General features: G+C 60.4%; 54 protein-coding genes. 29 read left to right on the forward strand and 25 right to left on the reverse strand.

Annotated elements, in window-relative coordinates:
- Positions 1-21: 21 nt before the first annotated feature.
- Genes ccoP through ccoN form a run of 4 tightly spaced genes read right to left on the reverse strand, consistent with a single transcriptional unit; the run spans position 22 to position 3,213 of the window.
- A complete protein-coding gene (gene ccoP / locus ACTJLA_RS10950; protein ID WP_314546977.1) occupies positions 22-969 on the reverse strand; it encodes a cytochrome-c oxidase, cbb3-type subunit III in 948 nt (315 codons plus the stop codon).
- Entirely contained in the window at positions 966-1,166 is a 201-nt protein-coding gene (locus tag ACTJLA_RS10955; RefSeq protein ID WP_003193161.1) for a cbb3-type cytochrome oxidase subunit 3, read from the reverse strand. Before ACTJLA_RS10955 ends, ccoP begins: the two co-directional genes overlap by 4 nt.
- Positions 1,167-1,169: 3 nt before the next feature.
- Positions 1,170-1,778 carry a cytochrome-c oxidase, cbb3-type subunit II gene (gene ccoO / locus ACTJLA_RS10960; protein ID WP_003193159.1) on the reverse strand — a complete coding sequence of 203 codons (609 nt, stop codon included), beginning with the start codon at positions 1,776-1,778 and terminating at the stop codon, positions 1,170-1,172.
- Between the two features lie 10 nt (positions 1,779-1,788).
- Positions 1,789-3,213, reverse strand: a complete 1,425-nt coding sequence (gene ccoN / locus ACTJLA_RS10965; RefSeq protein WP_034128402.1) for a cytochrome-c oxidase, cbb3-type subunit I — start codon at positions 3,211-3,213, stop codon at positions 1,789-1,791.
- 79 nt (positions 3,214-3,292) lie between these two features.
- Between ccoN and ACTJLA_RS10970 the strand changes: the two genes are divergently transcribed.
- Positions 3,293-3,979 carry an alpha/beta family hydrolase gene (locus ACTJLA_RS10970; RefSeq protein ID WP_313042547.1) on the forward strand — a complete coding sequence of 229 codons (687 nt, stop codon included), beginning with the start codon at positions 3,293-3,295 and terminating at the stop codon, positions 3,977-3,979.
- A 43-nt stretch (positions 3,980-4,022) separates the two neighbouring features.
- Here the strand turns inward: ACTJLA_RS10970 and ACTJLA_RS10975 are convergent, their stop codons facing one another.
- From ACTJLA_RS10975 to ACTJLA_RS10990, 4 genes are all read right to left on the reverse strand, one after another.
- Positions 4,023-4,469: a hypothetical protein gene (locus tag ACTJLA_RS10975; protein WP_314546984.1), complete on the reverse strand. Its 447-nt coding sequence runs from the start codon at positions 4,467-4,469 to the stop codon at positions 4,023-4,025.
- An 85-nt stretch (positions 4,470-4,554) separates the two neighbouring features.
- Positions 4,555-5,403 (reverse strand): hypothetical protein, encoded by an 849-nt coding sequence (locus ACTJLA_RS10980; RefSeq protein ID WP_314546987.1) that lies wholly within the window; start codon positions 5,401-5,403, stop codon positions 4,555-4,557.
- Between the two features lie 163 nt (positions 5,404-5,566).
- On the reverse strand, positions 5,567-7,132 hold the full coding sequence (locus ACTJLA_RS10985; RefSeq protein WP_034128405.1) for a methyl-accepting chemotaxis protein: 1,566 nt from the start codon (positions 7,130-7,132) through the stop codon (positions 5,567-5,569).
- Between the two features lie 216 nt (positions 7,133-7,348).
- Positions 7,349-8,140, reverse strand: a complete 792-nt coding sequence (locus ACTJLA_RS10990) for a CPBP family intramembrane glutamic endopeptidase (protein WP_127881111.1) — start codon at positions 8,138-8,140, stop codon at positions 7,349-7,351.
- A 421-nt stretch (positions 8,141-8,561) separates the two neighbouring features.
- Here ACTJLA_RS10990 and ACTJLA_RS10995 point away from each other — a divergent pair, with 421 nt between their 5' ends.
- On the forward strand, positions 8,562-9,422 hold the full coding sequence (locus tag ACTJLA_RS10995; protein ID WP_054921759.1) for a DMT family transporter: 861 nt from the start codon (positions 8,562-8,564) through the stop codon (positions 9,420-9,422).
- A gap of 130 nt (positions 9,423-9,552) precedes the next feature.
- On the opposite strand, the gene ACTJLA_RS11000 is transcribed toward ACTJLA_RS10995, so the two are convergent.
- On the reverse strand, positions 9,553-10,437 hold the full coding sequence (locus tag ACTJLA_RS11000) for a DMT family transporter (protein WP_054921761.1): 885 nt from the start codon (positions 10,435-10,437) through the stop codon (positions 9,553-9,555).
- A 161-nt stretch (positions 10,438-10,598) separates the two neighbouring features.
- On the opposite strand from ACTJLA_RS11000, the gene aceK reads away from it, so the two are divergent.
- The 5 genes from aceK to ACTJLA_RS11025 all read left to right on the forward strand — a co-directional run bounded on the left by aceK (position 10,599) and on the right by ACTJLA_RS11025 (position 18,776).
- Positions 10,599-12,308 carry a bifunctional isocitrate dehydrogenase kinase/phosphatase gene (gene aceK / locus ACTJLA_RS11005; protein WP_034128409.1) on the forward strand — a complete coding sequence of 570 codons (1,710 nt, stop codon included), beginning with the start codon at positions 10,599-10,601 and terminating at the stop codon, positions 12,306-12,308.
- A gap of 132 nt (positions 12,309-12,440) precedes the next feature.
- Positions 12,441-16,352, forward strand: coding sequence for an ATP-dependent RNA helicase HrpA (gene hrpA, locus ACTJLA_RS11010; protein ID WP_314546996.1), 3,912 nt, complete (start codon positions 12,441-12,443; stop codon positions 16,350-16,352).
- A gap of 312 nt (positions 16,353-16,664) precedes the next feature.
- On the forward strand, positions 16,665-17,786 hold the full coding sequence (locus tag ACTJLA_RS11015) for a beta-ketoacyl-ACP synthase III (protein WP_034128411.1): 1,122 nt from the start codon (positions 16,665-16,667) through the stop codon (positions 17,784-17,786).
- Between the two features lie 145 nt (positions 17,787-17,931).
- Entirely contained in the window at positions 17,932-18,546 is a 615-nt protein-coding gene (locus ACTJLA_RS11020; protein WP_057976213.1) for an RNA polymerase sigma factor, read from the forward strand.
- A complete protein-coding gene (locus tag ACTJLA_RS11025; protein WP_014719432.1) occupies positions 18,540-18,776 on the forward strand; it encodes an anti-sigma factor family protein in 237 nt (78 codons plus the stop codon). The genes ACTJLA_RS11020 and ACTJLA_RS11025 overlap by 7 nt, the downstream gene beginning before the upstream one ends.
- Positions 18,777-18,897: 121 nt before the next feature.
- On the opposite strand, the gene ACTJLA_RS11030 is transcribed toward ACTJLA_RS11025, so the two are convergent.
- Entirely contained in the window at positions 18,898-20,220 is a 1,323-nt protein-coding gene (locus tag ACTJLA_RS11030; RefSeq protein WP_003193136.1) for a putative porin, read from the reverse strand.
- A gap of 285 nt (positions 20,221-20,505) precedes the next feature.
- Here ACTJLA_RS11030 and ACTJLA_RS11035 point away from each other — a divergent pair, with 285 nt between their 5' ends.
- Positions 20,506-21,639: a GNAT family N-acetyltransferase gene (locus ACTJLA_RS11035; RefSeq protein WP_060772935.1), complete on the forward strand. Its 1,134-nt coding sequence runs from the start codon at positions 20,506-20,508 to the stop codon at positions 21,637-21,639.
- Between the two features lie 120 nt (positions 21,640-21,759).
- On the opposite strand, the gene aqpZ is transcribed toward ACTJLA_RS11035, so the two are convergent.
- The 5 genes from aqpZ to ACTJLA_RS11060 form a co-directional block, all read right to left on the reverse strand.
- Positions 21,760-22,461, reverse strand: a complete 702-nt coding sequence (gene aqpZ / locus ACTJLA_RS11040; protein ID WP_054897841.1) for an aquaporin Z — start codon at positions 22,459-22,461, stop codon at positions 21,760-21,762.
- Between the two features lie 175 nt (positions 22,462-22,636).
- Positions 22,637-24,469, reverse strand: a complete 1,833-nt coding sequence (locus ACTJLA_RS11045; protein WP_054897840.1) for an ABC transporter ATP-binding protein — start codon at positions 24,467-24,469, stop codon at positions 22,637-22,639.
- 82 nt (positions 24,470-24,551) lie between these two features.
- Entirely contained in the window at positions 24,552-25,115 is a 564-nt protein-coding gene (locus ACTJLA_RS11050) for a peptidylprolyl isomerase (RefSeq protein ID WP_034128293.1), read from the reverse strand.
- Between the two features lie 3 nt (positions 25,116-25,118).
- The gene (locus ACTJLA_RS11055; protein ID WP_054920239.1) at positions 25,119-25,922 is read right to left on the reverse strand and encodes an alpha/beta fold hydrolase; all 804 of its coding nucleotides are present in this window, start codon (positions 25,920-25,922) and stop codon (positions 25,119-25,121) included.
- A gap of 14 nt (positions 25,923-25,936) precedes the next feature.
- Positions 25,937-26,860 carry a LysR family transcriptional regulator gene (locus ACTJLA_RS11060; RefSeq protein ID WP_003193120.1) on the reverse strand — a complete coding sequence of 308 codons (924 nt, stop codon included), beginning with the start codon at positions 26,858-26,860 and terminating at the stop codon, positions 25,937-25,939.
- 49 nt (positions 26,861-26,909) lie between these two features.
- On the opposite strand from ACTJLA_RS11060, the gene ACTJLA_RS11065 reads away from it, so the two are divergent.
- The 3 genes from ACTJLA_RS11065 to ACTJLA_RS11075 all read left to right on the forward strand — a co-directional run bounded on the left by ACTJLA_RS11065 (position 26,910) and on the right by ACTJLA_RS11075 (position 29,048).
- Entirely contained in the window at positions 26,910-27,224 is a 315-nt protein-coding gene (locus ACTJLA_RS11065; protein WP_034128295.1) for a 3-phosphoglycerate kinase, read from the forward strand.
- A 151-nt stretch (positions 27,225-27,375) separates the two neighbouring features.
- Positions 27,376-27,975 (forward strand): FMN-dependent NADH-azoreductase, encoded by a 600-nt coding sequence (locus ACTJLA_RS11070; protein ID WP_044275035.1) that lies wholly within the window; start codon positions 27,376-27,378, stop codon positions 27,973-27,975.
- 203 nt (positions 27,976-28,178) lie between these two features.
- Entirely contained in the window at positions 28,179-29,048 is an 870-nt protein-coding gene (locus ACTJLA_RS11075; RefSeq protein WP_089041926.1) for a carboxylate/amino acid/amine transporter, read from the forward strand.
- Here the strand turns inward: ACTJLA_RS11075 and ACTJLA_RS11080 are convergent.
- Positions 29,005-30,033 carry an NADP-dependent oxidoreductase gene (locus ACTJLA_RS11080; protein ID WP_089041927.1) on the reverse strand — a complete coding sequence of 343 codons (1,029 nt, stop codon included), beginning with the start codon at positions 30,031-30,033 and terminating at the stop codon, positions 29,005-29,007. The two genes, ACTJLA_RS11075 and ACTJLA_RS11080, sit on opposite strands and share 44 nt — an antisense overlap.
- A gap of 62 nt (positions 30,034-30,095) precedes the next feature.
- On the reverse strand, positions 30,096-30,884 hold the full coding sequence (locus tag ACTJLA_RS11085) for an SDR family NAD(P)-dependent oxidoreductase (RefSeq protein ID WP_054897836.1): 789 nt from the start codon (positions 30,882-30,884) through the stop codon (positions 30,096-30,098).
- Between the two features lie 125 nt (positions 30,885-31,009).
- Between ACTJLA_RS11085 and ACTJLA_RS11090 the strand changes: the two genes are divergently transcribed.
- A complete protein-coding gene (locus ACTJLA_RS11090) occupies positions 31,010-31,576 on the forward strand; it encodes a TetR/AcrR family transcriptional regulator (protein WP_034128300.1) in 567 nt (188 codons plus the stop codon).
- A gap of 15 nt (positions 31,577-31,591) precedes the next feature.
- Here ACTJLA_RS11090 and ACTJLA_RS11095 read toward each other — a convergent pair whose 3' ends face one another.
- On the reverse strand, positions 31,592-32,884 hold the full coding sequence (locus ACTJLA_RS11095; protein WP_054920228.1) for a mechanosensitive ion channel family protein: 1,293 nt from the start codon (positions 32,882-32,884) through the stop codon (positions 31,592-31,594).
- A 191-nt stretch (positions 32,885-33,075) separates the two neighbouring features.
- Between ACTJLA_RS11095 and ACTJLA_RS11100 the strand changes: the two genes are divergently transcribed.
- Positions 33,076-34,422: a DEAD/DEAH box helicase gene (locus ACTJLA_RS11100; RefSeq protein ID WP_003193110.1), complete on the forward strand. Its 1,347-nt coding sequence runs from the start codon at positions 33,076-33,078 to the stop codon at positions 34,420-34,422.
- Positions 34,423-34,528: 106 nt separating this feature from the next.
- Here the strand turns inward: ACTJLA_RS11100 and ACTJLA_RS11105 are convergent, their stop codons facing one another.
- Positions 34,529-34,798: a hypothetical protein gene (locus tag ACTJLA_RS11105; RefSeq protein WP_034128302.1), complete on the reverse strand. Its 270-nt coding sequence runs from the start codon at positions 34,796-34,798 to the stop codon at positions 34,529-34,531.
- Between the two features lie 153 nt (positions 34,799-34,951).
- On the opposite strand from ACTJLA_RS11105, the gene ACTJLA_RS11110 reads away from it, so the two are divergent.
- The 5 genes from ACTJLA_RS11110 to copD all read left to right on the forward strand — a co-directional run bounded on the left by ACTJLA_RS11110 (position 34,952) and on the right by copD (position 39,335).
- Positions 34,952-35,341: a hypothetical protein gene (locus ACTJLA_RS11110; protein WP_034128303.1), complete on the forward strand. Its 390-nt coding sequence runs from the start codon at positions 34,952-34,954 to the stop codon at positions 35,339-35,341.
- Between the two features lie 126 nt (positions 35,342-35,467).
- Positions 35,468-37,183, forward strand: coding sequence for a copper resistance system multicopper oxidase (locus tag ACTJLA_RS11115; protein ID WP_089041928.1), 1,716 nt, complete (start codon positions 35,468-35,470; stop codon positions 37,181-37,183).
- Between the two features lie 10 nt (positions 37,184-37,193).
- A complete protein-coding gene (locus tag ACTJLA_RS11120; protein ID WP_314547023.1) occupies positions 37,194-38,021 on the forward strand; it encodes a copper resistance protein B in 828 nt (275 codons plus the stop codon).
- Positions 38,022-38,070: 49 nt separating this feature from the next.
- Positions 38,071-38,457: a copper homeostasis periplasmic binding protein CopC gene (gene copC / locus ACTJLA_RS11125; RefSeq protein WP_314547025.1), complete on the forward strand. Its 387-nt coding sequence runs from the start codon at positions 38,071-38,073 to the stop codon at positions 38,455-38,457.
- Positions 38,454-39,335: a copper homeostasis membrane protein CopD gene (gene copD, locus ACTJLA_RS11130; RefSeq protein ID WP_259039193.1), complete on the forward strand. Its 882-nt coding sequence runs from the start codon at positions 38,454-38,456 to the stop codon at positions 39,333-39,335. Before copC ends, copD begins: the two co-directional genes overlap by 4 nt.
- On the opposite strand, the gene ACTJLA_RS11135 is transcribed toward copD, so the two are convergent.
- From ACTJLA_RS11135 to ACTJLA_RS11145, 3 genes are all read right to left on the reverse strand, one after another.
- On the reverse strand, positions 39,332-40,198 hold the full coding sequence (locus tag ACTJLA_RS11135; protein WP_440841234.1) for a DUF6279 family lipoprotein: 867 nt from the start codon (positions 40,196-40,198) through the stop codon (positions 39,332-39,334). The genes copD and ACTJLA_RS11135 overlap by 4 nt on opposite strands.
- Positions 40,199-40,264: 66 nt before the next feature.
- A complete protein-coding gene (locus ACTJLA_RS11140; protein WP_057976196.1) occupies positions 40,265-40,987 on the reverse strand; it encodes a TorF family putative porin in 723 nt (240 codons plus the stop codon).
- A 212-nt stretch (positions 40,988-41,199) separates the two neighbouring features.
- Positions 41,200-41,379, reverse strand: coding sequence for a hypothetical protein (locus ACTJLA_RS11145; RefSeq protein WP_003193095.1), 180 nt, complete (start codon positions 41,377-41,379; stop codon positions 41,200-41,202).
- Between the two features lie 323 nt (positions 41,380-41,702).
- On the opposite strand from ACTJLA_RS11145, the gene ACTJLA_RS11150 reads away from it, so the two are divergent.
- Positions 41,703-42,539, forward strand: coding sequence for a CvfB family protein (locus tag ACTJLA_RS11150; RefSeq protein ID WP_054897831.1), 837 nt, complete (start codon positions 41,703-41,705; stop codon positions 42,537-42,539).
- Positions 42,540-42,698: 159 nt separating this feature from the next.
- Positions 42,699-43,097 (forward strand): DUF2177 family protein, encoded by a 399-nt coding sequence (locus tag ACTJLA_RS11155; RefSeq protein WP_080757723.1) that lies wholly within the window; start codon positions 42,699-42,701, stop codon positions 43,095-43,097.
- Here the strand turns inward: ACTJLA_RS11155 and ACTJLA_RS11160 are convergent.
- Positions 43,041-44,219, reverse strand: coding sequence for an MFS transporter (locus ACTJLA_RS11160; RefSeq protein ID WP_200583181.1), 1,179 nt, complete (start codon positions 44,217-44,219; stop codon positions 43,041-43,043). The two genes, ACTJLA_RS11155 and ACTJLA_RS11160, sit on opposite strands and share 57 nt — an antisense overlap.
- Positions 44,220-44,323: 104 nt before the next feature.
- Here ACTJLA_RS11160 and ptrR point away from each other — a divergent pair, with 104 nt between their 5' ends.
- Complete coding sequence (ptrR, locus tag ACTJLA_RS11165; protein WP_069557109.1) at positions 44,324-45,217, forward strand: putrescine utilization regulator PtrR; 894 nt, start codon at positions 44,324-44,326, stop codon at positions 45,215-45,217.
- A gap of 142 nt (positions 45,218-45,359) precedes the next feature.
- Positions 45,360-45,482: a PA1414 family protein gene (locus ACTJLA_RS11170; protein ID WP_003193089.1), complete on the forward strand. Its 123-nt coding sequence runs from the start codon at positions 45,360-45,362 to the stop codon at positions 45,480-45,482.
- A 155-nt stretch (positions 45,483-45,637) separates the two neighbouring features.
- Here the strand turns inward: ACTJLA_RS11170 and ACTJLA_RS11175 are convergent, their stop codons facing one another.
- Both ACTJLA_RS11175 and speB read right to left on the reverse strand, forming a co-directional pair.
- Positions 45,638-47,020: a sodium:solute symporter gene (locus tag ACTJLA_RS11175; protein WP_054897827.1), complete on the reverse strand. Its 1,383-nt coding sequence runs from the start codon at positions 47,018-47,020 to the stop codon at positions 45,638-45,640.
- 162 nt (positions 47,021-47,182) lie between these two features.
- On the reverse strand, positions 47,183-48,133 hold the full coding sequence (gene speB / locus ACTJLA_RS11180) for an agmatinase (RefSeq protein WP_089041936.1): 951 nt from the start codon (positions 48,131-48,133) through the stop codon (positions 47,183-47,185).
- A gap of 308 nt (positions 48,134-48,441) precedes the next feature.
- Here speB and ACTJLA_RS11185 point away from each other — a divergent pair, with 308 nt between their 5' ends.
- The 7 genes from ACTJLA_RS11185 (at position 48,442) to ACTJLA_RS11215 (ending at position 56,224) form a co-directional block, all read left to right on the forward strand.
- Positions 48,442-49,335, forward strand: a complete 894-nt coding sequence (locus ACTJLA_RS11185) for a LysR family transcriptional regulator (RefSeq protein ID WP_034128316.1) — start codon at positions 48,442-48,444, stop codon at positions 49,333-49,335.
- Between the two features lie 7 nt (positions 49,336-49,342).
- Positions 49,343-49,942 (forward strand): tRNA-uridine aminocarboxypropyltransferase, encoded by a 600-nt coding sequence (locus tag ACTJLA_RS11190; RefSeq protein WP_314547040.1) that lies wholly within the window; start codon positions 49,343-49,345, stop codon positions 49,940-49,942.
- 105 nt (positions 49,943-50,047) lie between these two features.
- The gene (cysM, locus tag ACTJLA_RS11195; RefSeq protein WP_197900933.1) at positions 50,048-50,950 is read left to right on the forward strand and encodes a cysteine synthase CysM; all 903 of its coding nucleotides are present in this window, start codon (positions 50,048-50,050) and stop codon (positions 50,948-50,950) included.
- Entirely contained in the window at positions 50,950-52,302 is a 1,353-nt protein-coding gene (gene rlmD, locus ACTJLA_RS11200) for a 23S rRNA (uracil(1939)-C(5))-methyltransferase RlmD (protein ID WP_440841240.1), read from the forward strand. The genes cysM and rlmD overlap by 1 nt, the downstream gene beginning before the upstream one ends.
- Positions 52,303-52,422: 120 nt before the next feature.
- Positions 52,423-54,666 (forward strand): GTP diphosphokinase, encoded by a 2,244-nt coding sequence (relA, locus tag ACTJLA_RS11205; protein WP_003193076.1) that lies wholly within the window; start codon positions 52,423-52,425, stop codon positions 54,664-54,666.
- 153 nt (positions 54,667-54,819) lie between these two features.
- Complete coding sequence (mazG, locus tag ACTJLA_RS11210; protein ID WP_034128320.1) at positions 54,820-55,653, forward strand: nucleoside triphosphate pyrophosphohydrolase; 834 nt, start codon at positions 54,820-54,822, stop codon at positions 55,651-55,653.
- 25 nt (positions 55,654-55,678) lie between these two features.
- On the forward strand, positions 55,679-56,224 hold the full coding sequence (locus ACTJLA_RS11215; RefSeq protein ID WP_014719402.1) for a DUF2058 domain-containing protein: 546 nt from the start codon (positions 55,679-55,681) through the stop codon (positions 56,222-56,224).
- Positions 56,225-56,290 lie beyond the last annotated feature (66 nt).

Raw genomic sequence — 56,290 nt, forward strand, 5'->3', positions numbered from 1 at the left:
CCCTCGCCACAGGTAGAGCTTTTACTGCGGTTGGCTGTCTGGCGTTGCGCCTTCAGCGTTATGGGACAGGCTGTACACGTAAGCCGCCAGCAAGTGCACCTTGTCATTGCCTTGCAGCACGTCCTGAGCCGGCATCTGGCCCTGGCGACCATGGCGGATGGTCTGCTGCAACTGCGCCAGGCTGGTGCCGTAGATAAAGCCCGCAGGCTCGGTCAGGTTGGGCGCACCCATGGCTTCCACGCCGTGACCTTGCGGACCATGACACGCCACGCAAGTGGTGCTGAAGGCGGCTTGCCCGGCGGCCAGGTCGGCGGTGTTGTCGGCGGGCAACGGCAGCTTGGCCAGGTCGTGACGCACGTAGGCGGCGACGTTCTTCACCCCGTCCTCGCCCAGCATTTCACCCCAGGCCGGCATCGCCGCGTGGCGACCGTTCAGGATGGTGGCCTTGATGGCCTCGGCCGAACCGCCCCAGCGCCAGTTGTTGTCGGCCAGGTTGGGGAAGCCATAGGCGCCCTTGGCGTCCGAGCCGTGGCACACCGCACAGTTGGAGGCAAACAGGCGACCGCCCATCTTCAACGCTTGCGGGTCCTTGGCGACTTCTTCCACCGGCATGGCCGCGAACTTGGCGAAGATCGGCCCGAACCTGGCGTCGGCCTTGGCCATTTCCTTGTCCCATTCCTTGGTCTGGGTCCAGCCGTCTTCATAGCCCGGCAGTACGCCTTTCCAGTTGCCCAGGCCCGGGTAGAGGATCAGGTAGCCGACGGCAAACACCAGGGTGCCGGCGAACAACATAAACCACCACTGGGGCAGCGGGTTGTCGTATTCCTCGATACCGTCGAAGGCGTGGCCCATGGTCTGGTCGACGCTGCCCTTGGTTTCGCCCTTGCGGGTGCCGACCAACAGCCAGGTCAGGCCGATCAGGCTGCCCAGGGTCAATACGCAGATCCATGTACTCCAAAACGTAGTCATGGCCGAGTGCTCCTTGTGGCTGGCTCTGCTTGAGCGTCGGGTGGGGAAGGTTCATCGGCAAACGGCAGCAGGCGGGCCTGCTCGAATTCCGCGTTGCGGCGGTTGTTGAACACCCACAGCGACAGGCCGATAAAGGCGATGGCGACCACCAGCGTGCCAAGGCCGCGGATGGTGCCCGCATCGAATTCAAATCCCATGGCTCACCTCTTGCTCTTGATGGCAGTGCCGAGCACTTGCAGGTAGGAAACCAGCGCGTCCATCTCGGTCTTGCCCTTGAGGCTGGCGACGGCGCCATTGATGTCGTCGTCGGTGTACGGCACGCCGAGGGTGCGCATCACTTTCAACTTGGTCTCGGTGTGGCTGCTGTCGACGGCGGCGGTGACCAGCCAGGGGTAGGCCGGCATTTTCGACTCCGGCACCACGTTGCGCGGGTTGTACAAGTGCGCGCGGTGCCAGTCGTCCGAGTAGCGCGCGCCGACGCGGGCCAGGTCCGGCCCGGTACGCTTGGAGCCCCACAGGAACGGGTGGTCCCACACGCTTTCGCCAGCCACCGAGTAGTGGCCGTAGCGCTCGGTCTCGGCGCGGAACGGGCGGATCATCTGCGAGTGGCACTGCACGCAGCCTTCGCGGATGTAGATGTCGCGGCCTTCCAGTTGCAGCGCGGTGTAGGGCTTCATGCCTTCGACCGGTTTGTTGGTCACGTCCTGGAAGAACAGCGGGACGATCTGCGTCAGGCCACCGATGCTCACGGCGAGCACCATCAGCAACATCAACAGGCCGACGTTCTTTTCAATCGTTTCGTGTTTCATCATCGACTCCTCAGGCCATCTGCGCGGCAGCGGTGACTTCGGCAGGTTGCGCCGAACGCACGGTGCGCCATGTGTTGTAAGCCATCAGGAACATGCCGCTGAGGAAGATCGCACCGCCCACCAGACGCACGATGAAGCCTGGGTGGCTGGCCACCAGGGTCTCGACGAAGGAGTAGGTGAGGGTGCCGTCTTCGTTGACCGCACGCCACATCAGGCCCTGGGCGATGCCGTTGACCCACATCGAGGCGATGTAGAGCACGGTGCCGATGGTGGCCAGCCAGAAGTGCGCGTTGATCAGGCCGAGGCTGTACATCTGCTCGCGACCGAAGACTTTCGGGATCATGTGGTACAGCGCGCCGATGGAGATCATCGCCACCCAGCCCAGCGCCCCGGCGTGTACGTGGCCGATGGTCCAGTCGGTGTAGTGGGAGAGGGCGTTGACGGTCTTGATCGCCATCATCGGGCCTTCGAAGGTCGACATGCCGTAGAAGGCCAGGGAGACGACGAGGAAGCGCAGGATCGGGTCGCTGCGCAACTTATGCCAGGCACCCGAGAGGGTCATCATGCCGTTGATCATGCCGCCCCAGCTTGGCGCCAGCAGCACCAGTGACATCACCATGCCCAGGGACTGCGCCCAGTCCGGCAAGGCGGTGTAGTGCAAGTGGTGCGGGCCGGCCCAGATGTACAGGGTGATCAGCGCCCAGAAGTGCACAATCGACAATCGATAGGAATACACCGGGCGTTCGGCCTGCTTGGGCACGAAGTAGTACATCATCCCCAGAAAACCCGCAGTCAGGAAAAAGCCTACCGCGTTGTGCCCATACCACCACTGCACCATGGCATCCGTCGCACCGCCGTACAGCGAGTAGGACTTGGTCAGGCTGACCGGGATTTCCAGGTTATTGACGATATGCAAAATGGCCACGGTGATGATGAACGCGCCGAAGAACCAGTTACCCACATAGATGTGCTTGGTCTTGCGTTTCATGATCGTGCCGAAGAACACGATGGCGTAGGCGACCCAGACGATGGTGATCAGGATGTCGATCGGCCATTCCAGCTCGGCGTATTCCTTTGAGCTGGTGTAGCCCAGTGGCAGGCTGATGGCGGCCAGCAGGATCACAAGCTGCCAGCCCCAGAAGCAGAACGCGGCGACTTTCGGCGCGAACAGCTGCGTCTGGCAGGTGCGTTGCACCGAGTAAAAGGAGCTGGCGAACAGCGCACAGCCACCGAACGCGAAAATCACCGCATTGGTGTGCAATGGGCGCAGACGGCCGAAGCTGGTCCAGGGCAAATCGAAGTTGAGCGCAGGCCAAACCAATTGGGCCGCGAGAAAAACCCCGAGCCCCATGCCGACGATGCCCCACACCACCGTCATAATGGCGAATTGGCGGACCACCTTGTAGTTATAGGCGGTACTTAAAGTAGTGTTCATGGTTCCCCATCCACGGTTCAACCCAAGCAAGTGCGGCACTTGGGCTGGAGTTATAGGCAGACTAAAAAGCGAGGCAAGCATGGGCAAAGAGCACAAGGCCAGTATTGACGGGGATCAATGGGCGCAGTGTGTACGGGAACATGGCTGGTTGTGGGATGTCGCCACGGGCACGACTTCGGATAAGCCGGTCACGTTGATCCTGGCCCACGGCGCTGGCGCACCGATGGACTCGGCATTCATGAACGACATGGCTGCACGCCTTGCCGGGCATGGCGTGAACGTGTTGCGCTTCGAGTTCCCGTACATGGCCCAGCGCCGCTTGGACGGGGGCAAGCGCCCGCCGAATCCGGCGCCGAAACTGCTGGAGGCGTGGCGTGAGGTGTATGCCCAGGTGCGACGTCATGTCGCTGGGAAACTGGCGATTGGCGGCAAGTCCATGGGCGGGCGCATGGCCAGTTTGTTGGCCGATGAATTGGGCGCCGATGGGTTGGTGTGCCTGGGCTATCCGTTTTATGCGGTTGGCAAGCCAGAGAAGCCCCGGGTGGAGCACTTGGCTGCGCTTACGACGCCCACCTTGATTGTGCAGGGCGAGCGTGATGCCTTGGGCAATCGAGCGGGGGTGGAGGGGTATGCGTTATCGCCGAGCATTGAGGTGATGTGGCTGGTGGCGGGGGATCATGATTTGAAGCCGTTGAAGGCGTCGGGGTTCAGTCATGAGCAGCATTTGGAGGCGGCGGCCATCAAAGCGTCAGGTTTTCTCGCCTGACGCTTTGTGAGGAGGTTGGGTGTTGCAAAGGTGATGAGTTTTTTTAAAGGTATTCTTTTTGAATATAGTACATTTCGAAATCACCTGTAACATTCATGTGGGCCGACTGTTCTCTAAAGATTGCTTTGAAAGAACCTGTTGCTCTTTCGGTAAGCGTATTGATGGTAATCGTTACTTCGGCCTCCTCAGCTGTGTAAGTATCAACTTCATGACCTGGAGAGTCGGTGGAGTGGTAAGCTCCAAATTCACTTGTGAGGTTATAGGTTTTAGTTATATCCCCTTCTTCATAAGGGATCCTGAAATGATAACCCAGCAGGTTCCTATCCTTATAAGATCCTATTAATCCTTCGATAGTCCATTGCGTTTTATCTTTGTTGTGGTAAAAATACACTTTTTGCGCAGATGTACTTTCGTTGCATTTAATCCACGTAAACGTATTTTTAGACGTGGGGTTTTCGTGATCTTCCAAGGAGTAGAGGTCGGTTGACATTATTAAGCTCCTTTATATCGGGGTGGGTTTAAGTTTGTCAGGGGGTTGAGGTCTCACTGTACGAGTATCCGTGAAAATGATGTGGCTACGGGCAGTCTTTTATAGGCATAAACGTGCCGTTAGTCATGTCTACACGGTCGCGGATTTTATTTTTAAAGGTGGCTTCGCAGCGCAACGGCTGCTGAGTCAGTGTAAGCGTTACATTGTATTCGTCTTCATAGGTGCCACCGCCGAAGGGAGCATAGTAAAAATTCGATTTCTCATCACCGTTTTTAAATGTTTCATCGATGATCTGTTCATTTTCATCGTCGCAGTAAATAAAAATAGCCCACTCACGGTATTGAGGCGTACCCCATTCTCCCTCCTCGCTGGTCAGATACCATGCCTTGCTTGAATTGGAGTAGGCCAACCAGCCCTCCGTTTTGTATTGAGTTTGTCCTTCTGTCCACTTAAAGACCGAATGTTGTGTGTCAAGGGTAGTTCCAGGCCACTCACAGCAGCATTTTATTTCGCGTAATTCCGACGCTGTGTCAGTGAAAGAACCTTCGAAATTCAGCGTTGTGTTCCCTGTGCTTTCGTCAACGGTTACTTCAATGTCGCCGACAGGTTTAATACGTTCTTCCGTTTCAGGTGCGTTATTGTTTGCACCTTGAATGTACAGGTGGGCGAAGGCTTCCGGGTTTTGCTTGATTGATTTGTTAGGTGATGTGCTTGTGGAGTCACAAGGTATTTTCAGTAACAGTGATTGTTGAGTGTCTGGGGACTGGAGCGTCAACTTGACCCAATACTGATTATTGTATTCGGATAGGTGCAGTGGGAGAGCCCAGCCTTCCAATGTTCTTTCGTTGTTCGATGATTTTTCAGTCCATTGCACACGCCCCATGGTTTTTGGGAAGGGATGCAGGGCGCTATTTGAGTCGGTAGACCGGGACATGACGGTGTGCTCCTGTTTGACAGGTTCACACTATAAGGAGGGAGGCGTTCAAAGGTTAACTGTGAGAATTGACAGTTTTATAGAATGCTTGGTGATAAAAAGATGATGAGTGATAGCCATCTGCAAGGGGCTCACTTGTTGGAGAAAGTGAGCCCTTGAAGTTCTACCGGTTAAAACGCTCCACCAGCGAGTACTGAGTATTCGCCGTATGAGTCAGTTCTTCACTCAACTGCGCCGAGTTCATCGCCTGCTCTGAGGTCTGGTCTGCCAACAGCGCAATAGTGCTGATGTTACGGCTGATCTCCTCGGCCACGGCGCTTTGCTCTTCGGTGGCCGCGGCAATCTGGGTGGTCATGTCGGTGATATTGGCCACCGCCTCGCTGATACCCACCAATGCCTGGTCCGCTTCCATCACCCGCGCCACACCTTCTTCGGCCTGGCGGTGCCCGGCGTCCATGGTTTGCACGGCCGCGGCCGCCGTGTGTTGCAGCTTGGCGATCAGGGCATGGATCTGCCCGGTGGATTCGGCCGTACGCTGCGCCAGTTGGCGCACTTCATCGGCGACCACCGCAAAACCACGGCCCATCTCACCGGCACGCGCGGCTTCGATAGCGGCGTTGAGTGCCAGCAAGTTGGTCTGGTCGGCGATGCCCTTGATTACATCGACAACGCCGCCAATTTCATCGCTGTCCTTGGCCAGTTGAGTGACGGTCACGCCGGTCTCGCCAACGGCGGCCGAAAGCCGCTGAATCGCCTCGCGGGTTTCCCCGGCGATATCGCGGCCGCGACCGGTCAGGCGGTTGGCTTCCTGGGTGGCGTCGGCGGTGCGCTGCACGTGGCTGGCGACTTCCTGGGTGGTTGCAGCCATCTGGTTGACGGCGGTGGCCACCTGTTCGGTTTCCACACGCTGACGTTCCAGGCCGCTGGAGCTGCTGTGCGCCAGGGTGTTGGACTGTGCCGCCTGATCGTTGAGGTGCTCGGCAGTGTCCTGCAAGCGGGTCAGGCAGGTCTTCAGACGCGCTTCCTGGCTGAGAATCGACATTTCCAGTCGGGCCTGGGCGCCACGGCTGTCGGTGTACATCTGCGCAATCAGCGGGTCGGACGTGGTCTGCTCGGCCAGGCGCAGCAAGCGCTTGAGGCCGCGCTGTTGCCAGCTCAGCCCCAGCAGGCCCAACGGCACGGACAACGCTGCCGCCAAGGCAAAGCCCCACTGGGAGGTGAGGGTGGCGCCGATCATGAAGCTCAGTTGGCTGACCAGGATAAACGGCAGCCAGTCCTGCAGCACCGGCAGCCATTTGTCGCGCTGGGGAATCGCCGACTTGCCCTGGTTGATGCGTTGATAAAGCGCCTCGGCCCGGCGGATCTGCTCGGCGGTGGGCTTGATGCGCACCGATTCGTAGCCGATCACCTGGTTACCGTCGAATACCGGTGTTACATAGGCGTTAACCCAGTAGTGGTCGCCGGTCTTGCAGCGATTCTTGACAATGCCCATCCATGGCAAGCCTTGTTTGAGCGTGGACCACATGTGTGCGAACACCGCCGAGGGCACATCCGGGTGACGCACCAGGTTGTGCGGAGCACGGACCAGTTCGTCGCGGGTGAACCCACTGATTTCGACAAACGCGTCGTTGCAGTAGGTAATGACACCCTTGGCATCTGTGGTGGAGATCAACCGTTGCTGAGCAGGGAAGGTACGTTCGCGCTGGGTAACGGGTTGGTTATTACGCATGATTGTTCAATCCGCAAGGCTTTCAGGGGTTATCGGCCATGCTGGGCATTTATTTAACTTATTTTTGCAACAATCCTGGGAGCAGAGTGCCGACTGTGGCGAGGGAGCTTGCTCCCGCTGGGCTGCGAAGCGGCCCCAAACAACTTGCGGGCGCTACGCACCGGAGCGGGAGCAAGCTCCGTCGCCACAACAGCTCGTTCTTACAGTCGGGCAGGCTTAGCTGGCCAGCATTGGGTAGGTGAACAAGCCGAAGTGCAGCAGATTCAAGCCAAAATGCGTGGCAATCGCTGCGCCGAGCCCGCCAAAGCGATACGCCAGGCCGTAACCGACCCCGGCAATACTGGCCAGCGTCACCCATTGCCAACCCGCACCACAATGCATCAGGCCGAATAACAGCGAGGCCAGCAGCAGCGCGATGTTCTCGCCGTAGGGCAAGTGCTTGAAACGTTGGCTCAGGCCGCCCTGAACATAGCCACGAAACAGCGCTTCTTCCACCAGCGTCACCAGCAGCAGGTTATTGAGTACCCACAGCCATGCCTGGTCCGGCCATTTCGGTGCCCAACTGATCATTCCCATCAGTGCGGCACCACCCAGTGCGACGATGGCGGTCAGGGTCAGTGCCAGGGCGGTGACGCAGATCGACAGGCGCAATGAGCGTCGCGCCACAATCCACGGGCAGGCCAGCAACAGCCAGAAGCCTATCAGGGGCTTGTCCTGGTTCAGGTACATCGAGAAGGGCACTGAGTCCGGAGTTAAACGCTGGGGCGCAATACCGCGGCCGTTATAGAAACCCGGCAGCCAGTGCATCACCAGGCCCAGGGCCAGTACGATAAACAAGCCTTGGCCCAAGTAGCGTGCCCAAGGGTTGCGTTGCTGGCGCACGGCGTACCCGGCCACCAGCAGCAGTGCGATGGAGACCGCCGCCAGTACGCCCAGTTGGCCGTAGATCAAAGCCACGACATAGCCAATGGAAAGTAGGGTGAGGTACAGCCAGGGCAAAGCAATCATGTGAAATCCTTCGAAAAATCCGGGCGGCATTATAGCGAGTGGCCAGGTTCCAGGGCATGAAAACGCCTCCATGTACAAGGCAATGGGGAAAGGATTGCAAAGTATGTTTGCGGCTGGTTATAGTCGTCGCGTCTTTATATCCCTTCAAAAAGATCAGCACATGCCAGCTTCCCAGCGCATAGCGGTAGTCGATTCAGCGGTCAACGCCGTGGTCGTGCCGTGCCGTGGCAAGCAGCCTGCGCAGATCAGTCATTACCCCCCACCTGTCAGTAGCACGCCGGTGTACGCAGTCGTATCACCGCCGGGTGTTGGCATTTCGGGCTGATCAGCAATTCGCTGTTGCCCGTGCCTGCCTGAAAAAACCTACTGAAATTCAGTTTTTTACTGAGTCGGCTTTTTTGCCTGATAACAGGTGGTAACCATGTCTGTGCTTTCGAAACAATCCGTGGCCGCGGCGGCCTCGACGAGCGTGTTTGTCTTGCTGTGGAGCAGCGGGGCGATCTTCTCCAAGTTGGGCCTGGCCCATGCGTCGCCCTTTGCCTTTCTGTTGATCCGGTTTGCCATCGCCCTGATGGGGTTGGTAGTGCTGGTCCCGCTCCTCAAGTTGAAGCTGCCACGTCCCGGCAAGCCGCTGCTGTATGCGGCGGCGACGGGCCTGGTCTTGCTGGGGGCCTATCAGATTTTCTATCTGCTGGCCCTGGACCTCAACGTCACCCCTGGGGTGATGGCGACCATCATGGGTGTGCAGCCGATCCTCACCGTGGTACTGATGGAGCGCCAACGCTCCTGGCGCCGGCTGTTCGGCCTGGGGTTGGGGTTGGCTGGCTTGATCATGGTGGTGTACCAGGGCATCGGGTTGGCGGGCATGTCCCTGGCGGGGATGCTGTTCGGGCTGCTGGCGCTGGCGAGCATGACGTTTGGCTCGATCATGCAAAAGCGCATCACCGACAATCCTTTGGGCACGCTGCCACTGCAATACTTGGCCGGGCTGTTGCTGTGCGGAGTGTTCGTGCCGTTCCAGCCGTTCCACTTCGAGCACAGTGCAGGCTTTTACCTGCCGGTGCTGTGGATGGGCTTGGTGGTGTCGGTGCTGGCGACGCTGTTGCTGTATCGGCTGATTGCCCGCGGCAACCTGGTGAATGTCACCAGTTTGTTCTATCTGGTGCCGGCGGTGACCGCGGTGATGGACTACCTGATCTTCGGTAACCGCCTGGCGCTGTTGAGCGTGCTGGGAATGGCGTTGATCATCGTCGGCTTGGTCTTCGTGTTCCGTAAGAGCTAGAAACCACCCCTGTAGGAGCGAGCTAGCGGTGGCGAGCAAGCTTGCTTGCGCTGGGGTGCGAAGCGCCCCCAGGAGCTTGCGACTGCTACGCAGTCGAGCGGGAGCAAGCTCCCTCGCCACAGGGGCGCTCCTACAGTTTTTGCGGGCGCAACACCAACCACAACGCCCCGGCAATCAATACACCACCATACAGATGAGCCATGGACAGCGGTTCATCCAACAACAACGCCCCCCACAACACGCCGAACGGCGGAATCATGAAGGTCACGGTCATTGACTTGACCGGGCCGATGGATGACAGCAGGCGGAAGTACAGGATGTAGGCGAACGCCGTACATACCAGCCCCAATCCGAGCAGCGACACCCACACCTGCCAGCCGCCCCAACTCGCCGGTGGCTGGGTGATGGCGCTGAAGGCGAAGAACGGCAGCAAAAACAACGTAGCACCCAGCATACTGCCCAAGGCAGAGAGACGACTGTCCAACCCGCCGCGCTGATCCAGCCAGCGTCGCGCCAGGAAACCGGCGAAGCCATAGCAGGTGGTCGCCAGCAGGCATGCTAATGCGCCTATTAACAGTTCCAGATCAAATGCCACCGGCCCTGCGCGGGTGAGCACGGCAACACCAAGCAGACCCAAGGCCACACCCGCTATTTTTGCCGGCGTCAGGCGTTCGCTGAAAAACAACCCGCCGATCAGCACACCCATCAGCGGTGTAGTGGCGTTGAAAATCGCCGAATAACCCGCCGGCAGTACCTGCGCCGCCACCGAGTACATCGTCGCGGGAATCCCCGAGTTGATCACGCCCAGCAGCAGGACCGTCTTGAACTTGCCCTGGAAATCCCAGTTCACGCGCAGCATCGCCAGGATCACCAATAAGCCCGCGGCGGCAATCGACACGCGGAAAAACGCGGTGGGCACCGTGCCGATTTCCGGCGCGATGATGCGCATGAACAGGAAACTCGCGCCCCAGATGGCAGCCAGCCCCAGCAGATACAGGGTGTCAACAGGTCTCACGGAAAACTCCTATGCCAATCGGGCGCAGAAGTGTTGCCCAGCGGGCAGGTCGGCACAATGGCTAATTGCAGTCAGTTTGCCCCCGTGCAAAATCATTCTTCTCCTGCCTCGGTTCACTGGCTAAGCTCTGGGCTTCCAGATACCCGTTCGAGGTTTCCCGCATGTCGCAGTCCGCCCTCGCTATCGCCCGGATGATCCTCGACGGTTTCGACGATTACCGTGAGCACTTCCGCCAGATCACCGATGGCGCCCGTGAGCGTTTCGAGAAGGCCCAGTGGCAGCAGGGGCAGGCCGCGTCGGCGGCGCGCATCAATCTCTATGAGGAGAAAGTCGCTGAGGTGACTACCCGTCTGCGCGCCAGTTTCGACCCTGCTGGATTGCAGGACATCGGCCAGTGGCCCTTGGTAAAAAGCGCTTATATCGGTTTGATCGACCTGCGCTTTGACGATGAGCTGTCGGAGACCTGGTACAACTCGATCTTCTGCGGCCTGTTCAGCCATGACCTGATCAGTGACGGCTGCATGTTCATCCACACCACTCGGCCTAGCCTGCGCCGGGCGCGGGCGGCGCAAACCCGTATCTACACGCCGGCCGGTAAAATAGCGGACATGCTGGCGCAGGTCTTCTCTGACTACAGCTTCAGCGAGCCCTACGCCGACCTGCCCGCCGACCTGCGCCGCCTCGAAGCCCAGTTGCGGGAAAACCTGCCGGATTGGGTATGCAAGGACCCGGACCTCAAGGTCGAGTTGTTTTCCTCGGTGCTGTATCGCAACAAAGGCGCCTACCTCGTGGGGCGCATCTACACCCGCGACGAACAATGGCCGTTGGTGATTCCGCTGCTGCACCGCGAAGGGCGTGGCATCCAGATCGATGCGTTGATCACCGACGAAGCCGATGTGTCGATCATCTTCTCGTTCACCCGTTCCTATTTCATGGTCGACGTGCCCGTGCCAGCGGAATTCATCGGCTTTCTCAAGCGCATCCTGCCGGGCAAGCACATTGCCGAGTTGTACACCTCCATCGGTTTCTACAAGCACGGCAAATCCGAGTTCTACCGCGCGCTGATCAACCACCTGGCCACCACTGACGACCAGTTCATCATGGCCCCCGGCGTGCGCGGCATGGTCATGAGCGTGTTCACGCTGCCGGGTTTCAATACGGTGTTCAAGATCATCAAGGACCGCTTCTCGCCGTCAAAAAACGTCAACCGCGCCACGGTGATCGAAAAGTACCGCCTGGTGAAAAGCGTCGACCGGGTAGGGCGCATGGCCGACACCCAGGAGTTCGCCGACTTCCGCTTCCCCTTGAGCAAGTTCGAGCCCGAGTGCCTGGCCGAGCTGCTGGAAGTCGCCGCCGGTACCGTCGAAGTGGAGGGCGACACCGTGCTCATCCGCCACTGCTGGACCGAGCGACGCATGACCCCGCTCAACCTCTACCTCGACAACGCCAACCCCGCCCAGGTGCGCGAAGCATTGGAGGATTACGGCCTGGCGATCAAGCAACTGGCGGCGGCGAATATCTTCCCCGGCGACATGTTGCTGAAGAACTTTGGCGTCACCCGCCACGGCCGCGTGGTGTTCTACGACTACGACGAAATCTGCTTTCTCACCGAAGCCAACTTCCGCCATATTCCCGCGCCGCGCACCCCCGAGGATGAAATGGCCTCCGAGCCCTGGTATTCCATCGGCCCGCTGGATGTGTTCCCCGAAGAGTTCCCGCCGTTCCTGTTTGCCGACGCCGGGCAGCGCCGGTTGTTCGATGAGCTGCATGGCGAGTTGTACAACGCTGACTACTGGAAAGGCCTGCAGGACGCGATTCGTGCCGGCAAGGTGATCGACGTGTTCCCTTATAAGAGGAAAGAGCAGCCATAAGCTGCAAGCTGCAAGCTGCAAGGGGCAAGTGAAAGCAGGTCTGCCCTTACTTGCTGCTTGAAGCTTGCCGCTAGCAGCTGCTTTTCTGCGACAATCCGCCCCCTGCATAAATAGACGACCCAAACGCACCTGATGACTGACCAAGCACCCACCATCGACCAACTGCTCAAAACCCTCGATCACGCCATGCTCGCCGACCGCCACCGCTTGCGCCGGCAGTTGCTTGAGCTGCGCAAGAAGCCCGACGAGGACAAGTTGGCGCAGTGGGTGGCGCGCATGCAGGCATCGTGCGCGCAGGTCACGGCGCGGCGCGCCAGCCTGCCGGTGATTCGCTACGACGACAGCCTGCCGATTGCCGCCAAGCGCGATGAGATCAAGGACGCGCTGAACAAGCACCAGGTACTGATCATCGCCGGTGAAACCGGCTCGGGTAAAACCACGCAGTTGCCGAAAATCTGCCTGGAAATCGGCCGTGGCCAGTTCGGCCTGATCGGCCACACCCAGCCGCGCCGGATCGCGGCGCGCAGTGTCGCCAGCCGCGTCGCTGAAGAGCTGGCCACGCCATTGGGTGCGCTGGTCGGTTACCAAGTGCGCTTCGAAGACCAGAGTGACTCCAACACCCTGATCAAGCTGATGACCGACGGCATCCTGCTGGCCGAAACCCAGAACGACCGCTACCTCGAGCGCTACGACACGATCATCGTCGACGAAGCCCACGAACGCAGCCTGAACATCGATTTCCTGCTCGGCTACCTCAAGACCCTGTTGCCGCGTCGCCCCGACCTGAAAGTCATCATCACCTCGGCCACCATCGACCTGGAGCGCTTTTCCAAGCACTTCGACGATGCGCCGATTGTCGAGGTGTCGGGCCGTACCTTCCCGGTGGACACCTGGTATCGCCCACTCACCCTGGAACAGGACGAGGAGGGCAACCGCGTCGAGGACGACCTGACCGTCGACCAGGCGATCCTTGCCACCCTCGATGAAATCGCCACCTATGAGCGCAGCGAACGGCGCAGTCCTGGCGACGTATTGGTGTTCCTGCCCGGCGAGCGCGAGATTCGTGACGCGGCCGACATGCTGCGCAAGGCCCAGCTCAAGCACACCGAGATTTTGCCGTTGTACGCACGGCTGTCGCCGGCCGAGCAGCAGCGCATTTTCCAGTCCCACCCGGGCCGGCGCGTGGTACTGGCGACCAACGTCGCGGAAACCTCGCTGACCGTGCCGGGCATTCGCTACGTGATCGACAGCGGTACGGCGCGCATCAGTCGCTACAGCTACCGCGCCAAAGTGCAGCGTTTGCCCATCGAGGCGATTTCCCAGGCCAGCGCCAACCAGCGTAAAGGCCGTTGCGGCCGGGTTGAGCCGGGTATTTGCGTGCGCTTGTACAGCGAAGAAGACTTTATCGGGCGCCCGGAATTTACCGACCCGGAGATCCTGCGCACCAACCTCGCTGCTGTGATCCTGCAGATGCTGCACCTGCGCCTGGGCGAGATCACCGATTTCCCGTTTATCGAACCGCCGGATGGCAAGGCCATCAGCGACGGTTTCAACCTGCTGCAAGAACTCTCGGCGGTAGACCGCAACAGCCAGCTCACGCCGTTGGGCCGCCAGCTTGCCCGCTTGCCGGTGGACCCGCGCATGGGCCGCATGTTGCTGGAAGCGGCCAAGCTGGGCAGTTTGCAGGAAGTGTTGATCGTCGCCAGCGCCATGTCGATCCAGGACCCGCGCGAGCGCCCACCGGAGCGTCAACAAGCGGCCGACCAGGCCCACGCACAGTGGAAAGACCCGGATTCGGACTTCGCCGGGCTGGTCAACCTGTGGCGCGGTTTCGAGGAGCAGCGCCAGGAACTGACCGCCAGCCCGTTGCGCAACTGGTGCCGCAAAAACTTCCTCAACTACTTGCGCCTGCGCGAGTGGCGCGACTCCCATCGTCAATTGAGCCTGATCTGCCGCGACATGCAGCTGAGCCTCAACAAAGAGCCCGCGGACTATCCGAAGCTGCATAAAGCGGTACTGTCCGGCTTGCTCAGCCAGATCGGCCAGAAGACCGAAGACGGCGATTACCTCGGCGCGCGCCAGCGTCGCTTCTGGATTCACCCGTCTTCGGGCATCGGCAAGAAGCGCCCGCAATGGCTGATGACCGCCGAACTGGTGGAAACCACCAAGCTCTATGCACGCATGGTGGCGAAAATCGACGCCGACTGGATCGAGCCGCTGGCCGGGCATCTGATCAAGAAAAACCACTTCGAACCCCATTGGGAGAAGAAGCGCGGCCAGGTGGTGGCCTTTGAGCAGATCACCCTGTTCGGGCTGATCGTGGTCGGGCGCCGGCCGGTGCATTACGGGCCGATTGACCCGGTGGTGTCCCGTGAGTTGTTTATTCGTGAAGGCCTGGTGCGCGGCGAGATTCAGTCCCGTGCCAAGTGCCTGACGGCCAACCAGAAACTGCTGGAGCAACTCGACGAGCTGGAAGCCAAGGCCCGCCGTCGCGACATCCTGGCCGACGAAGAAACCCTGTACGCCTTTTACGATGCGCGCCTGCCCGCAGAGATTCACCAGACCGCCACCTTTGACAGTTGGTATAAGGTCAACAGCCAGAAAGACCCGCAACTGTTGATCATGCGTGAAGAAGACGTGCTGGCCCGCGAGGCCAGTGAAGTCACCGCCGCGCATTACCCGGACACCTTGCACCTGGGCGACCTGGCCCTGGCCTTGAGTTACCACTTCGAACCCAACCACCCCCGTGACGGCGTGACCCTGCGGGTGCCGGCGCCGTTGTTGCCGGCGTTGCCAGCCGAGCGCCTGGAGTGGCTGGTGCCGGGGTTGATCGAAGCCAAGTGCATCGCTCTGGTGCGCAACTTGCCCAAGGCGCTGCGCAAAAACTTCGTGCCGGTGCCGGACTTCGTCAAGGCTGCGCTGCAACGTATCGAATTCGGCCAGGGCTCTCTGCCCCAGGCGCTGGGGCGTGAATTGCTGCGCATGACCGGTGCGCGGGTCAGCGATGAGGCGTGGGCCGAGGCGGCGCAACAGGTGGAAAACCACCTGAAGATGAACCTGGAAGTGGTCGACGGCCAGGGCAAGTTCCTCGGCGAAGGCCGTGACTTGGCCGAGCTCACCGCACGGTTCGCCGAAGCCAGCCAGGCGGCCTTGGCCGTGCCGCAAACCGCGAAAAGCCAGCAGCCGGTAGAGGCCAAGGTGTTTGCGGCGGTGGCGGAAAAGACCCAGCAGAACATCGCCGGCCTATCGATGACAGTGTACCCGGCACTGGTGGAAGAGAACGGCACGGTCAAGGAGGGGCGCTTCTCGACCGCCGCCGAAGCCGAGTTCCAGCACCGTCGCGCCTTGCAGCGCCTGCTGATGCAGCAATTGGCGGAACCGGCGAAATTCCTGCGCGGTAAATTGCCGGGCTTGACCGAGCTGGGCCTGATGTACCGTGAACTGGGGCGTATCGACGCGCTGGTGGAAGACATCCTGTTGGCCAGCCTCGATACCTGCGTACTTGAAGGCGAAGATAGCCTGCCACGGGACGGCGCTGGCCTGGCAGCCTTGGCTGAACGCAAGCGCGGCGGTTGGACTGAGCACGCCGAACGCTTGGCGCGCCTGACCCTGGAAGTGCTGAAGCTCTGGCACGGCCTGCAAAAACGCTTCAAAGGCAAGATCGACCTGGCCCAGGCCGTGGCCTTGAACGATATCAAACAGCAACTGAGCAACCTGGTGTATCCAGGTTTTGTGCGGGAAACCCCGGCCCAGTGGTTCAAGGAACTGCCGCGTTTCCTCAAGGCCATTGAACTGCGCCTGGAAAAACTGCCGAGCCAGGTGCAAAAGGACCGCGTGTGGAGCAGCGAATTGGGCGGCCTGTGGGCGCAGTACCAGAACCGCCTGAACAAACACACCCAGGAAGGCAAGCGCGACCCGCAGTTGGAGCTATACCGCTGGTGGCTGGAGGAATACCGGGTGTCGCTGTTTGCTCAGCAGTTGGGCACCAAAGTGCCGATTTCCGATAAGCGCTTGAGCAAGCAGTGGAGTCAGGTAGAGCCCTGAACCCCTGGCCCACTTGTAGGAGCGAGCTTGCTCGCGAAAAACGTCAACGATAACGCGGCTCTCCTGAATAAACGCGGCGCCTGTGAGTTTTTCGCGAGCAAGCTCGCTCCTACAGGTATGAGGACAAACCCCTCCCACAATTGGATGTTTGTCTGGCATATGGCGCCAAATCACCGGCGTTGTGGCAAACTTCGCGGTTACAAGATTAGATAAAGCGTTGCCAGTTTGATGCCTGCTGGACGGAATCAAACGACTTACAGTTTGGTACGACGGTACCAATATCTTCTGCCTGACAGATTTAGAGGAACGACCGTGCATAACGTCGTCATCAGCGGCACCGGCCTGTACACCCCGGCCAACAGCATCTCCAACGAAGAGCTGGTGCAGTCTTTCAATGCCTACGTACAACAGTTCAACGCCGACAACGCCGCCGCTATCGAACGTGGCGAGGTGCAGGCGCTGACCGAGTCGAGCGCGGCATTCATCGAAAAGGCATCCGGCATCAAGAGCCGTTTTGTGATGGACAAAGACGGCATCCTCGATCCGCAGCGCATGGCGCCGCGCCTGCCCGAGCGCAGCAACGACGAATGGTCGGTGCTTTGCCAGATGGCCATCGGTGCCGCCGAACAAGCCCTGCAGCGCGCCGGCAAGACCGCCGCCGACATTGATGGCGTGATTGTCGCCTGCTCCAACCTGCAACGTGCCTACCCGGCGATCGCCATTGAAGTCCAGGAAGCCTTGGGTATCCAGGGTTTCGGCTTCGACATGAACGTGGCGTGTTCCTCGGCCACCTTCGGCATCCAGAACGCGGCCAACAGCATCCAGTTGGGCCAGGCCCGGGCGATCCTGATGGTCAACCCGGAAGTCTGCACCGGCCACCTGAACTTTCGTGACCGTGACAGCCATTTCATCTTCGGTGATGCCGCCACGGCGGTGATCCTCGAGCGTGCTGACCTGGCGACGTCCGAACATCAGTTCGATGTGGTGAGCACCAAGCTGCTGACCAAGTTTTCCAACAACATTCGCAACAACTTCGGCTTTCTCAACCGCACGGCGGAAGAGGGCATCGGCGCCCCCGACAAGCTGTTCGTGCAGGAAGGCCGCAAGGTATTCCGCGATGTTTGCCCGATGGTGGCCGAATTGATCGGCGAGCACTTGGCAGAAAACCAGCTGAGTGTCACTGATGTGAAGCGTTTCTGGCTGCACCAGGCCAACCTGAGCATGAATCACTTGATCGTGAAAAAATTGCTGGGGCGCGAGGCATCGGTGGAAGAAGCGCCGGTGATCCTCGATACTTACGCCAATACCAGCTCGGCCGGCTCGGTGATTGCGTTTCACACTTATCAGGATGACCTGCCCAAGGGCGCGGTTGCCGTACTCAGCTCCTTTGGCGCCGGGTATTCGATTGGCAGTGTGATCCTGCGCAAACGCTGAGTGTGTGGCCGGACGCGATCAACTGTGGGAGCTGGCTTGCCTGCGAAGGCGTCGGCTCGGTGTGCCTGAATCACCGAGTTGTCTGGATCGCAGGCAAGCCAGCTCCCACATTGAGCGTATTTCCACGGCAATATTGAGGTAATCGATGGCAGCAGCGGACGATGCGCACCTGCTTGAACGCCTGCTCAAGGGTGAGCAGCGGGCTTATAAGGATTTGGTCAACACTTACCAGAGTGCGATGCGCGCAGTGGCGTATGCCATCGTCGGCCAGCGCCATGCCGAGGAGGTGGTGCAAGATGCCTGGCTCTCGGTGGTGCGCAACCTGGCCAAGTTCGAAGGGCGATCGAGCCTCAAGACATGGTTATTGACGATCACTGCCAACTCCGCAAAGAGCCGTTACAAACAAAATCGTCGGGAAGTCCTTCTCGACGATTTGCCCTCACCCCACGGCACCATTGGCGATGACCGCTTCAGCCCGGATGATGGCCATTGGGCTGTCGCCCCTTACGCTTGGCACCAAGACACCCCGGAAGCGCTGCTGACCGAAGATGAACTGCGCAAATGCCTGGAGCATACGATTCTGAGTTTGTCCGAATTGCAAAGCAGTGTGCTGGTCCTGCGTGAACGCCAGGGCCTGGAACTGGAAGAAATCTGTAATCTTCTGACCCTTTCACTCTCCAACGTCCGTGTGCTGTTGCATCGAGCGCGGCTTAAAGTCTTCGCCACGGTGGAGCATTTTGAGGAAACGGGCGAATGTTGACCTGTAAAGAACAAGTAGCGCGTTCCAGTGACTATCTCGATGGGCAATTGACCTTTCGGGAGCGTCTGCTGGTGCGTCATCACTTGATGTTTTGTCCGAACTGCCGGCGCTTTATCCGTCAGATGCGCCTGATGCAGGCAACGCTCAAGCGTATGCCGCAGGAGCCGGTGGAGGGTGTTGATGCGCTGGCCGAACAACTGGCCGCCGAGCGGCGTAAAGACATCATGTAGGAGCGAGCTTGCTGTGGCGAGGGAGCTTGCTCCCGCTCGACTGCGCAGCAGTCGCAGGCTTTTNCACCCCAGCGCAAGCAAGCTTGCTCGCCACAGCAAGCTCGCTCCTACATGCTAAGCGTTAGAACTTGGCTTCAGCATCCAGCTGCAAGGTGTTGGTATCGGCATCCCGCTGGGTCCGGCTGGCGAAGTCAGCCTTGGTCAGGAAGTAGGTGGCGCCGATGGCGAAGTTCTTGTCGATGTCATAGCTGACTTTCATCTTGTGACCGCGCGAGCCGGTGGTGCCGTTGGCGAAGTCCGAATCGGTGAAGGCGCCTACGACGGCGTTACGTTGAACGTCGCGGTAGTTGTAGTCCAGGTTCAAACCGAACACCTTGGACTTGGCACCCAGCAACCAGGCGGTGTCCTGGTCGGTCACCGCATCGTTGTTTTTCACGTACTGGCCGTAGAACGACAGCGGCACGGCCAGGCCACCGATGTCTGCTTGCGCAAAGCCTTCGTACAAGCGGAATTCATTGTTGGCCGAGTTGCCGTTGACCGCCAATGCGCAAGGCGTGGTGGTGGTTGTGCAGCGGCTGTCTTCGTCATTCTTGTAGGCGTAGATGCTGCCGCCCAAGGTCATTTTCAGGTTGTCGGTGACCGAGAACCGCGTGCCCAACTGGCCGGACGTCAGGCGCAGGTCATGGCGAAATTGCACGCCGTCACCGTCCACGTTGTCCTTGAGGTTGTAGTTACCCAGGCTGCCGAACAGCTCAGCGCTGCTACCCAGTGGGTATTTGTAGGTGACGGCCAGGCCTTCAGGGTTGATGTCGCTATCCCAGATCACATCGCCCATGTTCACCCACGGCTGCAGCATCTTGCCGCCGATCACGTGCAGGTTCTTGATCTGGTCCGGGTGGTAGTCGATGTAGCCGAGGTCCAGCCAGATCGACTTCTTATCGAAGTAACCATCCTGGTCTTGGTTGGTGGAGCGTGCATCATCGCCGCCGCCGGTGGCGATACGGATACCAGTGTCCACCTGCGGGTTGATTTCGGTGTAGGCACCCAGGCGGGCACGAATGCGTTGACGGTCTTTGTCACGCCCACCGTTGTTGGGCTCGCCGTCGATCTTGATGGTTTCCTGGCGGAAGCGCACGTCACCCTTGAACTGGGTCTTGGCTGCCCAAGCCAATTTCTGGTCGAAGCTGCTCAGCTCGTTGGTTTTTTTCGCAGTGGCCGCGATCTGCTCGTTGGTCTCTTGTTGAGCCTGGCGTGCGATCTGCTGCTCTTTCTGATCCCTGGCCAGTTCCATTTGCAGTTCGGTGTACTGCGCCGCGGTGATCTGGCCGTTGGCCTTGAGCATGTCGAGCAATTTAGCGTCGACTGCAGCGCTGGCCGGAACGCTCAGTGCCAGCAACAGGCCGCCACACAGGACCGCCGCAGTTTTAGTGGAAGCAAGACGCATATCAATCTCCGAAAGTGAGGAGGGAGGGCAACACCCTCCAGGACACAACCGACCCATGACGGACGGAAAAAATGTCGCCCGGTAGACCCGGACGCTCTAAAAACTGGCGTCAGTATCGCGACCGTTTATGACGGAGTAGTGGCTAAGTGATTTCATCTAGATGACAAATCGTTACGCAACGGAACTAAGGGTTTTGACGTCTGTCCGCGTGTTTTGAGGATGTGTGCGCGGCTGTGATCAGCGATACTCCCCAGGTTTTCATGCCAAGAAACAATGAGGATGCCGATGCCGCTGCAACGCCTGGACAGCCTGTCCGATATCGCTGCGCACACGTGGGATGCCCTGATGCCACAGGCCCAGCCGTTTATGCAGCATGGGTTTCTCAGTGCGCTGGAAGACAGCGCCAGCATCGGCCCGCATTCGGGCTGGCAGACGGAGCACTTGCTGCACTGGGAAGGCGACCGGTTGATGGCGGCATTGCCGGGTTATCGCAAGTGGCATTCTTATGGCGAGTACGTGTTCGATCACGGCTGGGCCGACGCTTGCGAGCGCGCCGGCATCGACTATTACCCCAAGTTGCTGACGGCCGTGCCGTTCAGCCCGGTCGGTGGGCCGCGCGTATTGGCTGCCAGTGCCGCAGACGCTTTCGAATTGCTTAATAGCCTGCCGGGGTATCTGGAGATCGAGGGCCTGTCGAGCGCCCATATCAACTTTACCGATGCCCTCGCCGATGAAGCCATGGCCCAACACCCCGGCTGGTTGCAACGCCTGGGTTGTCAGTTTCATTGGCAGAACCGTGGTTACCGCGACTTCCAGGATTTCCTCGACGCCCTGAGTTCACGCAAGCGCAAACAGATGCGCAAAGAGCGCGAACAAGTGGCAGGGCAGGGTATCGAGTTCGAGTGGTTGCAAGGCCATGAGCTGAGCGAATCCCAGTGGGATTTTGTTTACGCCTGCTACGCCAACACCTACGCGGTGCGTCGGCAATCGCCCTACCTGACCCGCGCATTTTTCAGCCTGTTGGCTGAGCGCATGCCCACAGCCATACGCGTAGTCTTGGCCAAACAAGGCACGCGCCCGGTGGCGATGGCCTTCAGCCTGATCGGTGGCGACAGCTTCTACGGCCGCTACTGGGGTTGCCTGGCGGAATTCGACCGCCTGCATTTCGAGACCTGTTTCTACCAAGGCATGGACTACGCCATCGCCCACGGCCTGCAACGCTTCGATGCGGGTGCCCAGGGCGAGCACAAATTGATTCGCGGGTTTGAGCCGGTGATTACGCGGTCATGGCACTACCTGCGCCACCCGGGGTTGAAGAACGCTGTGGAAGATTTTCTTGAGCGCGAACGGGTGGGGGTTCTGGCGTATGCCGAAGAGGCGAGGGCGGCCCTGCCTTATCGGCACTCTGACGGCACGTGAAACACCCTGTAGGAGCGAGCTTGCTCGCGAAGAACGTGCAGACGACGCGGGATTACAGCTGTATGCACCGCGTCATCGTTGGCGTTTTTCGCGAGCAAGCTCGCTCCTGCAGGGATTGGGTCAAGCTGTTTTTTCTGCACCCACCCATCGGTACGTAATGCCGCCGATCACCGCGCCGAGGATGGGCGCGAGCCAGAACAGCCACAATTGCTGCAGCGCCCAGCCGCCGACAATCAACGCAGGCCCTGTGCTGCGGGCCGGGTTGACCGAGGTGTTGGTCACCGGGATGGAGATAAGGTGGATCAGCGTCAGCCCCAGGCCAATGGCGATGGGCGCGAAGCCTGCCGGGGCTCGACGGTCGGTGGCGCCAAGGATGATCAGCACGAACATCGCCGTCATCACCAGCTCACAGACAAAGCCTGCCGCCATTGAATAACCACCGGGTGAATGCTCGCCATAACCATTGCTTGCCAGCCCGGAGGCCAGTTCGAACCCGGGTTTGCCGCTGGCGATGAAGTACAGCAGTGCGGCGGCGATGGCGCCACCGATCACTTGCGACACGATGTAGGCCGGCAACTCCCTGGCCGGGAATCTGCCGCCGACCACCAACCCCACCGAGACGGCCGGGTTAAGGTGACAGCCGCTGATATGCCCGATGGCAAATGCCATGGTCAGCACCGTGAGCCCAAAAGCCAGGGACACCCCGAGCAGGCCGATGCCGACGTTGGGGAACGCTGCGGCCAACACCGCACTCCCGCAGCCACCCAACACCAGCCAAAACGTACCCAGTCCTTCCGTTACGGAACGTTTGAACAGTGACATGAACACTTCCTTAGATTGCTCTATCTGATTAACGGTCTGTGTGGCTTCCCTGCTGCCTTAAATCAGGGCCCTCCTGGGGCCTGATTGCAGTACAGCAGGATTGTCTCGCAAGACCAGCCAGATAGAGAAAGCTGTCAGAATTGTTCGGAATTGAGCGGGGCTTTACTCAGCAAAATCAGTCTATGCCGACAAAACCCCCGGTCTGATGCTGCCATAACCGCGAATAAAGCCCGCCGTATGCCAACAACTCGGAATGGCTGCCGCTTTCGGCAATCTGGCCTTTTTCCAGCACCACCAGGCGGTCCATTCGTGCGATGGTCGACAACCGGTGTGCAATTGCGATCACCGTCTTGCCCTGCATCAAGGTTTCCAGGCTCTCCTGGATCGCCGCTTCCACTTCAGAGTCCAGCGCAGAGGTGGCTTCGTCCATGATCAGGATCGGCGCGTCCTTGAGCAGCACGCGGGCGATAGCGATACGCTGGCGTTGCCCGCCGGAGAGTTTCACCCCACGTTCACCCACATGGGCATCCAGCCCGGTGCGGCCCTCGGAATCCGACAGCAGCGGGATGAATTCATCGGCGCGGGCCTTGTGCACCGCCGCCCACAGTTCTTCGTCAGTCGCGTCGGGCTTGCCATACAACAGGTTGTCGCGGATCGAGCGGTGCAGCAACGAGGTGTCTTGGGTGATCATGCCGATTTGTGCACGCAGGCTCTCCTGGGCGACCTCGGCGATGTCCTGGCCGTCGATGAGGATGCGCCCGCCCTGCAGGTCGTAAAGGCGCAGCAGCAGGTTGACCAGCGTCGACTTGCCCGCGCCGGATGGGCCGATCAAGCCGATCTTTTCCCCGGCCTTGATCTCAAGGTTGAGGCCGCCAATGATTCCGCTCTTCTTGCCGTAGTGGAAGTCCACTTGCTCAAAGCGTACCTGGCCGTGGGGTACCGTCAGGCGCGGAGCGTTTTCACGATCGATAACGGCCAGTGGCTGGGCGATGGTCTTCAGGCCGTCTTGCACAATGCCGATGTTTTCGAAAATGCCGTTGACCACCCACATGATCCAGCCGGACATGTTGACGATGCGGATCACCAGGCCGGTGGCGAGGGCAATCGCGCCCACGGAAATCAGAGACTGGGTCCACAGCCACAGGGCCAGGCCAGTAGTGGTGACGATCAGCAGGCCGTTCAGAATACAGATCACGGTGTCCATGCTGGTGAGCACGCGGGCGGCCAGTTGGGTTTTTTCGGTCTGCTCGATGATCGCTTGCTTGGCGTATTCCTGTTCATTCTGGGTATGGGCGAACAGCTTCAAAGTGGTGATATTGGTGTAGCCGTCGACGATTCGGCCCATCAGTTTGGAGCGCGCCTCGGAGGAAATCACCGAGCGTTCTTTCACCCGAGGTACGAAGTAACGCAGGGCCAGGCTGTAGCAAACGATCCAGGTGATCAGCGGAATCATCAGCCGCCAGTCGGCCTCGGCAAACAACACCAGGGCACTGATGGCGTAGATCGACACGTGCCAGATAGCCTCCGCGGTCGCCACCGCCGAGTCACGCAAGGAGTTGCCGGTTTGCATGATCCGCTGGGCGATGCGCCCGGCGAAATCGTTTTGAAAGAAATTCAGGCTCTGCTTGAGCACGTAGCTGTGGTTCTGCCAGCGAATCAGGCTGGTCATGCCAGGGTTGATGGTCTGGTGCACCAGCAAGTCATGCAGTCCGTTGAAGAGCGGGCGCAACAACAGGGCGACCACGGCCATCCAGATCAGCTCGGCGCTGTGGATCTGGAAAAAATTCGCCGGTGGCGTGCCCTGGGCCAGGTCGATGATGCGGCTCAGGTAGCTGAACAACGCAACTTCGATCAGGGCGCCGACCAGCCCCACCACCAGCAGCGCGGCGAAGCACGGCCACACCTGGCGCAGGTAATAGAGATAGAAGGGCAGGACTTTTTCGGGAGGGGCCGCGCTGGGGGCGTCGCGGAAAATATCGATCAGTTGTTCAAAACGACGATAGAGCATTAGGTTTGACGCCCGCCGGGCGGGCTCTCCTTTCAAAGGTGCACGGTGCCATGCGGGCACCGTGCAAAGCTGCCTGCGGACCTCAGTCGATGCGCTTGGCCGACTTGATGATCACAGGATCGATAGGCACGTTCTGCATGCCTTGCTTGGTGGTGGTCTGGGAGTTGACGATGATGTCGACCACGTCCATGCCCTTGACCACTTTGGCGAACACGGCATAACCGGCATCGCGGCCCGGGTCGAGGAAGGCATTGTCGGCCACGTTGATGAAGAATTGGCTGGTGGCCGAGTTCGGGTCATTGGTGCGAGCCATGGACAAGGTGCCACGCACGTTATGCAGGCCATTGCTGGCTTCGTTCTTGATCGGTGCTTCGGTCGGCTTTTGCGCCATTTGCTGGGTGAACCCGCCGCCCTGGACCATGAAGCCGGGGATCACGCGGTGAAAGATCGTGTTGGTGTAGAAGCCCTTGTCGACATAGGCCAGGAAGTTCTTGGTGCTGATCGGCGCCTTGACCGGGTCCAGTTCGATTTCAATCTGGCCGTTGGTGGTGTCGAGCAACACGTGTGGCGCCTTGGCCGGCTCGGCCGCCATCAGGTTGGCAGCGAACAGGGCGGAACCGGCAAAGAAGGCGATTTTTTTCAGCATGGGTCAGTGATCCTGGGTAGTGGTTTCGACGGTCTTTAGAAACTCGAGCAAGGTCGCGTTAAAGACCTCGGGTTGATCCAAGGGCGTGGCATGGCGGGAATCTTCGATGACCACCAGCCGCGCATCGGGCAGCAGTTTTACATAGATTTCTTTCTGCGCCACGGGGGTGTAGTCATGGTCGGCGCTGATGACCAGGGTTGGACAGGCAATTCTCGACAGTTGTTCCTGCACGCCCCAGCCCACAATGGCGTCGAAGCTGGCGAGATAAGCACGTTTGTCGTTGCTTGCCCAGCGTTCGGCCATCTTGCGGCGCAGGTCGGCCTGCTCAGGTTTTGGGAACAGCCGATCGCCCAAGGCCTTGCCGATGGTGCCCAGGCTGAGCACGCGGGCCAGGGTCCAGCGTTTGGCCCACTGCCAATAGTCGTCGGCACTGCGCACCTTGACCTCAGGCGCGCTGTTGACGATGCACAGGCTCTTGACCCGCAGGGGTTCATCCACCGCCAGTTGGAAGGCGATCATGCCGCCCATGGATAAACCCACCACGTGGGCCGCTGGCAGGTCCAGGTGTTCGATCAGGGCGACCAGGTCGAAGGTAAACCCTTTGATGCTGTAGCGCTCCCGGGGTTTGTCCGAGCGACCATGGCCGCGCACGTCAACCACGATCAGGCGGTAGTGCCGGGCGAGTACCGGTATTTGCAGTTCCCAATCCTGGCTGCTGGAGCCCAGGCCGTGGATCAGGATCAGGGGGTTGCCATGGCCGTATTCCTCGTAATGCAGGCTGCAGCCTTCATGATCGAACCAGGCCATGGATGAACTCCGTTTCAGGCTTGTTGGGGAGCGGCGAAGGGCGCGTCCAGGGGGGCGGTGTCAAAGGTGCGCAGCAATTCCACGAGGATCTGCGTGGCGGGCCCCAAGGGTTTGTCTTTGTTGGAGTACAGGTAAAACGTCGGGTTTCGACTGCCACCTTTTTCCAGGGGAAGCTGCTTGAGCACGCCTTCCTTGAGTTCGCGCTCGATCATGTGCCGGGGCAGCCAGGCAAAGCCCAGGCCGCTGCCGACGAAGGTGGCGGCGGTAGCGAGGCTGCCGACGGTCCAGCGCTGTTCGGCGCCTAGCCAGCCGACGTCGCGCGGTTGTTGGCGGCCCGAGTCACGGATCACCACCTGCATCTGGCTCTCCAGGTCGTGGAAACTCAGCTCACGGTTGAGGCGATGCAGCGAGTGATCGGGGTGGGCCACGGCGACGAACTCCACATCGCTCATTTCCGTGCCCAGGTAGCCTGGGATGATAAACCCGCAAATGGCCAGGTCCGCCATGCCGTCGAGCAGCAACTCTTCGACGCCGGACAGCACTTCTTCGCGCAGGCGCACCCGGCATCCACGGCTTTGCGGCATAAAGGCGGTGAGCGCGCGAACGAGGCGTGCGCTGGGGTAGGCGGCATCCACCACCAGGCGCACTTCGGCTTCCCAGCCCTGCTCCATGTGATGGGCGAGGTCTTCCAGTTGGCTGGCGTTTTTCACCAGTTGGCGGGAACGGCGCAGCAGCACTTCACCGGCTTCGGTCAGCACCGCCTTGCGCCCGTCGATACGCAGCAAGGGGACGCCGAGTTGGTCCTGCATGCGCGCCACGGTGTAGCTCACTGAAGATTGCGAACGGTGCAGCGCTTCGGCGGCTTGGGCAAAGCCGCCATGATCGACCACGGCTTGCAAGGTGCGCCATTGATCGAGGGTAACGCGGGGCGCTTTCAAGATGAGCTCCTCTTGTCCTAAGCTGGCGGTCCTTATTGGAGACTGCCGAATGAGAAAATTGTGTTGTGTGTTGCTGGCGCTGCTGCCGATGAGCGCGTTTGCCTACCCTATCGACGTGACGAAAAAGATCGATGGCGTGAGCATTGATTACACCGCCTCCGATGTGGACGGCGACATCAGTTCGATCCAGCTGAACAACTACGGTACCCAGGACGCGGTGTGCAAGGTTACCTTCACCAACGGCCCGGAATCGCCACGCCGTCGCACCGTGACTGTGCCGGCAGGCAAAAGCACCAACACCACGGTCAAGTTCAACCGCGCCATCATCAAGATGCGCATTGCCTTGGACTGCGCGCCAAAATAAAGCGGTAGCGGGGCATGCCCACAGGAATACTCCGCTTATAAACGAATTTCTAGATGGGTTGTAGCAGTTTTTTGCGCTTTTTTATCGAATGGGCCCTGGTTAACCTTCTCTCCATCGACTTACAGCAATTACCGATGGAGCCTACGAAGCCATGTCCAATGTCCTGATCATCGAAAGCAGTGCGCGCCAGCAGGATTCCATTTCCCGCCAGCTCACCCAACAGTTCATCAGCCAATGGCAAGTCGCCCATCCGGCAGACCACATCACCGTGCGCGACGTCGCGCTCAATCCGGTACCCCACTTGGATGCCAACCTGTTGGGCGGTTGGATGAAACCGGCGGAGCAGCGTAACGACGACGAACAGGTGTCCCTGGACCGCTCCAACGAGTTGACTGACGAACTGCTGGCCGCCGACGTGTTGGTGATGGCCGCGCCGATGTACAACTTCGCTATCCCCAGCACCCTCAAAGCCTGGCTGGATCACGTGTTGCGGGCCGGTGTGACTTTCAAATACACCGCCACTGGGCCTCAGGGCCTGTTGACCGGCAAGCGCGCCATCGTGCTCACCGCACGCGGCGGTATTCACACGGGTGCTACCTCGGATCACCAGGAACCGTACCTGCGCCAGGTCATGGCATTTATTGGCATTCATGACGTCACCTTCATTCACGCCGAAGGCGTCAACCTGGGCGGCGACTTCCAGGAGAAGGGCGTCAATCACGCCAAGGCACTGCTGGCCCAGGTGGCCTGAGGCGTTAATCGTCAGATAATCCCGTGTTGCTTATATAGCCCCACGCAAACCCTTCAAGTACGCGTATCGAACCTCCCTTTGCACTTTTTGCTCCTGAGTGCTCCTGCCCGACTGCCGCTTTAGCGAGGTCGGGTTTTTTTTGCGCCGAGTTTCTTCAAAAACCAAAAAGCTTTAATGTCGCGCCCATTCGAAACGAGGCGCGCATGGGCTATCTACTGGTTGTCACCCTGATTCAGGCATTTTCCTTCAGCTTGATTGGCGAATACCTCGCCGGTCACGTCGACAGCTACTTTGCGGTGCTGGTACGCGTGGTGCTGGCCGGGCTGATTTTTATTCCGCTGACGCGCTGGCGCTCGGTGGAGCCGGCGTTCATGCGCGGCATGTTGATGATCGGTGCATTGCAGTTCGGCGTGACCTACGTCTGCCTGTACCTGAGCTTTCGCGTGCTGACGGTGCCGGAAGTGCTGCTGTTCACCATCCTCACGCCGCTGCATGTGACCCTGATCGAGGACGCGCTTAATCGCCGCTTCAATCCCTGGGCGCTTGTGGCGGCCCTAGTGGCGGTGGGGGGGGCGGCGGTGATTCGTTTCGATCAGATCACCCCGCACTTCCTGATGGGGTTCTTGCTGCTGCAATTGGCCAACTTCACCTACGCCGCCGGGCAAGTCATGTACAAGCACCTGGTGGCGCGTTACCCCAGTGATCAGCCGCACTTCCGGCGTTTCGGTTATTTCTACCTGGGCGCCTTGTTGGTGGTGTTGCCGGCGTTCCTGCTGTTCGGCAAGGCTGACTTCCTGCCGCAAGCGCCGCTGCAATGGGGTGTGCTGGTGTTCCTCGGGTTGGTCAGCACCGCGCTGGGCATGTACTGGTGGAACAAGGGCGCCTGCCTGGTCAATGGCGGCACCCTGGCGGTGATGAACAACCTGCATGTGCCGGTGGGGTTGCTGCTGAACCTGCTGATCTGGAACCAGCACGAACCGCTGGGCCGTTTGGCCCTGGGCGGTCTGGTGATTCTGGGGGCGGTGTGGATCAGCCGGCTGGGTGTGCGTCGGGCGGTATCGTCCCCATCGTGATCACCACCTTGCCTTTGGCGCGGCCTTGTTCGACATAGTCCAGGGCCGCCGCTGTGGATTCGAACGGAAAGGTACGGTCGATAACCGGCCGGATACTGCCGGACTCGACCAGCGCGGTGATTTCATCCAGTTGTGCGCCACTGGCACGCATGAAGACAAACTCATAGCTCACGCCTTGCTTGCGTGCTTTCCTGCGGATACCGCTGCTCAACAGGCCCATGACCAGGCCTAATACCCATGGCAGGTTCTGGGCGCGGGCGAAGGCGGGCGTCGGCGGCCCGGAGATGGAGATGAGCTGACCGCCGGGCTTGAGAATCTTCAGTGACTTGGCCAGCGCATCCGGGCCCAGGCTGTTCAGCACCACATCGTAATCCCGCAGCACGGCCTCGAAGGCTTGCTGTTTGTAGTCGATCACTACATCCGCGCCCAACGCCTTGACCCACTCCACATTGGCGGTGCTGGTGGTGGTGGCGACAAAAGCGCCCAAATGCTTGGCCAGCTGAATGGCGATACTGCCCACTCCGCCTGAGCCCGCATGAATGAACACTTTCTGGCCTTTCTTCAGCTTCGCGGTTTCCACCAGCACCTGCCACGCCGTGAGCGCGACCAGGGGCAGGGCCGCGGCTTGCTCCATGGTGATGTTGTCGGGTTTGCGCGCCAGTGCGTCTTCGTGCACGGCAATCAACTCAGCGAAGGTGCCGATACGCTGCTGGGGCGGGCGGGCGTAGACTTCGTCCCCCGGCTTGAAGCGTCGTACCGCCGCGCCGACGCTGAGCACCACGCCGGCCAGGTCATTGCCGAGTGTCAACGGCATCGCATAGGGCAGGATCAGTTTGAATTCGCCCTTGGCGATCTTTGCATCCAGCACATTGACGCTGCTGGCCCGCACCTGAACCAGCACGTCATGCTCACCCACAACAGGCGCGGGGGCCTCGGTGAGGCGGCCGGGCTGTTTGCCGTACCGTTCGATGGAAAATGCCTTCATGGTTCAACGCTCGTTGCTTCGGTGAGAAGGGACAGGCGCGCAGCACGCCTGCTACCGGTTGTTCAGGCGTTGGCCAGGTAACGCTCGGCAACCTGGGACTGCTTGATCTGTGCCAGCAAGCCTTGCCGCGCAGCCTGCAACGCGTCCCAACGGGCGCCGTCCTGCAACGGCGGAATGGTCACCGGCTCGCGGCGATCGAACCCCACCAGCGCTGCGTCCACCAGATCACCCACTTCCATCACGTCGGTGAGGGTGTTGATATCGATGCCCGCACGCTCCCAGATCTCGGTACGCGTGGCGGCGGGCAGCACGGCTTGCACGTACACGCCTTTGGGCGCCAGCTCCAGGCTCATGCCCTGGGACAGGAACAACACGAACGCCTTGGTCGCGCCGTACACCGTCATGCCGAATTCCGGGGCCAGGCCCACTACCGAGCCGATGTTGATGATAGCGCCGTTGCCCGCTGCCGCCAGGCGCGGGGCGATAGCACTGGCCAGGCGCACCAGTGCAGTGGTGTTGAGGGCGACCAACTGCGCGACGCTGTCGGTGGACTGCTCGATAAAACCGCCGGACTGCGCGGCGCCGGCATTGTTGACCAGGGTGCCAATGCTGGCGTCATCACGCAGGCGCGCTTCAACTGCTGCCAGGTCAGCGGTCTGGGTCAAGTCGGCGGGGAGGATATCAACGCTGACGGCGTGGTGCTCACGCAACCTGGCGGCGAGCGCTTCCAGGCGCGTGATGTCACGGGCGACCAGTACGAGGTCGTGGCCGCGTGCGGCAAAGCGTTCGGCGTAGGCGGCGCCAATGCCGGTCGAAGCGCCAGTGATCAGAACGGTGTTGGAAGTACTCATGGTGTGATGCTCTGTGAGTGCGAGGAGGTTTTATGATGTCGATCATAATCAAAGCTGTCAACGGTTTTGATTATGATCGACATCATAGTAATATGCCTATCTCGCACGCTGTCAGGACCACAGACATGAAGATCACCAAGGCGCAGTCACAGAGCAATCGGGCCCATATCGTCGCGACAGCTTCGGAGCTGTTCCGTGAGCGGGGTTTCGATGGGGTGGGCGTGGCCGAGTTGATGGCTGCGGCCGGTTTTACCCAAGGCGGCTTTTACAAGCACTTCGGTTCCAAGGCGGACTTGATGGCGGAAGCAGCCGCTAACAGTCTGGCGCAGTCACTGGCCGACAGCGCGGAGATGGAGGTGGAGCAGTTTTTCGAGGTTTACCTGTCCAGGCAGCACCGCGACCATCGCGGCGGCGGATGCACATTGGCGGCGTTGTGTGCCGATGCCGCCCGTCAATCGGACACGCTGAAGGCGACCTTTGCCGACGGTTTGGAAAATACCCTGCAGGCCCTGGAAGCAAAGTACAACGCAGCTCATGAGACGCCACAAGAAGGCGTGCGCGCGAAAATGCTCGACAGCATGGCCCATGCCATCGGCGCAATCATGTTGTCGCGGGCGTGCCCGGATGATTCCGCACTGGCCGATGAAGTGCTTGAGGTTTGCCGCAAGGAGATTACGGCGTCACTGCCGTAATCCCGTTTGCATCACTCATGCCGTTTCGGCGATGGGTACCTGCGTGGCTCCGGCCAACGCCGGCAGCACGCCGGCGCGCAGGTCGTTGCCGCTCGGCTGCTGATACAGGCTCAGCCCGAACTCCGGCAACACTGCCAATAGATAATCGAAGATATCGCCCTGGATCCGCTCGTAATCGCCCCACGCCGTGGTGCGGGTAAAGCAGTAGATCTCCAGCGGCACGCCCTGGGCGGTGGTTTGCATCTGGCGCACCATGCAAGTCATGTTCGGCTGGATGTCCGGGTGGCTTTGCAGGTATGCCAGTGCGTAAGCGCGGAAGGTGCCGAGGTTGGTCATGCGCCGACGGTTGGCCGACAGTTGCGCGCTGTGGCCCTGAGCCTCGTTCCAGGCCTTGAGTTCGGCCTGCTTGCGGCTGATATAGCCGCTGAGCAAGTGCACCTGGGTCATGCGCACTTCTTCCTCGTCGTTCAGGAAGCGTACGCCGCTGGCGTCGATGTACAGGCTGCGCTTGATACGGCGCCCACCGGAGGCCTGCATGCCACGCCAGTTCTTGAACGACTCGGACATCAGGCGCCAGGTGGGGATGGAAACGATGGTCTTGTCGAAGTTCTGCACCTTCACCGTGTGCAGCGTTATATCCACCACATCGCCATCGGCGCCGACCTGGGGCATTTCGATCCAGTCACCGACGCGCAGCATGTCGTTGCTGGTCAATTGCACACTGGCGACGAACGACAGCAGGGTGTCCTTGTACACCAACAGAATCACCGCCGACATCGCACCCAGGCCGGAGAGCAGCAACAGCGGCGAGCGGTCGATCAGGGTGGCGACGATGATGATCGCGCCAAACACGAACAGCACCATTTTCGCCAGTTGCACATAGCCTTTGATCGAGCGGGTGCGTGCGTGTTCGGTGCGTGCGTAGATATCCAGCAGCGCGTTGAGCAGGGCACTCATGGCCAAAACCATGAACAGAATGGTGATCGCCAGGGCGACGTTGCCGATAAACAGAATGGCGGTCTTGCTCAGGTCCGGCACCAGGTACAGGCCGAACTGGACCACCAGCGATGGCGTCATCTGCGCCAGGCGATGGAAGACTTTGTTATGCCGCAGGTCGTTCAGCCAGTGCAGGGCCGGCTGCCGGCCGAGCAATTTGACCGCGTGCAGGATGAGGTAACGGGCGACCCGTCCCACCACCAATGCCACCACCAGCAACACCAGCAAACCGAGGCTGGAATGCAGGACCGGGTGTTCATCTAGGGCGCCCCAAAGGTCTTGGACGTTGAGCCAGAGCTGTTTGATATCCATGCGTGAACCGATTCTTCTGTAAGACAACACGGGGCGATTAGAGCATTTAAGTGCAACAAAGTTGACGCTCTGGACAAAATCGCTGACAAAAAAGCAGCTGATTAGCCCCGTTCGCGTAAAGAAACTCGGTTTGGGCGCCCGAAACCGGTAACCTATGCAGCTGATATTTGTATTTCTTCGAGGTAGCACCCGTGTTTTCCCAATTCGCCCTGCACGAACGCCTGCTTAAAGCCGTGGCCGAGCTTAAATTTGTCGAGCCTACGCCTGTGCAAGCAGCGGCCATCCCGCTCGCGCTGCAAGGGCGTGACCTGCGGGTGACGGCGCAAACCGGCAGCGGCAAGACCGCCGCTTTCGTCCTGCCGGTACTTAACCGCCTGATCGGCCCGGCCAAGGTGCGCGTCAGCATCAAGACCCTGATCCTGCTGCCGACCCGCGAGCTGGCCCAGCAAACCCTGAAGGAAGTCGAACGCTTTTCGCAGTTCACCTTCATCAAGTCCGGCATCATTACCGGTGGCGAAGACTTCAAGGTCCAGGCCGCGATGCTGCGCAAGGTGCCGGACATCCTGATCGGCACCCCAGGGCGCATGATCGAGCAGCTCAACGCTGGCAACCTCGACCTCAAGGAAGTCGAAGTGCTGGTGCTCGACGAAGCCGACCGCATGCTCGACATGGGCTTTGCCGATGATGTGCAACGTCTGGTCGGTGAGTGCGTCAACCGCCAGCAGACCATGCTGTTCTCCGCCACCACCGGTGGTTCGACCCTGCGCGATATGGTCGCCAAGGTGCTGAACAACCCTGAGCACTTGCAGGTCAACAACGTCAGCGACCTGAACGCCACCACGCGTCAGCAGATCGTCACCGCTGACCATAACGTGCACAAAGAACAGATCCTGAACTGGTTGTTGGCCAACGAGACCTACCAGAAGGCCATCGTGTTCACCAACACCCGTGCCGCCGCCGACCGTATCTACGGGCGCCTGGTTGCGCAGGAATACAAGGCGTTCGTGCTGCACGGCGAGAAAGACCAGAAGGACCGCAAGCTGGCCATCGACCGTCTCAAGGCGGGCGGCGTGAAGATCCTGGTGGCCACCGATGTTGCCGCACGCGGCCTCGACGTCGACGGCCTGGACCTGGTGATAAACTTCGACATGCCCCGCAGCGGCGACGAATACGTGCACCGTATCGGCCGTACCGGACGGGCCGGCAACGATGGCCTGGCTATCTCGCTGATCTGCCACGGCGACTGGAACCTGATGTCGAGCATCGAACGCTACCTGAAGCAGTCGTTCGAGCGCCGCACCATCAAGGAAGTCAAAGGCACGTACACCGGGCCGAAGAAGGTCAAGGCGTCGGGCAAGGCCGTTGGCGTGAAGAAGAAAAAGACCGACGCCAAGGGCGACAAGAAGAAAACCGGCGCCAAGTCGCCGACCAAGCGCAAGATCGCCAACCGGCCGAAGACCGACAACCTGTCGCTCGTCAGCAAGGACGGCATGGCGCCGCTCAAGCGCCGCAAGCCAGAAGCTCCGGCTGCCGAATAAGCAGTTGGGCATAAAAAAACCGGACAATGTCCGGTTTTTTTTCGCCATGATCGTTCCCACGCTCCGCGTGGGAATGCCTCCAGAGACGCTCTGCGTCGCGCTGTGCTCAATGCTTCCCCGCAGCCTCTCTGAGCTCCTTGAGTCGCGCATCGATCAACTGGCACTTGTCGGGAAACTTGGCGCTTTCAGTATCCAGGTCCATCTTCTGCAACTCGTCATTCATCTCCTTGGCCTTGTTCGGGTTCTGCTCGGTGAGCTTGGTCACTTCCTTGGCCAGCTCCTCGCGCTTGGCCGTGGCCTCCTCAGGCGTGCAGGCCCAGGCGGGCAGGGTGCTCAACAGCGTGGCGGCGAGGGTCAGCTTCATCAAGGTTTTCATGGTCGGACTTCCTTGGCAGTGATGTGCAGTTGAGGCGGCGAACCTCTGGAAAGTTCAGAGAAATGACGCCCGTCCGTTTGGTTGAACGGCCCGTGCCGGAACGTGTCACTCCCTAAGACGGGCTAACTCCATCGGCCTGCAGGAGGAATCAGGATGACGACTTACAATTGGGATCTGATCGAACGTCTGCTGCATGAAGTGCAGAACGGCGAAGGCAGCTTTGCCCCGCGCAAATACGCCGAACAAGAAGCGGCCGAGAAGGCGACGGCCGGCGAGGACACTGGCAACCTGGACGCACTCAAGAAGACCGCTGCCGATTACGAGGCGCTGCTGTTCAAGCGTGGCTTTATCGAGTCGCGGCCTGAGGAAGAGGGCGGCAATGGCGAGAATTTCATTCTGACGGCGCTGGGTGCGCAATTGCTGGCGCTGATCGACAGTTCGATTCCGGGTAATGATCATCCACGTCAGGTGTTGGATGAGCAGGAGGACGCGCTTGATCCGGCAACGTTCGCTGAAGTGGCCTCCAAAGCGCAGATCGCCTGATCTTCTTGTGCCCCGGCGCCCCCGAGGGAGCCGGGTGAACCTGTCGAATCGGTAATCTGTCGCTAAGGTTGCTGACAGCCGGCGACTCCTAATCTGCTGCCATTCAACTCACGGACTTGAATCGGCATGCACTCCACAACCTCCAGACGCACATTCGTCAAAGGCCTGGCCGCAGGCGGCCTGCTGGGTGGGCTCGGGCTTTGGCGCCCACCTGTGTGGGCACTGACCAGCCCCGGCCAGCCCACGGTGCTCGCCGGCAGCGAATTTGACCTGTTTATTGACCAGACTCCCGTCAACCTGACCGGCCGTGCGCGCACCGCGTTGACCGTCAACGGCAGCCTGCCCGGCCCGCTGTTACGCTGGCGCGAAGGCGACACCGTGACCCTGCGCGTGAAAAACCGTCTTGGCGAGCCCACCTCGATCCACTGGCACGGCATCCTGTTGCCATCGACCATGGACGGCGTGCCCGGCCTGAGCTTCAAGGGCATCGAACCGGGCGGCCTTTACGTTTACCAATTCAAGGTCAAGCAGCACGGCACCTACTGGTACCACAGCCATTCCGGGCTTCAGGAGCAGCAGGGCGTGTACGGCCCGCTGGTTATCGATCCCAAGGAACCCGAGCCTTATAGCTACCAGCGCGATTACGTGGTGATGCTGTCGGACTGGACCGACGAAGACCCCGTCGCCCTGATGAAGACCCTCAAGAAGCAGTCTGATTACTACAACCTGCACAAACCCACCCTGGGCGATTTTATCCGGGATGTGGGCAAGCAGGGCTGGTCGGCCACGGCTGCCGACCGGCTGATGTGGGCGCAAATGAAGATGAACCCCACCGACCTTGCGGACGTCAGCGGCGAGACCTACACCTACTTGCTCAACGGCCAGCCGCCTGGGCAGAACTGGACCGGAGTGTTCAAGGCGGGGGAAACGATTCGCCTGCGTTTTATCAATGGCTCGGCGATGACCTATTTTGATGTGCGCATTCCAGGGTTGAAGATGACCGTCATCGCCGCGGATGGCCAGCCGGTAAAGCCGGTAAGCGTCGACGAGTTCCGTATCGCCGTGGCGGAAACCTACGATGTGCTGGTCGAGCCTGTGGCAGAGGCCTATACCCTGTTTGCCCAGTCCATGGACCGCACAGGCTATGCCCGTGGCACCCTCGCCCGGCAGATGGGTGCGACCGCCTCAGTACCGCCGCTTGATCCGCGCCCGTGGCTGACGATGGATGACATGGGCATGGGCGGCATGGACCACGGTGCCATGGCCGATATGCCGGGCATGGAAGGCATGGATCACAGCGCCATGGGCGCGATGGCGATGCAGAAACACCCCGCCAGCGAGCAGAACAACCCGCTGGTAGACATGCAGGCGATGAACCCGATGCCCAAGCTGGACGACCCTGGAATCGGCCTGCGCAACAATGGCCGCCGGGTGCTCACCTATGCCGACCTGCGCAGTACCTTTGAAGACCCCGATGGCCGCGATCCCTCGCGCACCGTCGAATTGCATCTCACCGGGCATATGGAAAAGTTCGCCTGGTCGTTCAATGGCGTGAAGTTTTCCGATGCCGAGCCTTTGCAACTGACTTATGGCGAGCGCGTGCGGGTGGTGCTGGTCAACGACACCATGATGGCCCACCCGATTCACCTGCATGGCTTATGGAGCGACCTGGAGGACGAAAACGGCCAGTTCCAGGTGCGCAAACATACGGTCGACATGCCACCGGGCTCCCGGCGCAGTTACCGCGTCACCGCTGATGCCTTGGGGCGCTGGGCCTATCACTGCCACCTGCTGTACCACATGGAAATGGGCATGTTCCGCGAGGTGCGCGTGCATGAATAAGGAAGCGAGCATGAACCGTTGCGTCTCGTCCCTTTGCATCGTTTTCGCCACACTGGGGTTCGCCCCATGGACGTTGGCGGCCGAGGATGCATTTCAGGGCATGAGCCCGGCGACGCCCGCGCTGACGCAAAGCCGTACGCCGATTCCGGCGCTGACCGACGCAGACCGCGCAGCGGTGTACAACGCGCCGGGAGGGCATCAGGTACACGACAGCGGCGTCAACTCGATGCTGCTGGTCAACCAGTTGGAATGGCAGGGCGGCGACGGCAACGCGCAGAGTTGGGACATCAAGGGTTGGGTCGGCGGTGACATCGACCGGTTGTGGCTACGCAGTGAAGGCGAACGCAGCGCCGGCCGCACTGAAAGTGCCGAAGCCCAAGCGTTATGGGGGCACGCAATCAGCCCTTGGTGGGATGTGGTCGGCGGCGTGCGCCAGGACTTCAAGCCCGGTGCCAGCCAGAGCTGGGCGGCCTTTGGCCTACAAGGCATGGCGCTCTACAACTTCGAGGCCGAAGCCACGTTGTTTGTCGGCGAATCGGGGCATACCGCCGCACGTCTTGAGGGTGACTACGACATTCTGCTCACCAATCGCCTGATCCTGCAGCCCACCGCAGAACTCAATTTCTATGCGCAGAGCGATCCGCAACGCGGTATCGGTTCGGGCTTGTCAGAAAGTGAACTGGGCCTGCGCTTGCGCTACGAAATTCGCCGAGAGTTTGCGCCTTACGTTGGGGTTAGCTGGAACCGGGCTTATGGCCAGACCGCGCAATACGCACGGGACGAAGACGAAGACATCAATCAACTGCGCTGGGTCGTCGGCTTGCGCCTGTGGTTCTGACGGGTTTCCCTTTCTATTATTCGCCGCCTAGCGCGGCCTGGAGTCTTGCATGTCTATGTTGAAAACCACGCTGCTGGGTGCTGCGTTGTGGGTAGGTTTAAGTCTTAGCCTGCCCGCTTCGGCCCACCCTAAGCTGCTGTCATCCATTCCGACGGCAGGCGCACAGGGCGCCGCTCCCGCAGTGATTGAACTGCATTTCTCAGAAAACCTGCTGACCCAGTTTTCCGGGGCCAAGTTGATCATGACCGACATGCCGGGCATGCCCAATTCGCCGATGCCGGTGAAGGCCAGCGTGTCGGCGAGCAGCGACCCCAAGGTGATGTTGATCAAGCCGGCCTCCGCACTCAGCACTGGCAGCTATCGGGTGGATTGGCGTGCCGTGTCGTCCGATACGCATCCGATCACCGGTAATGTGGTGTTCCGCGTGCAGCCATGAGTGAGCTGATCCCCATCGTATTGCGCTTCGCGCTCTATCTCGACCTGATGGTGCTATTTGGGCTGGGGCTGTTCGGCCTTTACGGCTTCTACGCTGAGCAACGCAGGCTACTCAATCTAAAGGCGTTGATGAGATTGACGGGCGGCTTGGGGCTGGTGTTTTCAGTCGCGTCGCTGCTGGTCATGACCCAGGCCATGAGCGGCGCCACGGATTGGCAGACGCTGTGGCCGCACCTGCAAATGATGCTGTGGCAGACCGACCTGGGGTTGACGTGGTGGGTGCGTATCGCGGGGTTGATCGTTGCGTTATTCAGTCCTCGCCTGCCGCTGGCCACGCTGTCGGCTGGCGTAGCGTTGGTCACCCTGGTGTGGACAGGGCACGGCGTGATGCACGAAGGTGCGCAAGGTGTGTGGCATATCGTCAGCGACAGTGCACACCTGTTGGCAGCGGCGGGTTGGGTGGGGGCGTTGGTGGCATTTGGTTTGTTGTTGATGCCTGCGTCGTTGCCACAGGGTGATCGGGTCCAGGTTCTGGCCAGAGCATTGGCAGGCTTTGAGCGCATTGGCGCGGGATTTGTCCTAGTGCTGATCGGCACTGGAGTGGCCAATTACCTGTTTGTTGTCGGGCCGAATCTGGGGGGCATCACCGGTGGAGTCTACGCGGTGCTGTTGTGCCTGAAGCTGGGGTTGTTTGGCCTGATGCTGGCGTTGGCGGCGCTCAATCGCTTTCACCTGACGCCGCTTCTGCAACGATCCATCGCGGCGGGCGACTATAACGTGGCGATCCGTGCGTTACGGCGCAGCATGGTCCTGGAGTTTGGCGCTGTGGTGCTCATCCTTGGCCTGGTGGCCTGGCTGGGCACCTTGGCACCTGACTAAGACTGTGCGCTTTTCAGGCATTTGAGCGCCTGGAAGTCGCTGCGGACCTTGTCGATTTTCTGGGTGAGTTTCAGGCGCTGCGCTGGGGAGCTTTGGGCCATCACGTCCACGAGCAAACTGCGCGCGGCGGCTTCGGTCTGTGCGTAGGCGGCGCGGTATTGCGGGGTCCACAGGCTTTCGCGATCCACCAGCAGTTGCTGGATTTTCTGCGGGAAATCGGCATTGTGGCGTTGTTGCAGCGCCTCGATAAATTGCGCCTGCCAATGGGCGCGGTTGCCGATCCACGCTTGGTTTTGCGTGCCCAACTCGGCCGACCAGGCCGTGACGCGGTTTTGCTGGCCTGGGCTCAACGGGCCGATCCAGGCGTCCAGGCGCTTGCTCATACGCTCGGCGCGTTCCTTGATTTGTTGAGCCAGTGGTGGCTTGAGGTATTCGTCCTGGCGTTTGCGCAGGTCCTTGGCCAGAGCATCGCTCATGTCCTTGACCTGCTGATCGTCCAGGCCTTGCAGCAATTGCACAGCTGAGGGCGTGATTTCCCGAGCAATCTCGGCAATTGCCTGTTTGGCTTCGACAGTACGGGTTTGCAATGCGGCGTCGGTGACCTGGTTACTGTCGACCATCTGCTGCAGGCGGTCGAGCCAGTCCAGGTAGCCAGGCAATTGCGTGGTGCAGTGCCAGGCCAGGTGTTCCTTGAGGGTGTCGTTGAACCAGCTCTTCTGCCCGGCATTCATGTCCAGGTAGTCGTTGAGGGTCCAGGGGATGATCACGTCGAGGTTACGGTAGGCCAGGCCCACGCGATTGCAGCCGGCAAGCACCAGGCTCAGGGTCAGCAGTACCACCAGGAATTTAAGCCGGCGCAACATGGGCAGGTCCTTGCATGGAGGGCGTTAATGCATGTGAACCTGCGCGGGGCGCGACAGTTCAGCCCATCAATAAAACGACCGTGCGGCCTTCAAGGTCAACAGCCCGTCACATTGCGAATTGTGTCCGGAGTAGGCCGAGCAGTCACTGCCGCTGAGGCTGGAGCCGCTGTAGATCAGGTCCAGGTCAATGCCTTTCCAGGCCCGGGAAAACTGTACCGACCAATCGCTGAAACTGCTGATGGCGCCGTTCTCTACCGAGACCGGTGTGCCCAGTTGATGGGTGGTGTACTTCATGCTGACGCCGATGCCGAAAGGCTGGGTGCCGCCCAGGTCTGCAAACAGGGTGCTGTCCTGGCGGTCGGGGTCGTTGCTGAAAGACACGCCAAAGCGATTGCCCAACAGGTTCAGCCCGCCGTAGAACTCTTGGCTGTCGAGGGGGCTGAGCTTGGGGTAGCTGTAGTGGATCAAGCCGACTTCATAGCCCAGGGTCTGGTCGAACGGACGCTTGAAGCCCATGTAGGAGTCGACTTCAAGGTTATTGGCCGACGACAGGCCCATGTTCGGGGAAAACTGGCCGAAATACAGGCCGCTGTCGTGGGTAAGGTCCAGGCCTCCGTGGAACGAGTCGCTGCCAGGGGCGGTCGGCTTGACCAGGCCCTGGGCCATGGTGCGGCTGGGGGTTGTACCTAATTTCAGGTCGAAGTCACCCAATTCGCGCTGGAAGATATGCGCTTCGGCCAAAGGGCTGGCGACCAGGATGCTGACCACGAAAATACAGCGTTTAAGCATGCTTCACTCCATGAAAAGCGAGGAGCAGTAACGGAAAGATTCAGGCAGATGCCCGTGCTAGACGTGTGCAAGGATACCGGCGAATGCCAGGCATTGAGGCCCGTTCGTCGATTAGCTGCGTATTGAGGGTGTCGGGAGGGGGTGGCAACTCTAGTCCTAGCGCCTCGAAGGCAAGACGCTTAGGGACCAGATGCAGTGCGCGGGTATGACTATTACTTCTTGCCCAGGCTGATCTGCTTGGACGGGCCGAAAGTCTGGCCGCTCACGCCCTTGGCAATTTGCTGGATTTCGCCGCCGGACTTGAGGAACGCAGCAATCTGGCTGTTGATCGATTCGCTGGTTTCAACGGCGGGAGCTGGCTTTGCTTTGCTGTTGGATGCTTTTACACGCATGGCGGCCACTAACCTGTAGAAAATTAACTTGGCCAGCTATCGTACAGGAAATACTTGACAATTGCTTGGCAAATATCCCTCGAGAATAAGTGCTCGCGGCTGGAAATAGCCGAAGTTCAGCGCTGAAATAAAGCGCTAACTTACTGTTTTAGCTGGAAACCCAACGCCTTTGGACACGCTGATGGCCTGCTCAAAGTGAACCGAACGATCAGACGAGTGGGGCGATGCCACTGGAACGCCATGCCAGCCGCGATTTTTCAGGCGCGTGCGCGTGCAGGGCACAACTCGGGTAGAATGCCGCCCACGCAATGAGGGTATTGGAAATGGCTTTAGTCGGGCGCTACAACAGCTTGCAAGTGGTCAAGCACACTAACTTTGGTTTGTACCTCGATGGTGCGCAAGATGGCGAAATCCTCTTGCCTAATCGGTATATCCCTAAAGATATTCCCAGTGAAGATGAAGACTGGCTCAACGTTTTCATTTATCTGGACAGCGATGACAAACTTATCGCCACCACCGAAAAGCCCAAAGTTCAAGTCGGTGAATTCGCCAGTTTGAAAGTTGTGGAAGTCAACAGCATTGGCGTGTTCCTTGATTGGGGTTTGCCCAAGGATCTGCTGCTGCCTTATTCGGAAGAAAAACGCCAGATGACCGCGGGTGAATATTGCGTGGTGCACGTCTACCTCGACAAGCACACCAAGCGCATCACCGCCACCGCTCGCCTTGACCGTTACCTGGACAAGACGCCGGCGAACTATCAGGTGGGCCAGGAAGTCGACCTGCTGGTGGCCGAAGCCACTGACATGGGCTTCAAGGCGATCATCAACAACAAGCACTGGGGCTTGATCCACAAGAACGAAGTGTTCAAGTTCCTGCGCCCGGGCAAGGAAGAGAAGGGCTTTATCAAAGAGATCCGCGCCGATGGCAACATCAGCCTGAGCCTGCAGCCGGTGGGCCAGGAAGCGGCCTCCAGCCTGAACTCGAAGATCCTCGCCAAGTTGCGCGACAACAATGGCAGCCTGCCGGTCAGCGACAAAAGCGACCCGGCGGTGATCAGTAACTTGTTCGGCGTGAGCAAGGGCAACTTCAAGAAGGCCATTGGTGCGCTCTACAAGCAGGGCCAGATCGTGATTCATGCGGATCGCATTGAACTAAGCTGAGTACGCTTCGCTCTCCTGTAGGAGCGAGCTTGTTGTGGCGAGGGAGCTTGCTCCCGCTCGACTGCGTAGCAGTCGCAAGCTTTTTTGGGGGCGCTTCGCACCCCAACGCAAGCAAGCTTGCTCGCCACAACAAGCTTGCCTTCACAGTAGGGCTTGCTCATGTCAAGAAAGTCGTTGTATGCCTACCTCGGTACCTTGCTCGCCTTCCTGGTCCTCGACGGCCTTTGGCTCGGTGTGCTCATGGGGCCCACCTACAAATCCCTGCTTGGCGCGCTGATGCTTGATCAGCCACGCCTGTTGCCTGCCGTATTGTTCTATCTCCTGTACGTCCTCGGTTGCGTGGTGCTGGTTATCTTGCCCAGCGCCAGTTGGCAGCGCGCTGCGCGTTTGGGCGCCTTGCTTGGCCTGGTGGCCTACGGCACCTATGACCTGAGCAACTGGGCCACGCTTCAAGGCTGGTCCGCTGGGTTGGCGCTGATGGACATGGCGTGGGGCACGTGCCTAACCGCCATTTGCTGCACTGTTGGCCATTTGTGTGCAAATCGGCTGTGGCGGTAGAGGGCGGTTGATCAGTACTGAACCTGCTAATAACAACCCGGTACCGGCAGCGACCAACGCCGGTTGCAGGCCGCCACTGAGGTGGCTGCTGACCGACGCCAATAGTGGCCCGCTCAATTGGCCGACGGCGAAGCTGGCGGTCAGCAGCCCCGTGCTGCGTTGGTAGCCATGGGGTGCGACCTCCCTTAATCGCGCCATCACCAACTGCATGCAGGCCAAAAATGGCGCACCGCACAGCAACACGCCCAGCGCCAAGCCCCAGCCATTGCCCAGCAGGCAGGCAAATACCCCGGCCGCTTGCAGCCATAAAGTCGCCATCAGCCAGCGACGGGTGGTGTTCGGGTGCTTGCGGCGCAGGCTGGCCACCCCCACTCCCAGCGCGGCCGCCAGGCCAAAGCAGGGCCAGAACAGATCGGCCTGCCAGGCCCCGTTGAATTGAGCGCTGGCCATCTGCGACAGAAAAGTCGCCGGGATGATGTAGCCCAGGCCGTACAAGAAATAGATACAGCACAAGTGCGCGATGCTGCCGTTGCTCCCCGCGCTGGTGGGCTGTGTCACGGTGAGGGTCGGCTTGGGTAGAAACGGCAGGATCGCCAGCAACATCACCAGCGCCACAGTCCCGTAGATCAACCACAGCGCGGCAGAGCTTTGCCCTGATAGGTTCGACACCAGCGCCAGCAGCCCCGTCAGCACAATCCCCAACCCCGGCCCAGCAAACACCAGCGCACCCAGGCGCGGGCGGCCGGCGGCAATCGCCAGTGGCTGGCTCAGGCTGGTAATCATCACCAGGGCCCAGGCACTGGCGACCCCGGTGCCGAAACGCAGCAACAAATGCGGCCAGAACCCGTTAGCCCAGTAGGACGCCAGGGTCAGCAATACGCACAACCACAGCCCGCCGTAGAGGCGCCCGCGCACATGCTGATGGCTGCGGGCAAAGATCGAGTCCACCGCGCCGACAAAATAGCCCAGGTAATTGGCGGCTGCGATCAGGCCGGCGCCGGTCAGGTCGATCTGGCCTTCACTGAGCAAATGCGGCATTTGCGGAGTCAGGGCGAAGCGGCCAATGCCCATGGCCATCATCAGGGCGACGAAGCTGGCGAGTAAACGAATCAGCGGGGACATGGTCAGGTTTCCTGCAAAGAAGCGAATGCCTTGCAGGCTAAGACGGATTGACTTTCTGTAAAATTGAATAATAGTGAGTAACTTGTTCAGTTTTGGAGAAAGTAATGGAGTTCAGTCAATTGCGCATTTTCCAGGCCGTGGCGGAAGAGGGCTCCATCACCCGCGCCGCTGAGCGCCTGCACCGCGTTCCCTCAAATCTGTCGACCCGGCTTAAACAAATGGAAGAGCAACTGGGTGTCGATCTGTTCGTGCGCGAGCGCCAGCGTTTGCAGCTTTCTCCGGCAGGCAAGGTACTACTGGACTACAGCACCCGCCTGCTGGCGCTGCACGATGAAGCCCACGGCGCCGTACAAGGCGGGCAACCGGCTGGTGATTTCGTATTGGGCAGCATGTACAGCACCGCCGCGGTTCATTTGCCGAAGCTGCTGGCGCGCTATCACAAGACTTACCCCATGGTGAATCTGCAGGTGCAGTCGGCGCCCAGCGGGGAGTTGCTGGAAGGGCTGATTACCGGGCGCCTGGACGCAGCCTTCGTCGACGGCCCGCTGACCATCGCCACCCTGGATGGCGTACCGCTGTGCGAAGAGCGCCTGGTGCTGATTTGCGAGGCCGATCATCCGCCGGTGCGTGGCCCCCAGGATGTGGCGGGCCGTGCAGTGTTCACGTTCCGGCGCAGTTGCGCCTACCGCACGCGCCTGGAAACCTGGTTTTCCCATGAGCGTGTGGCGATGGGGCGGGCGATCGAGATCGAGTCCTACCAAGGCATGCTCGCCTGCGTGATCGCAGGTTCCGGCGTGGCGTTGATGTCTGAGTCCATGCTCGCAAGCCTGCCCGGCAAGGACAGCGTGTCCGTTCATCCGCTGACTGGGCCTTTTGCCACTGCGACCACCTGGCTGATGTGGCGAAAGGGCATGCTCGGCGCTAACCTCAATGCATGGATCGACCTGCAGCAAGACGGCAACCCGCGATGCGTGCAAGACACACGTGCCATTGCTTGAACGATCCGTCAGGATTCGGATCAATTCAGTAATAGTTCGTTGTGGTTTCCTTCAAGCATTACCTAGGACTTAGGGCTACTATCACTGTAGGAAACGGCGACAGTACTCACGCCGGCCAGCACTACCCTCAAAGGGGGCAATCATGAAAGAGAAAATCCAAAACTGGCTCCACGACCTCGGCGTTGCATTGGGCTTGATCGAGCCTCCGCTGCAACCGGTGCCGATTCGCACGGATGACGAGCAACGTCGGCCACGTCGCCGCTAATCACGCGGTTTAAAAAATGTGGGAGCGGGCTTGCTCGCGAATAGGNCTTTCGCGAGCAAGCCCGCTCCCACAGTTGTTTTGCACCAGGCGAAAAAAACGGGCGCGACCTCCGACGTCGCGCCCGCTGAAGAAAATATCCCCGTCCCTGTTATAGCTCAAACCACCGCAGCCGCCACCTTGGCCGGCCGACGCGACAGCAGGCTCACCAGTACAAAGCTCACCAGCGCCACCGCCAGGCTGTAGTAGATCGGCGTATTTGCATCCAACCCATCCTTGAACATAAATACCAGCGCGGTCACAAAGCCCAGGCTCATGGACGTGATTGCGCCCGAGGTGGTCGCGCGCTTCCAGAAGATCGCGCCGATCAAGGGCACCAACATACCGCCCACCAACAGGTTATAGGCCAGGGTCAGGGCGCTGATCACATCGTTCACCACCAATGCGATACCCAGCACGGCAATGCCGGTCAACAGGGTGAACAGGCGGTTGATGCGCAGGCTCGACGCCTTGCCGCCGCGCAGGCGGGGCAGCAGGTCCTCGGTCAATACGGTGGAGGCGGCGAGCAGGCCGGCGCTGGCGGTGGACATCATGGCGGCCAGCGCGGCGGCGATGACCAGGCCGCGAATGCCGTCCGGCAGCGAAGCTTTGACGATCGCGGCGAAGGCATTGTTGACGTTGTCCAGGTCCGGGATCAGCACATGGGCAGCCATGCCGATCAGCGCACAGGCCAGGCCGTACAGGATGCAATAGAAGCCGGCGAAAGTGCCTGCGTACTGGGCGACCTTTTCGTCACGGGCGGTGAAGACCCGTTGCCAGATATCCTGGCCGATCAGGATGCCGAAGAAGTAGATCATGAAGTAGGTGATGATCGTGTCCCAGCCGATAGCGGTGAAGCTGAAGCTCGACGCCGGCAGTTTGGCCACCAGTTCATCCCAGCCACCGACGCGGTACAGGCAGATCGGCAGCAGGATGAACATCAGGCCGACGGTCTTGATCACGAATTGCACGATATCGGTGAGGGTCAGCGACCACATGCCACCGATGGTCGAATACACCACCACCACGCCACCGCCCACCAGTACCGACATCCAGAACGGCAGGTCGAACAGCACTTGCAGCACGGTGCCGATGGCCAGGATCGAGGTCACGCCGATCATCAGCGCATAGGCCAGCATGATCACCGCGCTGGCCTGGCGGGCCATGGGGTTGTAGCGTTTTTCCAGGACCTGGGTGACGGTGAAGATTTTCAGCTTCAACAGGGGCTTGGCCAGGAACAGGTTCAGGGCAATGATGCCCGCGCCGAGCGCGGCGCACAGCCAGAAACCCGAAATACCATGCACATATCCCAGGCGCACGGTGCCGACGGTGGAGGCACCGCCCAGCACCGTGGCGGCCATGGTGCCCATGTACAGCGATGGGCCGAGGTTGCGGCCGGCGACCAGGTAGTCTTCGTGGGTCTTGGCGCGACGCATGCCGTAGTAGCCGAGCACCAGCATGCCGGCGGCGTAGATGAGTACGACGAATAAATCCAAAGCCATGACGGCGGTTCTCCGATTATATTTTTTATGGGCGATCAGGCGGCAGCTGGCTCGGTAAACACGCGAGCGAAAGTCAGGTACATCGTTGTCGGGGATCTGTGCGACCCCCTTGGTTGTGAGTGTGAAGACGCGGTTTTTTTTGTTCTCAGCGCGTTCGCCTCATCAGCGATGCGCGACGCCAGGCAGTACGCAGAGCATCTCGTACAGCAAGTTGGCGCCCAGCAACGAGGTATTGCCGGTGGTGTCGTAAGGCGGCGAAACTTCTACCAGGTCGCAACCAATCAGATCGAGGCCCTGGCAGCCACGGATGATTTCGATGGCCTGGATGGTGGTCAGCCCGCCGATTTCCGGGGTGCCGGTGCCGGGTGCCCAGGCGGGGTCGATGCCGTCGATGTCGAAGCTCAGGTACACCGGGCCGCCGCCGACTTTTTCTCGCACTTCGGCCATCAGCGGCGCGAGGGAGTGATGCCAGCATTCTTCGGCCTGGACCACGCGGAAGCCTTGCTTGCGGCTCCAGTTGAAGTCTTCGGCGGTATAGCCCTGGGCGCGCAGGCCGATCTGCACCACGCGGTCGCAATCGAGCAAGCCTTCTTCCACGGCGCGGCGGAAGGTGGTGCCGTGGGCAATTTTCTCGCCGAACATATGGTCGTTGACGTCGGCGTGGGCATCGATGTGCACCAGCCCGACCTTGCCATGTTTTTTGTGGATCGCCCGCAGGATCGGCAGGGTGATGGTGTGGTCGCCACCCAGGGTCAGGGGGATGGCGTCGTGCTCGAGGATCTCGTCGTAGGCCTCTTCGATGATCCGCACCGCGTCGAGCAGGTTAAAGGTATTGATCGCCACGTCGCCGATATCGGCCACCGACAGTGAGTCGAACGGTGCGGCGCCGGTGGCCATGTTGTAGGGACGGATCATCACCGACTCGGCGCGGATTTCCCTAGGGCCAAAGCGTGTACCGGCGCGCAGCGAGGTGCCGATATCCAGGGGCACGCCGACGAAGGCGGCATCCAGGCCCTCGGCGGTTTGCAGGTGGGGAAGACGCATCATGGTGGCGATGCCGGCGAAGCGCGGCATTTCGTTGCCGCCCAGTGGTTGGTGGAAAATCTTGTCCACGGGATTGCCTCATCGTTGTTTTGTTTATTGATGGCCGATTCTGCGAAAAGCCTGGCGTATGAAGAATCGGCAGAGGCAAATACTTAGTTCAGATTTTTCTAAACTAAAGCCTGGGTTAAACTCCCTGATCTCTGTAGGAGCGAGCTTGCTCGCGAAAAACGTCAACGATGATGCGCAGCCCTAGAATGTACGCGGCGTCCTCANCTCAGGTTTTTCGCGAGCAAGCTCGCTCCTACAGTTGATCGTTCCCACGCTCTGCGTGGGGATGCATCCTGTGATGCTCTGCGTCACGCTTCATTGGAGCCCCCATGGCCAACGCCTTGCCCGACCTGAAACTCCTGCGCATCTTCGTCAGCGTCGTGCGCCACCAAGGGTTTGCCAACGCCCAGCACGAACTCAACCTGTCGACGTCGGCCATCAGCACCTACATGAGCCAACTCGAGTCAGCCTTGGGCCTGGTGCTGTGCCATCGTGGCCGTGGCGGCTTCAGCCTGACCAGCAAGGGCGAGCTGTTTCATCAGGAAACCCTGCGCCTGTTGGGCGAACTCGAAGGTTTCGAGCAGTACGCCGCCGCGTTGAAAGGCGAATTGCGCGGCACCCTCAAGCTCGGAGTGCTCGACTCCACCGTCAGCGACAAGGCCTTGCCGTTCGCCGAAGTGATTGGCGCCTACAGCTTGGAGCACCCGGCAGTGCATTTGCACCTGTCGGTGATGAGCCCCTACGAATTGCAACTGGGGGTGCAGGACAACCGCCTTGACCTGGCCATCGGTGCGTTTTCCAACCGCATGAGCGGGCTGGTCTACATGCCGCTGTACCGCGAACAGCACTGGTTGTATTGCAGCACCCGGCACCCATTGTTCAACGAGCGGCGCATCCCGGAACAAGTGATCACCCAGCAACGCATGGTCGGGCGAGGTTACTGGAGCCAGGCCGAGCTGGCGCGCCACGGCTTCAAGCACAGCGCTGCCACGGTGGAAAGTATGGAGGCGCAACTGATTCTGGTGCTGTCGGGCGCTTATATTGGCTACCTGCCCGAACACTACGCCCAGGCCTGGGCTGACAAGGGCGACCTGCGCGTTTTGCTGCCGGCCACCTTCGGCTACCAGGCGCCGTTTTCGCTGATCATGCGCCGTGGCCGCAGCCGCGAGCCACTGATCCAGACCTTCCGCGATTTGCTCAAGACCCAGCTCAACCAGGCCTGAAAACACCATGTCCCGACCCCATTGCCCGCGCTGCCTGCGCCCGACCACGCACTGCCTTTGTGCGCTGATCCCCCACCTTGACAGCCGCACCCGCGTGTTGGTGTTGCAGCACCCGAGCGAGGTCGGCCATGCGCTCAATACTGCACGGTTGGCGGCGTTGGGCCTGAACAACGCGCAGTTGGTGGTGGGGGAGGTGTTTGATGACCTGGCGACGCTATTGAACCCGCCTGGCTATCGGCCACGCCTGTTGTTTCCGGCGGATGATGCCGAGCCGCTGCACGCCTACGCACCTGACGATCAGCCACTGCTGTTGGTGGTTCCCGATGGCACCTGGCGCAAGGCGCGCAAACTGCTGCACCTCAACCCTTTGCTGGCGGCATTGCCCCGGGCGACATTGGCTGAAGGCGGCGTTTCCCGCTATCGCTTGCGCAAGGCGCCGGGGCCTGGTGCTTTGTCGACGGTCGAAGCGATCACGCAAGCGTTGCAGGTATTGGAAGCGCCGACGTCGTTTGAGCCACTGCTCAAACCTTTTGAAGCGCTGATCGAAGGGCAGATTGCTGCGATGGGCGATGAAGTATTCCAGCGCAACCATGGCGACCCGACATAACCCCGGCTTATGCCTTTAAGCCATAAGCACCACACTTTGCGTGATATGGCCCGCCGGCCTTTCCCGGTATGATGTGCGCCCCGCAGTCTGGATTGCGAATACGCCATGACCTTGCAGTACCCAACAATCGCCGATTGTGTCGGCAACACGCCCCTGGTCCGCTTGCAACGCATGGCGGGTGAAACCAGCAATACCCTGTTGCTCAAACTTGAGGGCAACAACCCGGCCGGCTCCGTCAAAGACCGCCCGGCACTGTCGATGATCGCCCGCGCCGAGTTGCGTGGGCAGATCAAACCCGGCGACACCCTGATCGAAGCCACCTCCGGTAACACCGGGATCGCCCTGGCCATGGCCGCAGCGATCAAGGGTTACAGGATGGTGCTGATCATGCCCGACAACGGCAGCGCCGAGCGCAAGGCGGCGATGACCGCCTATGGCGCCCAGCTGATCCTGGTGACTCAGGAAGAAGGCATGGAGGGCGCCCGCGATCTTGCCGAGCGCATGGCCGCCGAAGGCCGTGGCGTGGTGCTCGATCAGTTCGCCAATGGCGACAACCCCGAGGCGCACTACACCAGCACCGGCCCGGAGATCTGGCGCCAGACCCAGGGCACCATCACTCACTTCGTCAGCTCCATGGGCACCACCGGTACCATCATGGGCAACTCGCGCTACCTCAAGGAGCAGAACCCGGCGATCCAGATTGTCGGCCTGCAACCGATGGAAGGCGCGGCCATCCCGGGTATTCGTCGTTGGCCCGAAGAGTATTTGCCGAAGATCTACAACGCGACGCGGGTAGACCGCATCATCGACATGGCCCAGCGCGAAGCCGAAGACACCACGCGCCGCCTGGCCCGTGAAGAGGGCATCTTCTGCGGCGTGTCCTCCGGTGGCGCCGTGGCCGGTATGTTGCGCTTGTCCAAAGAAGTGGAAAACGCGGTGATCGTCGCGATCATCTGTGACCGAGGCGACCGTTACCTGTCGACCGGCATTTTCGACGAACCCAACTGATGGCCAAGCACGAGAGAGGCCTGCGCTTCCAACCGACGGGCGGCAGCCGGGCCCCACAGATACCCGTGGGCAAGAAACAGCGCCTGACCATCGAGCGTCTGGCCAATGATGGCCGGGGCATCGTGTTCTTTGAAGGCCGCACCTGGTTTGTGAACGGTGCGTTGGCCGGCGAAGAGGTGGAGGCACGGGTGTTGGGCGCCCATGGCAAAGTGGTCGAGGCGCGCACCGAGCGGGTGTTCCAGGCCAGCGAGTTGCGTCGCCTGGCACCCTGCGCCCATGTTGGCCGCTGCGGCGGTTGCAGCGTGCAGCACCTGCCCCATGAAGAACAACTTGCCCTGAAACAGCGCATGCTTGCCGAGCAATTGTCCCGGGTGGCCGGCGTCGAACCGCAAGAGTGGGCCGCGCCGTTGAGCGGGCCGGAGTTCGGTTATCGGCGCCGCGCCCGCGTAGCCGTGCGTTGGGACGCCAAGGCGAAGCAACTCGAAGTGGGTTTTCGCGCCGTGGCCAGCCAGGACATCGTCGCTATCGATGATTGCCCGGTGCTGGTACAGGCCTTGCAACCGATCATGCAGCGTTTGCCAACGATGCTGCGTCGCTTGAGCAAACCGCAGGCGTTGGGGCATGTCGAGTTGTTCAGCGGTTCGTCCATCGCCGTGTTGCTGCGGCATATGGCGCCGTTGTCCGAGGCTGACCTGCAGATCCTCAAGGAATTCTGCACCTTCCATGACGCCCAATTATGGCTGCACGGGGGAGGGCAGCCGGAGCCCGTCGAGCCGGGTCAGGCCTTGGGCTTCCGTTTGGAGGCGTGGGATCTGGAACTGGCGTACCGGCCGGGCGACTTTGTGCAGGTCAACGCCGGGGTCAACCAGGCGATGGTCGCCCAAGCGCTGCAATGGCTGGCGCCACAAGCCGACGAACGGGTACTGGACCTGTTTTGCGGCCTGGGCAACTTCGCCCTGCCACTGGCTCGCCACGTACGCGAAGTGGTGGCGGTGGAGGGCGTACAGGCCATGGTGGACCGTGCGGCGCTCAATGCCGTCAGCAACCATTTGCATAACGCACAGTTTTTTCAGGCCGATTTGTCCCAGCCTTTGACCGACGCAGAATGGGCCAAACAGGGCTTTTCTGCGGTACTCTTGGACCCACCCCGCGATGGTGCCCTGGAGGTTGTGCGCAAACTTGCAGCCTTGGGGGCCAAGCGCCTGGTGTATGTGTCCTGCAACCCAGCCACGCTGGCGCGGGACACGGTTGAGTTGGTCAAGCAAGGCTACCGGCTAAAGCGTGCCGGGATCCTCGACATGTTTCCGCAGACCGCGCATGTCGAGGCCATGGCGTTATTTGAAGCGGGCTAGGATGCCCGTTTAATCCGACTGGCCTGCGTTCTCCAGGGCCTGAACACTGCCACGGAGCTCGCAGTAAAGTCGGCGATGATTTTGGCGCATCGAAGGTGCGTCGTAGGGAAGGTAAGCAAGATGGTACAGGTGAGAGCACACCAGCCGATCAACACCGACGGCAGTATCAATCTCGAGGCATGGCTGGATCATGCCGTCAGTGTCGACCCGGCACTGGACCGTGAAGCCTTGAAAGCAGCCTGCGAGTTCGCTCGTGAGTCTGAACAGCAAGACAATGCGGCCAAGAACCTGTGGGCCGAAGGCACTTCAAGTTTTCGCACTGGCCTGGAAATCGCCGAGATCCTCGCCGATCTCAAGCTGGACCAGGATTCGCTGATCGCCGCCGTGCTCTATCGCGGCGTACGCGAAGGGCACATTGCGTTGCCGCTGGTCAGCCAGCGTTTCGGCGCGGTGGTGGCCAAGCTGATCGACGGCGTGCTGCGCATGGCGGCCATTAGCGCCAGCCTCAGCCCGCGGCAGTCGATGGTGTTGGGCACCCAGGGCCAGGTAGAGAACCTGCGCAAAATGCTGGTAGCGATGGTCGACGATGTGCGCGTCGCCCTGATCAAGCTGGCCGAGCGTACCTGCGCGATCCGTGCGGTGAAGACCGCCGATGATGAAAAGCGCAACCGTGTGGCCCGCGAAGTCTTCGACATCTACGCGCCACTGGCCCATCGCCTGGGCATCGGCCATATCAAGTGGGAGCTGGAGGATTTGTCCTTCCGCTACCTGGAACCTGACCAGTACAAACAGATCGCCACGCTGCTGCATGAGCGGCGCCTGGACCGCGAGCGCTTTATCAGCGACGTGATGGGCCAGTTGCGTTCGGAGCTGCAGGCCACCGGCGTGGACGCGGACATCAGCGGCCGCGCCAAGCACATCTATTCCATCTGGCGCAAAATGCAGCGCAAGGGCCTGGCCTTCAGCCAGATCTACGACGTGCGTGCGGTGCGCGTGCTGGTGCCGGAAATGCGCGACTGCTACACCGCGCTGGGTATCGTCCACACCCTGTGGCGGCACATTCCCAAGGAATTTGACGACTATATCGCCAACCCCAAGGAAAACGGCTACCGCTCGCTGCACACCGCCGTGATCGGCCCTGAAGGCAAGGTGCTGGAAGTGCAGATCCGCACCCACGCCATGCACGAAGAGGCCGAGCTGGGGGTGTGCGCGCACTGGCGCTACAAGGGCACCGACGTCAAGGCCGGGTCCAACCAGTACGAAGAGAAGATCTCCTGGCTGCGCCAAGTGCTGGAATGGCACGAAGAACTCGGCGACATCGGCGGCCTGGCCGAACAACTGCGGGTGGATATCGAGCCGGACCGGGTCTATATCTTCACGCCTGACGGCCACGCCATCGACTTGCCCAAGGGCGCCACGCCGCTGGACTTCGCCTACCGCGTGCACACCGAAATCGGGCATAACTGCCGCGGCGCCAAGATCAACGGGCGCATCGTGCCGCTCAACTACAGCCTGCAAACCGGTGAACAGGTCGAGATCATCACCAGCAAGCACGGTACGCCGAGCCGCGACTGGCTGAACCCGAACCTGGGTTACATCACCACTTCGCGGGCGCGGGCGAAGATCGTCCACTGGTTCAAGCTACAGGCGCGTGACCAGAACGTCGCCGCCGGCAAGACCTTGCTTGAACGCGAACTGGCGCGCCTGGGCCTGCCTCAGGTGGACTTCGACAAGCTGGCCGAAAAGGCCAACATGAAGATCGCCGAAGACATGTTCGCCGCCCTCGGCGCGGGCGACCTGCGCCTGGCGCAACTGGTCAACCTGGCCCAGCAACTGGTCGAGCCGGAGCGCGGCAACGAACAGCTGGAGCTGATCCCGCGCAAAGCCACTGGCTACAAGCCGGGCAAGCGTGGCGATATCCAGATCCAGGGCGTGGGCAACCTGATGACGCAAATGGCCGGCTGCTGCCAGCCGTTGCCGGGCGACGCCATTGTCGGCTACATCACCCAGGGCCGTGGCGTGAGCATTCACCGCCAGGATTGCGCCTCGGTGCTGCAACTGGGCGGGCGCGAACCGGAGCGGATCATCCAGGTCAGCTGGGGTCCGGTGCCGGTGCTCACTTACCCTGTCGACATCATCATCCGTGCCTACGACCGTTCCGGCTTGCTGCGTGACGTCTCGCAAGTGCTGCTCAACGAGCGGATCAACGTGCTGGCGGTCAACACCCGTTCGAACAAGGAAGACAACACTGCATTGATGTCCCTGACCATCGAGATTCCGGGGCTGGACGCACTGGGACGGTTGCTGGGGCGGATTTCCCAGTTGCCGAACATCATCGAAACCCGGCGCAACCGCACCCCATGATTAGCAGGATGACAGCCGACTGACATGTGGAGTTGTTTTCTGTGGGAACTGGCTTGCCTGCGATAGCATCACCTCGGTTTAACTGAAGCACCGAGTCGCAAGCATCGCAGGCAAGCCAGCTCCCACATTGGATTTTCAGCGGAAAGAGATACGATGTATTCACTCGAAGACCTGCTGCACCTGATGAGCCGCCTGCGCGACCCGCAGTACGGCTGCCCGTGGGACATCAAGCAAACCTACGCGACCATCGTCCCGCACACGCTGGAGGAGGCCTATGAAGTGGCCGACGCCATCGAGCGCGGCGACTTTGACCATCTGCAAGGCGAGCTGGGCGATCTGCTGTTCCAGGTGGTGTATTACAGCCAACTGGCCCGGGAAGAAGGGCGCTTCGAATTTGCCGGCGTGATCGACAGCATCACTCGTAAGTTGATTCGCCGGCATCCTCACGTGTTCCCAACCGGCGACCTGTACGCACCGCTGGATATCCCGCAGTTGAGCGAAGAACAGGTCAAGGAGCGCTGGGAGCAGATCAAAGCTGAGGAGCGCGCAGAAAAGTCCGACGTTCCCGAGCAACTCTCCCTACTCGATGATGTGCCCACCGCCTTACCCTCGTTGTCCCGTGCGGCCAAATTGCAAAAGCGCGCCAGCCAGGTTGGTTTCGACTGGCCTTCCGCGTTGCCGGTGGTGGACAACGTGCGCGAAGAGTTGGACGAAGTGCTCGAAGCCATGGCCGATAACGATGCGGCGGCCATCGCCGATGAAGTCGGCGACCTGCTGTTTGCCGCGGTCAACCTGGCCCGTCACCTCAAGGTCGACCCGGAAACTGCCTTGCGCGGTGCCAATGCCAAGTTCGAACGACGTTTCCGATTTATCGAACAGGCATTGCGCGATACACACCAACCCATAGAAGATTGCACCCTCGAAGAGTTGGACGCCCTCTGGGGTGAAGCCAAACGTCAGGAAAAGAATGTGTCCAGCTGCGGTTGAGCAGTTGCCTAAGTGAGTAAGCACCATGAGCCTTTCCCTTCGCGACCAGTTGCTCAAAGCAGGTCTGGTCAACCAAAAGCAGGCCAAGCAGGTCGGCAAAGAGAAACAGAAACAGCAGCGCCTGGTCCACAAGGGCCAGGCCGAAGTCGATGATACCCAGGCGCGCCTGGCTGCTGAGGCACACGCCGAGAAGGTCAAGCGTGACCAGGAGCTGAACCGTCAGCAGCAGGAAAAAGCCGAAGCCAAGGCGCGTACCGCCCAGGTCAAGCAACTGATCGAGACCTCGCGCCTGCCCAAGCTGACCACCGAGGACTACTACAACTTCGTGGATGACAAGAAGGTCAAGCGCCTGTCGGTCAACACGCTGATGCGCAACAAGCTGAGCAACGGCTCCCTGGCTATCGTGCACCACGGCGGCGGCTACGAGGTGATCCCGCGGGAAGCGGCGCTTAAAATCCAGGAGCGCGCTCCGGAGCGTATCGTGCAGCTCAACATCCTCACCGAAAGCCAGGTGCCGGACGAGGATGATCCGTACGCCGCTTACCAGATCCCTGATGATCTGATGTGGTAAGCCGCTGGAAATGACAAACCCCGCCAAAAGGCGGGGTTTGTGTTTTAAGCGTGCAGCACCAACCGG

Source organism: Pseudomonas sp. 22072 (assembly GCF_052046095.1).
Taxonomy (GTDB): domain Bacteria; phylum Pseudomonadota; class Gammaproteobacteria; order Pseudomonadales; family Pseudomonadaceae; genus Aquipseudomonas; species Aquipseudomonas paracarnis.

Coding starts and splice junctions, on each gene's coding strand:
- aceK (WP_034128409.1), top strand. CDS start 10,599: ATGTCGCAGTCCGCCCTCGCTATCGCCCGGATGATCCTCGACGGTTTC.
- ACTJLA_RS10955 (WP_003193161.1), bottom strand. CDS start 1,166: ATGGGATTTGAATTCGATGCGGGCACCATCCGCGGCCTTGGCACGCTG.
- ACTJLA_RS11090 (WP_034128300.1), top strand. CDS start 31,010: ATGAAGATCACCAAGGCGCAGTCACAGAGCAATCGGGCCCATATCGTC.
- ACTJLA_RS10975 (WP_314546984.1), bottom strand. CDS start 4,469: ATGTCAACCGACCTCTACTCCTTGGAAGATCACGAAAACCCCACGTCT.
- ACTJLA_RS11045 (WP_054897840.1), bottom strand. CDS start 24,469: ATGCTCTATCGTCGTTTTGAACAACTGATCGATATTTTCCGCGACGCC.
- copC (WP_314547025.1), top strand. CDS start 38,071: ATGTCTATGTTGAAAACCACGCTGCTGGGTGCTGCGTTGTGGGTAGGT.
- ACTJLA_RS11190 (WP_314547040.1), top strand. CDS start 49,343: ATGTCCCGACCCCATTGCCCGCGCTGCCTGCGCCCGACCACGCACTGC.
- ACTJLA_RS11030 (WP_003193136.1), bottom strand. CDS start 20,220: ATGCGTCTTGCTTCCACTAAAACTGCGGCGGTCCTGTGTGGCGGCCTG.
- ccoP (WP_314546977.1), bottom strand. CDS start 969: ATGACTACGTTTTGGAGTACATGGATCTGCGTATTGACCCTGGGCAGC.
- ACTJLA_RS11155 (WP_080757723.1), top strand. CDS start 42,699: ATGTCAAGAAAGTCGTTGTATGCCTACCTCGGTACCTTGCTCGCCTTC.
- ACTJLA_RS10995 (WP_054921759.1), top strand. CDS start 8,562: ATGTCTGTGCTTTCGAAACAATCCGTGGCCGCGGCGGCCTCGACGAGC.
- ACTJLA_RS11150 (WP_054897831.1), top strand. CDS start 41,703: ATGGCTTTAGTCGGGCGCTACAACAGCTTGCAAGTGGTCAAGCACACT.
- ACTJLA_RS10980 (WP_314546987.1), bottom strand. CDS start 5,403: ATGTCCCGGTCTACCGACTCAAATAGCGCCCTGCATCCCTTCCCAAAA.
- ACTJLA_RS11075 (WP_089041926.1), top strand. CDS start 28,179: ATGGGCTATCTACTGGTTGTCACCCTGATTCAGGCATTTTCCTTCAGC.
- ACTJLA_RS11115 (WP_089041928.1), top strand. CDS start 35,468: ATGCACTCCACAACCTCCAGACGCACATTCGTCAAAGGCCTGGCCGCA.
- ACTJLA_RS11050 (WP_034128293.1), bottom strand. CDS start 25,115: ATGCTGAAAAAAATCGCCTTCTTTGCCGGTTCCGCCCTGTTCGCTGCC.
- ACTJLA_RS11175 (WP_054897827.1), bottom strand. CDS start 47,020: ATGGCTTTGGATTTATTCGTCGTACTCATCTACGCCGCCGGCATGCTG.
- ACTJLA_RS11135 (WP_440841234.1), bottom strand. CDS start 40,198: ATGTTGCGCCGGCTTAAATTCCTGGTGGTACTGCTGACCCTGAGCCTG.
- ACTJLA_RS11020 (WP_057976213.1), top strand. CDS start 17,932: ATGGCAGCAGCGGACGATGCGCACCTGCTTGAACGCCTGCTCAAGGGT.
- ACTJLA_RS10970 (WP_313042547.1), top strand. CDS start 3,293: ATGGGCAAAGAGCACAAGGCCAGTATTGACGGGGATCAATGGGCGCAG.
- ACTJLA_RS11145 (WP_003193095.1), bottom strand. CDS start 41,379: ATGCGTGTAAAAGCATCCAACAGCAAAGCAAAGCCAGCTCCCGCCGTT.
- ccoN (WP_034128402.1), bottom strand. CDS start 3,213: ATGAACACTACTTTAAGTACCGCCTATAACTACAAGGTGGTCCGCCAA.
- aqpZ (WP_054897841.1), bottom strand. CDS start 22,461: ATGTCACTGTTCAAACGTTCCGTAACGGAAGGACTGGGTACGTTTTGG.
- rlmD (WP_440841240.1), top strand. CDS start 50,950: ATGGCCAAGCACGAGAGAGGCCTGCGCTTCCAACCGACGGGCGGCAGC.
- copD (WP_259039193.1), top strand. CDS start 38,454: ATGAGTGAGCTGATCCCCATCGTATTGCGCTTCGCGCTCTATCTCGAC.
- ptrR (WP_069557109.1), top strand. CDS start 44,324: ATGGAGTTCAGTCAATTGCGCATTTTCCAGGCCGTGGCGGAAGAGGGC.
- ACTJLA_RS11120 (WP_314547023.1), top strand. CDS start 37,194: ATGAACCGTTGCGTCTCGTCCCTTTGCATCGTTTTCGCCACACTGGGG.
- ACTJLA_RS10990 (WP_127881111.1), bottom strand. CDS start 8,140: ATGATTGCTTTGCCCTGGCTGTACCTCACCCTACTTTCCATTGGCTAT.
- ACTJLA_RS11170 (WP_003193089.1), top strand. CDS start 45,360: ATGAAAGAGAAAATCCAAAACTGGCTCCACGACCTCGGCGTTGCATTG.
- ACTJLA_RS11080 (WP_089041927.1), bottom strand. CDS start 30,033: ATGAAGGCATTTTCCATCGAACGGTACGGCAAACAGCCCGGCCGCCTC.
- ACTJLA_RS11070 (WP_044275035.1), top strand. CDS start 27,376: ATGTCCAATGTCCTGATCATCGAAAGCAGTGCGCGCCAGCAGGATTCC.
- ACTJLA_RS11065 (WP_034128295.1), top strand. CDS start 26,910: ATGAGAAAATTGTGTTGTGTGTTGCTGGCGCTGCTGCCGATGAGCGCG.
- ACTJLA_RS11215 (WP_014719402.1), top strand. CDS start 55,679: ATGAGCCTTTCCCTTCGCGACCAGTTGCTCAAAGCAGGTCTGGTCAAC.
- ACTJLA_RS11105 (WP_034128302.1), bottom strand. CDS start 34,798: ATGAAAACCTTGATGAAGCTGACCCTCGCCGCCACGCTGTTGAGCACC.
- hrpA (WP_314546996.1), top strand. CDS start 12,441: ATGACTGACCAAGCACCCACCATCGACCAACTGCTCAAAACCCTCGAT.
- relA (WP_003193076.1), top strand. CDS start 52,423: ATGGTACAGGTGAGAGCACACCAGCCGATCAACACCGACGGCAGTATC.
- ACTJLA_RS11160 (WP_200583181.1), bottom strand. CDS start 44,219: ATGTCCCCGCTGATTCGTTTACTCGCCAGCTTCGTCGCCCTGATGATG.
- ACTJLA_RS11055 (WP_054920239.1), bottom strand. CDS start 25,922: ATGGCCTGGTTCGATCATGAAGGCTGCAGCCTGCATTACGAGGAATAC.
- ACTJLA_RS11035 (WP_060772935.1), top strand. CDS start 20,506: ATGCCGCTGCAACGCCTGGACAGCCTGTCCGATATCGCTGCGCACACG.
- cysM (WP_197900933.1), top strand. CDS start 50,048: ATGACCTTGCAGTACCCAACAATCGCCGATTGTGTCGGCAACACGCCC.
- mazG (WP_034128320.1), top strand. CDS start 54,820: ATGTATTCACTCGAAGACCTGCTGCACCTGATGAGCCGCCTGCGCGAC.
- ACTJLA_RS11085 (WP_054897836.1), bottom strand. CDS start 30,884: ATGAGTACTTCCAACACCGTTCTGATCACTGGCGCTTCGACCGGCATT.
- ACTJLA_RS11185 (WP_034128316.1), top strand. CDS start 48,442: ATGGCCAACGCCTTGCCCGACCTGAAACTCCTGCGCATCTTCGTCAGC.
- ACTJLA_RS11140 (WP_057976196.1), bottom strand. CDS start 40,987: ATGCTTAAACGCTGTATTTTCGTGGTCAGCATCCTGGTCGCCAGCCCT.
- ACTJLA_RS10985 (WP_034128405.1), bottom strand. CDS start 7,132: ATGCGTAATAACCAACCCGTTACCCAGCGCGAACGTACCTTCCCTGCT.
- ACTJLA_RS11025 (WP_014719432.1), top strand. CDS start 18,540: ATGTTGACCTGTAAAGAACAAGTAGCGCGTTCCAGTGACTATCTCGAT.
- ccoO (WP_003193159.1), bottom strand. CDS start 1,778: ATGAAACACGAAACGATTGAAAAGAACGTCGGCCTGTTGATGTTGCTG.
- ACTJLA_RS11110 (WP_034128303.1), top strand. CDS start 34,952: ATGACGACTTACAATTGGGATCTGATCGAACGTCTGCTGCATGAAGTG.
- ACTJLA_RS11095 (WP_054920228.1), bottom strand. CDS start 32,884: ATGGATATCAAACAGCTCTGGCTCAACGTCCAAGACCTTTGGGGCGCC.